Annotated in this window: 43 protein-coding genes and 1 pseudogene (1 of these 44 cut by a window edge); 13 read left to right on the top strand and 31 right to left on the bottom strand. The window is 66.7% G+C overall.

Annotated elements, in window-relative coordinates; all coding sequences use genetic code 11:
• The 19 genes from ACT6S0_RS00935 to ACT6S0_RS01025 form a co-directional block, all read right to left on the bottom strand.
• Positions 1-2,030 carry the 5' portion of a secretin N-terminal domain-containing protein gene (locus ACT6S0_RS00935; RefSeq protein ID WP_444762039.1) on the bottom strand. Its footprint begins 151 nt before the window's first position, so only the first 2,030 of its 2,181 coding nucleotides appear in the window; it begins with the start codon at positions 2,028-2,030; its stop codon lies beyond the left edge, outside the window.
• A complete protein-coding gene (locus ACT6S0_RS00940; protein WP_444762040.1) occupies positions 2,023-2,457 on the bottom strand; it encodes a hypothetical protein in 435 nt (144 codons plus the stop codon). The genes ACT6S0_RS00935 and ACT6S0_RS00940 overlap by 8 nt, the downstream gene beginning before the upstream one ends.
• A gap of 10 nt (positions 2,458-2,467) precedes the next feature.
• A complete protein-coding gene (locus ACT6S0_RS00945; protein ID WP_444762041.1) occupies positions 2,468-3,079 on the bottom strand; it encodes a GspMb/PilO family protein in 612 nt (203 codons plus the stop codon).
• Positions 3,076-4,236, bottom strand: a complete 1,161-nt coding sequence (locus tag ACT6S0_RS00950) for a hypothetical protein (RefSeq protein ID WP_444762042.1) — start codon at positions 4,234-4,236, stop codon at positions 3,076-3,078. Before ACT6S0_RS00950 ends, ACT6S0_RS00945 begins: the two co-directional genes overlap by 4 nt.
• Positions 4,157-5,170, bottom strand: coding sequence for a general secretion pathway protein GspK (locus tag ACT6S0_RS00955; RefSeq protein WP_444762043.1), 1,014 nt, complete (start codon positions 5,168-5,170; stop codon positions 4,157-4,159). Before ACT6S0_RS00955 ends, ACT6S0_RS00950 begins: the two co-directional genes overlap by 80 nt.
• A complete protein-coding gene (locus ACT6S0_RS00960) occupies positions 5,170-5,784 on the bottom strand; it encodes a PulJ/GspJ family protein (protein WP_444762044.1) in 615 nt (204 codons plus the stop codon). Before ACT6S0_RS00960 ends, ACT6S0_RS00955 begins: the two co-directional genes overlap by 1 nt.
• Positions 5,781-6,218, bottom strand: coding sequence for a type II secretion system protein (locus ACT6S0_RS00965; RefSeq protein ID WP_444762045.1), 438 nt, complete (start codon positions 6,216-6,218; stop codon positions 5,781-5,783). Before ACT6S0_RS00965 ends, ACT6S0_RS00960 begins: the two co-directional genes overlap by 4 nt.
• Before the next feature lie 11 nt (positions 6,219-6,229).
• Positions 6,230-6,637, bottom strand: a complete 408-nt coding sequence (locus ACT6S0_RS00970; RefSeq protein ID WP_444762046.1) for a prepilin-type N-terminal cleavage/methylation domain-containing protein — start codon at positions 6,635-6,637, stop codon at positions 6,230-6,232.
• Positions 6,634-7,113 (bottom strand): type II secretion system major pseudopilin GspG, encoded by a 480-nt coding sequence (gene gspG / locus ACT6S0_RS00975; RefSeq protein ID WP_444762047.1) that lies wholly within the window; start codon positions 7,111-7,113, stop codon positions 6,634-6,636. The genes ACT6S0_RS00970 and gspG overlap by 4 nt, the downstream gene beginning before the upstream one ends.
• 102 nt (positions 7,114-7,215) lie before the next feature.
• Positions 7,216-8,628 carry a hypothetical protein gene (locus ACT6S0_RS00980; RefSeq protein WP_444762048.1) on the bottom strand — a complete coding sequence of 471 codons (1,413 nt, stop codon included), beginning with the start codon at positions 8,626-8,628 and terminating at the stop codon, positions 7,216-7,218.
• A 302-nt stretch (positions 8,629-8,930) separates the two neighbouring features.
• The gene (locus ACT6S0_RS00985) at positions 8,931-10,823 is read right to left on the bottom strand and encodes a polysaccharide biosynthesis protein (protein WP_444762049.1); all 1,893 of its coding nucleotides are present in this window, start codon (positions 10,821-10,823) and stop codon (positions 8,931-8,933) included.
• A 13-nt stretch (positions 10,824-10,836) separates the two neighbouring features.
• Positions 10,837-11,424, bottom strand: a complete 588-nt coding sequence (locus ACT6S0_RS00990; protein ID WP_444762050.1) for a sugar transferase — start codon at positions 11,422-11,424, stop codon at positions 10,837-10,839.
• A gap of 5 nt (positions 11,425-11,429) precedes the next feature.
• Positions 11,430-12,587: a DegT/DnrJ/EryC1/StrS family aminotransferase gene (locus tag ACT6S0_RS00995; protein WP_444762051.1), complete on the bottom strand. Its 1,158-nt coding sequence runs from the start codon at positions 12,585-12,587 to the stop codon at positions 11,430-11,432.
• A gap of 18 nt (positions 12,588-12,605) precedes the next feature.
• The gene (locus tag ACT6S0_RS01000; RefSeq protein WP_444762052.1) at positions 12,606-13,295 is read right to left on the bottom strand and encodes a class I SAM-dependent methyltransferase; all 690 of its coding nucleotides are present in this window, start codon (positions 13,293-13,295) and stop codon (positions 12,606-12,608) included.
• Positions 13,292-14,518, bottom strand: coding sequence for a glycosyltransferase family 4 protein (locus tag ACT6S0_RS01005; protein ID WP_444762053.1), 1,227 nt, complete (start codon positions 14,516-14,518; stop codon positions 13,292-13,294). Before ACT6S0_RS01005 ends, ACT6S0_RS01000 begins: the two co-directional genes overlap by 4 nt.
• Positions 14,515-15,063: a hypothetical protein gene (locus ACT6S0_RS01010; protein ID WP_444762054.1), complete on the bottom strand. Its 549-nt coding sequence runs from the start codon at positions 15,061-15,063 to the stop codon at positions 14,515-14,517. The genes ACT6S0_RS01005 and ACT6S0_RS01010 overlap by 4 nt, the downstream gene beginning before the upstream one ends.
• Positions 15,060-16,166 carry a non-hydrolyzing UDP-N-acetylglucosamine 2-epimerase gene (gene wecB, locus ACT6S0_RS01015; protein WP_444762055.1) on the bottom strand — a complete coding sequence of 369 codons (1,107 nt, stop codon included), beginning with the start codon at positions 16,164-16,166 and terminating at the stop codon, positions 15,060-15,062. Before wecB ends, ACT6S0_RS01010 begins: the two co-directional genes overlap by 4 nt.
• A complete protein-coding gene (locus tag ACT6S0_RS01020) occupies positions 16,163-17,281 on the bottom strand; it encodes a glycosyltransferase family 4 protein (protein WP_444762056.1) in 1,119 nt (372 codons plus the stop codon). The genes wecB and ACT6S0_RS01020 overlap by 4 nt, the downstream gene beginning before the upstream one ends.
• A 118-nt stretch (positions 17,282-17,399) precedes the next feature.
• On the bottom strand, positions 17,400-18,635 hold the full coding sequence (locus ACT6S0_RS01025) for a hypothetical protein (RefSeq protein ID WP_444762057.1): 1,236 nt from the start codon (positions 18,633-18,635) through the stop codon (positions 17,400-17,402).
• Positions 18,636-18,810: 175 nt separating this feature from the next.
• Between ACT6S0_RS01025 and lysS the strand changes: the two genes are divergently transcribed.
• Positions 18,811-20,328: a lysine--tRNA ligase gene (lysS, locus tag ACT6S0_RS01030; RefSeq protein ID WP_444762058.1), complete on the top strand. Its 1,518-nt coding sequence runs from the start codon at positions 18,811-18,813 to the stop codon at positions 20,326-20,328.
• A gap of 3 nt (positions 20,329-20,331) precedes the next feature.
• Here lysS and ACT6S0_RS01035 read toward each other — a convergent pair whose 3' ends face one another.
• From ACT6S0_RS01035 to ACT6S0_RS01090, 12 genes and pseudogenes are all read right to left on the bottom strand, one after another.
• Positions 20,332-20,718: a nucleotidyl transferase AbiEii/AbiGii toxin family protein gene (locus tag ACT6S0_RS01035; RefSeq protein ID WP_444762059.1), complete on the bottom strand. Its 387-nt coding sequence runs from the start codon at positions 20,716-20,718 to the stop codon at positions 20,332-20,334.
• A gap of 67 nt (positions 20,719-20,785) precedes the next feature.
• Positions 20,786-20,830 (bottom strand): annotated as a pseudogene (locus ACT6S0_RS01040) (hypothetical protein); the annotation flags it as partial.
• 25 nt (positions 20,831-20,855) lie between these two features.
• Positions 20,856-21,605, bottom strand: coding sequence for an ATP-binding cassette domain-containing protein (locus ACT6S0_RS01045; protein WP_444762060.1), 750 nt, complete (start codon positions 21,603-21,605; stop codon positions 20,856-20,858).
• A complete protein-coding gene (locus ACT6S0_RS01050) occupies positions 21,602-22,744 on the bottom strand; it encodes a sugar ABC transporter permease (RefSeq protein WP_444762061.1) in 1,143 nt (380 codons plus the stop codon). The genes ACT6S0_RS01045 and ACT6S0_RS01050 overlap by 4 nt, the downstream gene beginning before the upstream one ends.
• Before the next feature lie 8 nt (positions 22,745-22,752).
• Entirely contained in the window at positions 22,753-23,778 is a 1,026-nt protein-coding gene (locus ACT6S0_RS01055; protein ID WP_444762062.1) for a substrate-binding domain-containing protein, read from the bottom strand.
• 105 nt (positions 23,779-23,883) lie between these two features.
• Positions 23,884-24,255 (bottom strand): hypothetical protein, encoded by a 372-nt coding sequence (locus tag ACT6S0_RS01060; protein WP_444762063.1) that lies wholly within the window; start codon positions 24,253-24,255, stop codon positions 23,884-23,886.
• 187 nt (positions 24,256-24,442) lie between these two features.
• Complete coding sequence (locus ACT6S0_RS01065) at positions 24,443-25,231, bottom strand: enoyl-CoA hydratase (RefSeq protein WP_444762064.1); 789 nt, start codon at positions 25,229-25,231, stop codon at positions 24,443-24,445.
• Positions 25,228-26,316 carry a DUF3108 domain-containing protein gene (locus ACT6S0_RS01070; RefSeq protein WP_444762065.1) on the bottom strand — a complete coding sequence of 363 codons (1,089 nt, stop codon included), beginning with the start codon at positions 26,314-26,316 and terminating at the stop codon, positions 25,228-25,230. The genes ACT6S0_RS01065 and ACT6S0_RS01070 overlap by 4 nt, the downstream gene beginning before the upstream one ends.
• A gap of 7 nt (positions 26,317-26,323) precedes the next feature.
• Entirely contained in the window at positions 26,324-28,042 is a 1,719-nt protein-coding gene (locus ACT6S0_RS01075; RefSeq protein WP_444762066.1) for a M61 family metallopeptidase, read from the bottom strand.
• On the bottom strand, positions 28,042-28,479 hold the full coding sequence (locus tag ACT6S0_RS01080) for a DUF3429 domain-containing protein (protein WP_444762067.1): 438 nt from the start codon (positions 28,477-28,479) through the stop codon (positions 28,042-28,044). Before ACT6S0_RS01080 ends, ACT6S0_RS01075 begins: the two co-directional genes overlap by 1 nt.
• A 4-nt stretch (positions 28,480-28,483) precedes the next feature.
• On the bottom strand, positions 28,484-29,236 hold the full coding sequence (locus tag ACT6S0_RS01085) for a DsbC family protein (RefSeq protein WP_444762068.1): 753 nt from the start codon (positions 29,234-29,236) through the stop codon (positions 28,484-28,486).
• Positions 29,233-30,354 (bottom strand): FAD-dependent monooxygenase, encoded by a 1,122-nt coding sequence (locus ACT6S0_RS01090; RefSeq protein WP_444762069.1) that lies wholly within the window; start codon positions 30,352-30,354, stop codon positions 29,233-29,235. The genes ACT6S0_RS01085 and ACT6S0_RS01090 overlap by 4 nt, the downstream gene beginning before the upstream one ends.
• A 122-nt stretch (positions 30,355-30,476) precedes the next feature.
• Here ACT6S0_RS01090 and ychF point away from each other — a divergent pair, with 122 nt between their 5' ends.
• The 12 genes from ychF to tnpC all read left to right on the top strand — a co-directional run bounded on the left by ychF (position 30,477) and on the right by tnpC (position 49,869).
• Positions 30,477-31,568, top strand: coding sequence for a redox-regulated ATPase YchF (gene ychF, locus ACT6S0_RS01095; RefSeq protein ID WP_444762070.1), 1,092 nt, complete (start codon positions 30,477-30,479; stop codon positions 31,566-31,568).
• Positions 31,569-31,844: 276 nt separating this feature from the next.
• Entirely contained in the window at positions 31,845-32,174 is a 330-nt protein-coding gene (locus ACT6S0_RS01100; protein WP_444762071.1) for a hypothetical protein, read from the top strand.
• A gap of 269 nt (positions 32,175-32,443) precedes the next feature.
• Positions 32,444-33,283, top strand: coding sequence for a sulfotransferase family protein (locus tag ACT6S0_RS01105; protein ID WP_444762082.1), 840 nt, complete (start codon positions 32,444-32,446; stop codon positions 33,281-33,283).
• A gap of 48 nt (positions 33,284-33,331) precedes the next feature.
• Complete coding sequence (locus tag ACT6S0_RS01110) at positions 33,332-40,957, top strand: DUF4347 domain-containing protein (RefSeq protein WP_444762072.1); 7,626 nt, start codon at positions 33,332-33,334, stop codon at positions 40,955-40,957.
• 54 nt (positions 40,958-41,011) lie between these two features.
• Positions 41,012-42,526 (top strand): TolC family protein, encoded by a 1,515-nt coding sequence (locus ACT6S0_RS01115; RefSeq protein WP_444762073.1) that lies wholly within the window; start codon positions 41,012-41,014, stop codon positions 42,524-42,526.
• The gene (locus ACT6S0_RS01120) at positions 42,523-43,302 is read left to right on the top strand and encodes an efflux RND transporter periplasmic adaptor subunit (RefSeq protein ID WP_444762074.1); all 780 of its coding nucleotides are present in this window, start codon (positions 42,523-42,525) and stop codon (positions 43,300-43,302) included. Before ACT6S0_RS01115 ends, ACT6S0_RS01120 begins: the two co-directional genes overlap by 4 nt.
• Positions 43,299-44,633 (top strand): efflux RND transporter periplasmic adaptor subunit, encoded by a 1,335-nt coding sequence (locus ACT6S0_RS01125; RefSeq protein WP_444762075.1) that lies wholly within the window; start codon positions 43,299-43,301, stop codon positions 44,631-44,633. Before ACT6S0_RS01120 ends, ACT6S0_RS01125 begins: the two co-directional genes overlap by 4 nt.
• Positions 44,634-44,641: 8 nt before the next feature.
• Positions 44,642-46,759 carry a site-2 protease family protein gene (locus ACT6S0_RS01130; RefSeq protein WP_444762076.1) on the top strand — a complete coding sequence of 706 codons (2,118 nt, stop codon included), beginning with the start codon at positions 44,642-44,644 and terminating at the stop codon, positions 46,757-46,759.
• 211 nt (positions 46,760-46,970) lie between these two features.
• Complete coding sequence (locus ACT6S0_RS01135) at positions 46,971-47,246, top strand: hypothetical protein (protein ID WP_444762077.1); 276 nt, start codon at positions 46,971-46,973, stop codon at positions 47,244-47,246.
• A 243-nt stretch (positions 47,247-47,489) separates the two neighbouring features.
• A complete protein-coding gene (gene tnpA, locus ACT6S0_RS01140) occupies positions 47,490-47,930 on the top strand; it encodes an IS66-like element accessory protein TnpA (protein WP_444762078.1) in 441 nt (146 codons plus the stop codon).
• A complete protein-coding gene (gene tnpB / locus ACT6S0_RS01145; RefSeq protein WP_444762079.1) occupies positions 47,906-48,256 on the top strand; it encodes an IS66 family insertion sequence element accessory protein TnpB in 351 nt (116 codons plus the stop codon). The genes tnpA and tnpB overlap by 25 nt, the downstream gene beginning before the upstream one ends.
• An 86-nt stretch (positions 48,257-48,342) precedes the next feature.
• A complete protein-coding gene (gene tnpC / locus ACT6S0_RS01150; protein WP_444762080.1) occupies positions 48,343-49,869 on the top strand; it encodes an IS66 family transposase in 1,527 nt (508 codons plus the stop codon).
• Positions 49,870-49,991: the final 122 nt, after the last annotated feature.

Here is a 49,991-nt window from a genome sequence, read left to right on the forward strand (position 1 = left end):
TCGTTGAGGATGTAAGGCGTGATCAGGATCACCAGCTCACGGCGATTGCCGCCGCTGGTGCGGGTGCTGAACAGGTTGCCGATCAGCGGAATGTCCTTCAGGAACGGCACACCGGCGTTGCCTTGGGTGGTGTCGTTAGAGATCAGACCGCCCATCATCACGGTGGCGCCATTGCGCAAGGTCATCTTCGTTGAAAGCTTGCGCGTGCTGAAGGTCGGCGAGGTGTTGACCCCGGTGTTGGTCGCAGCCGCGGCGCTGACTTCCTGCTCCACCTCGATGTCGACCTGGTCGCCCGAATGGATGACCGGCTTGACGCGCAGGATCACGCCCGTGCTGCGGTATTGGACCGTCTGCAATATGCCGGCCTGGGTAGGCGTCGTGATCGTCCCGGTCGTCGTCTGCTGGCTCGTGATGATGGGCACTTCCTGGCCTACTTGAATCGTCGCCTGCTCACCGTTGCGAGCCTGCACACGAGGGCTTGAAAGGATGGTTGCCTGGTTGGTGGACGCCAGCGCGTTCAGAGCCGCCTTCACGCTGCCTGCGGCGTTCAACAGGCGGAAAGTGAAACCGGAGCTGCCAATGCCGGTGCCGCCCTGCGTGCCGTAGCGGCCAATGTTGCCGTTGCCGTAGTCATGGCTGGCCAGCCATTCGATCCCAAGCTGACTGCTGTCGATGGTCGACAACTCCGCGACGGTCACTTCGATGAGCGCGGCCTTGGCCGGACGATCCAACATCTGCAGCAGCGAGCTGATCTGCGAATACTCGTCGGGCTCAGCCTGGAAGATCAGCATGTTGCTGGACTGGTCCACCACAACCGATGTCAATCGCGCAGTGGCGCTGCCGGACGAGGTGGCGCTGCCTTGAGCCGGTGTCGCGCTGACCCGCCCACGACTGCCGCTGAGCAGTTGATCCAGTGTCTTGGCCAAATCCCCGGCATCCTTGTGTCGGACCTGGTAGGTGAAGAAGTTCTTGCCGACTCCGCGCTCACTGGGCTTGTCCAGCGTGCGAGCCCACTGCTCTACGTGCTTGAGCACTTCGTCGCTGACCGCAAAGACATAGACCGAATTCACCGCACTCACCGGCAGCAGCGTCACGGGGTAGCGAACACCCTGCAACGGCCCCAGCGGCGCCACCGCATAGCCTTGCGCGGTCAGAACCTCGACAAGGCGCTTGGCCAGATCGTCGACGGAGAGGTAGGCCGGCGTCAGGGCGACGCTGCGGCGCCCGCTCATCAACGGCTGATCCAGAACGCGGATTGCCTCGAGCGCCGCTTGCATGTTGTCCGGCGTGCCATTGAGCAGGAGCGCATTTCGCGTGACGTCCTCCTGGATGGTCACGCGGTTGGCAAAGAGCGTCTTCAGCCACATGGCGACCTCGTTTTGCCGGACCGACTTCATTTCCACGAGCTGGTAGATAGGCCGCAACGGCAGAGGTGTGTCTGGCAAAGCCTCGCTGCGACGGATCTCGGGCAGATTGCCGAGTTGGGCGTTGTCCGGCAGCACACGCACCAGGCCGCCAACGTCGACAACGGCCACTTGGTAGCTCTTCAAGAGCAGCATGATCGCCGTCTCAAGCTGCGCAGCACTTTGAGAAGCAGGTGCACGAAACGTCACCAGATCCTTGCGGGCAACCACCGCCGGATCAATGTTGACATTGCGCTTGAGCATTTCGGTGTAGACGATTTGCACGAAGTTCGGCAGCGGCACCTGCTGGAGGTTGATTGCGCCGACCTCATCAGCTTGCCGGCTTTCGATGTCGGTGCTGACCTTGGCATCTGCGGCGCTGCGCTTGGTTGCGTAGTTGCTCGAAGTCAGTGCGGGCGGCGTCGGCAGATTGTTGACTCGCATGCCCGGTGTCGGAGTCTCGGCAGTTCCGAAAGGCGAGGAGGCAGCAGCTTCGGGGCTGGAGGTCGCCAGTGGCGGCGGGACGATAGGCTCCATCGGCGCGCAACCTGAAAGGGTCACACCCAAGGTCAAGAAGGCGCACCTCCAGAAAGCCGATGCCGGCATGGCTCTCAGGTATTCATTCACGATTTTCAACTCCAAAGGTCTCGCGCTTCTTTCCAAGACGGACGCGAACCTGATTGCCGTCCACTAACTCAATGACATGTCCACTGGGCAGCTTTTCGCCGACCTTCAAGCGCTCGGCTGGCTTGCGATCGGCGTCGTACAGAATCAGCACGCCGCCTTGCTTCCCTCGGCCATAGACGCCTGCGAGGCGCCAGCGAGGCGCTTCTTCCTGCGCATCGGCGGCACTTGCCGCCTTGGCCGCTCCCCATTGCGGCGAAGTTGCGACGATGGCAGCCCTGGTCGTCGAACCTTCGGCCTTCGGCAAAGGTGGAAGGTGCCAAGCGTCGCGGCGCGGCTGCACGAGGACCGCAGGCTTCTCAGCTGTTGTCGCCCCACCGAACCAGCCGAGCAGCGCGACGACCACCGTAAGCAGCAGTTTGTTCCGCAAGGTCATCATCTCAGGACGCCTTCGCCTCGCGATACAGAACGCGGACTTCAAGTTCGGCCCGAGGTGGAGCAGCCTGGGGGCGCAGGCGCAGCGAGTCAACGATCATCAACTGCGGCGACTGACTGATCTCGGACAGGAAGCCCGTCAGAGCCACGCGATTGCTCATGTCGACATTCAGGCGGACGCGCAAGGGGCGGGCGCCACCGCCCGTCGGCTTGCCGTCCCCGGCGGCGATGCTCAGTTCGCGAATCGTCACGCCCGCCTTGGCCGCCATTTCGCGCAATCGGTCCTGGAGCGCGGCCTCGGCCTGGCCCTGACTGGCGGCGGTCCAAAGCAGCGCTCGTGCGCTTTCAAGCTGCAGGCGCGCATCCTGTGCACGCTGTGGCCAGCCTGATTCGGACCGCAAAGAACTCAGCCTCTGCACCTGCGCTTGTGCTTCATCGCTTTGCACACGCCATGCCGCTGCCTGATCCTGCGCTAGCAACGAAAGCCAGATCCAGAGCGTTGCAAGGATCAACCGACCGCCCCACCGCAGACGCGCATTGCCTACCCACTCGCGGAGCGCCTGAAGCCAGGCTTCGCCCAACTTGGCTTGCAGGTTCTTTGCTATGTCGACGTTCACGGCTTCGTCCCCGCATTGCCGGGCGGTCCAGGCGGCAAACCTTCCTCGCTCAGGCGCTGCAACCCAGCATCGGCATTGCTACGTTGAGGCGGCGACACGGCAGACAGCTTCATCTGCAGGTCCAAGCCGCCGCGAGGTTGCCCATCCCGTGCCTCGGAGACTTGAGTAAACCACCCCCCCGCCTCCAGTCCCGCAATGACCTTGCTGCGCGATACGTCAGCGGGCAGGTCGACCAGGACACGCACTTCCATGCCTTGGATGTCCGCTTCACGGACCAGACCCGTGCTGGGCAGCAGTCGAAGCAACTCCTCGAGCACTTCGAGAGGGCGCGGCGCCTGCAAATGCGCGATCAGTGCTGCACCCTCGTCTGCCGCGGCCAAGGCCTTGTCGCGTGCAGCCAGCACAGGGGCAACGCCGACTTTGATCTCGGCGAGCGCTACCTGCGCCTGCCGACGTGAGTCGAAGCTCTCCCAAAGCGCTCGCGCTGACATCGCGCCGAAGCCGATCAGCACCAGGGCCAAGATACCGGCCAGCCATTGCTCGCTGCCTTGCCCGCCCCGGCCGAGCTGATCGGCCGGAACAGGCAAGCGTCCAGGTTTTTGCCATGCGGGCGACTCGATCTCCGGGGCGGTACCGTCCGCCGCACCGGGCCAACCGGCCTGCCGTAAGAACAACGACCATTCTTGCGAGGACGGTCGAGTCGCCCACCACCGGGTGGTCCGCAAAATGCCTGCCTTCCAGGCCTGCCCCTCGAATCCGTCGAGCGCTCGCAACAGCCGCACCCCATGCGAGAACGGCTCTCGCGCCAGCGTTTCGGGCAACCAGACCGGACTCTTCACGCCGACCTGCTCAAGGCGCAGTCTCTCGATGGCAAATGCCTGCGCAACAGGCCCCTGCCAGCTGACCAGGTAGTGCGCATCCGGCAGCGGCTCCCAAGCGGCGATCTGCGCACGCAACGCCCCAAGTCGGTCCGCTTCGGGGAGCGCCGAAAGATCGAACGCGCGGTGACGGGCCACTGCGCGCGAGATCAAGGTGAGCCCTCGCGCTTGCGAGCCCTGCGCGCCCAACTCCAGCCGGTCACAAAGAAGGCGGGGCAGACGGAGCGGGTCGAGCGAGGTCTTTGCTCGCGTCAGGAAACTTGGCGGCTTGATGGGCATCAGGAGCGGCGAATCGATCCGACCGGCGGATTTCTTGAATCAGCCAGGGCGCATAGGCCCCTGTCGGCAGAATCGACAGAGTGTATTCGACCGCCATCGGCAGCCCCGGGGCCCACAACTGCATGCGCACTTCGTTGCTGGCGTGGAAGAGCACACTGTCATCTAGCGAAAAAGCGATGCCCGTCGCAGCAATCGCGGCCGTCGCATCAACAAAGGGTGACGTCTTTCTCAATCGGTCAAAGAGAATCCATTGATCGGGCGACACCTTTGGCCAAAGGGTGCGAAGCAATTCCAATGGCGCGGTATTTGGATTGAACAAATCATTTCTTGTTAGGCTTGTCCACGGCAGTATTTGCTGACGCAACGGAGCATTTGCGGCCCAAACTGGCATCAATGCGGTTTCATCGACGGAAAGTATCCAGTCGTTCCGCGGCATCGCGAGGCCGGCCGAGGCGTAGTCGCGCGTCTCGGCACCGTTGAGGCGCTTTAACGAGTCGGTGTCGGTGTAGTCGAGCAGTACGTCAATCATCGCGCTCGCTTGATCTAGGGAAGCACCCGCGCCTATCAGTGCTGAAAGCCACCGCTGGCGTTGAGGCACATTCAAAGAAAGCAGCCCGCGGGCGTCCTGTACTCGGATCCAGGCGCCGTTGCGCATCTCGTAGCTTCGGTTGTCTAGCACCAGCGGCTGCTCATCAGCAAAACCTGACGACGCGAGACCGATTGGCCGCGTGCTCAGCCAGAACAAGGCGCGGGCCTTCCCACTTTCGACCAGCAGTCGGGCCTGCGCCAGGTTTTGCATCGCCAAGGCCTGTTCTCGCAGCGCATCCAAGCGCAACGCGAACCGCGCGGCAACAAAAGCCACCAGCGCAAGAGACGCGACAACGAAGATGAGGACGTAACCGCCCTGGCGAACGGAGGCTCCCGAGGCTCTCATCAAGGAAGCTTCTCTATCTCAACCCGCTTGCCCAAGCTCTGCGCCGACGCTTGCATGGCTGCGACAACGAGCGCAGAGTCAGCGGCACAGTGCACTGCAATAGCTTTCGGTAGAAGCGGTGTATTGGGGAGCTGAGACGACGACCATTCACGCATCCACGCGCCACTCTGGTCCATATAGCTGAAGTGCCCCGTATCTCCGCTCCAGCGAGCCAGGACGGCGGTCTGTACGCGCTTTTCCGCCGAGCCCACCTCCATGACGAGCTCCGTCTGATTGGTGGACGCGTTATAGGTCATCACGAGGGCGAACGGCATCGGCCCAGCCGGCTCGACCAGCGGCAAAAGGCTACTGACGCCCTGCAGCCTGCGAGGGCCGCCTCGCGCTTCGTCGGGCGTGCCTGGTATGCCAGCCCGCAAACCTTCGAGGGACTGCTGCAGCCAGAGTTCATGCAGACTCTCCATCCGAGCCTCCAACTGCCCGGTGCCCAGCCGCCGTTCGATCTGCCCTAACTGAAAGAGTCCTTCGGACATTAGCGTTGCCACCATGGTCGCGATGACCAAGGTGATCAGCATCTCCAGGAGCGTCAATCCACGCTGCCCCCAACATTCGGTCACGGCATGTCTTCCCGTCGCCTCGGCTGAACAGCCAGCGCGTTCAGCCCGGGCTGCTCGATACTGAATTCGACACGCGTGGCCGTCGACTCCTCCGTGCCCACGACATCAAGCCGGTACAAACCGACCTCCCAGATCGGGCTCTTGCTTCCGGCGAACGGCAGGCTGTAGCGCATTGGTTCGATGAGTTCCGATGTCCAACGAATGCGCACCGCACCAACACGCCTCTCACCCTTGGGCTCAACAAACGGGTTGATGTTGGTCACCAGTCCCACTGCCTTCAGTTGTAGCGCTGCGCGGGCCTGCGCGTCCTCAATACGCCTGACGTCCCCCAGGCTTTGGCCAATCCAGGCGAACAAGGCCAACCCGGCGCTGGCGAGGATGACCAGTGCGACGATCGCCTCCAGCAGACCGAAGCCGCGTCCGTGCGATTTCATACCCGGCGGCTTCAGTCCTGCACGTCGCCAGTGACCGCCATGACGCGCCAGACTTCCGGCGGTGCACCAGGCCTGCCGAATCGAATCTCAGTTGGGCTTGCAGCGCCCGTAGGTCCATAGCGCAATGGCGTTGATAGATGAATCACCACGTCGGCGGGAATCTCCGGTACGAGTGCTCTCACCGAAGGCGCGTCCAGCTGCAAGGCCCGTCCTTCATGGAAAGCCCGCAGGGGCAGACCCAGCAACTGTGCGCGCAGGTCGCCCTGCCATGCACGCTGCCGGGCGGCGTCCAGCCACCGCGCCCCCGCAGGCGCGACGAGCCCGGCAGCCAGGGCTAGCAAGACAAGGACTACAAGAATCTCCAGCAAGGTAAAGCCGCGAAACGCGTGCGCCTCACTGGGCTGGAGACGGTTGCTCACTGTACAGCCGGAAGCACGCCCACGTCAGCTGCGTCACCCGTACCGCCGCGCTTGCTGTCGCCGCCGAGCGAAAACAACGCAAAGGGCTGACCGTCAGTGCCGGGAAGGGCATATTGATAAGGCTGGCCCCAAGGATCCTCGGGTAGCGCTCCGTCAAGATACGGCCCGCGCCAGCGGCTGGCCAACGTCGGCTCGGCCGGAGGCTTCGTTAGCAACGCAAGCCCCTCTTCGGGCAGCGGATACCGCCCGATGTCGAGACGCAGGCTTTCCACTGCACCCCGGAGCATCTTGGCCTGCGTAATCGCCGCAGTGACCTTCGATTGATCGACCTTGCTGAACAAGCGAGGCCCAACCAGCCCGGCCAGCAAGCCAATAATCACAAGCACAACGAGCATCTCAAGCAGGGTGAAGCCGGCGGATACGGCCAGTCGTTGAAGTAGCCCACCCTTGAACATTCGGGTCATCTGGAAATCCATGAACGCTGAAGCGGTCGAATTTTAGTTGGGGACTTTCAAAGCGAACCTGCGGTGCACAAACAAAAAGGGCGCCCGAAGGCGCCCTTGACCACTGTCAAATGATCAGTTTGTGCCCGGACGCAGCAGCGGGTAGGACGAAGTGTCAGTCACAACGCCGGTCGTCGGATCATAAGTGTACGAGTTGTACACGCCCGAAATCTTGTTGTTCGGGGCAGCGATGATGAACTTGAGGGCGAAGCGAGTCTTCGCGGCGCTCAACGACGGGCAGACCGTCTTTGCGTCGATGAACAACTGCTTGCCAGCCTTGAGCATAAAGTCGGTGGTGCCGGCGGTGCACGTCACACCGTCTTCGGTGATTGCCGAAGCCACCACAGAAGCATCGGCCGAGTGCTGGCTCGTCAACACGGCACGGTTGCCATTAGTAGTCGGGCCGTAAATCGACGCAAACGGGGCTTGCAGTTCCGTACCGTCGCGGTCGATGGTACCGATCGTGGCAGCAGCGATGTCGGCAGTGGTCGCAGCTGTTGCAGCGGTCACGTCAAGCATTGCAGTCACCGACTGGGCCGTAACTGCGGTGTTACCGGTCACGACATAGCACAGGGCACGCGTTGTGTCAGCCTGGCCAGTCACGGGCAACGTGAACGATGCCGTTGTCTTGCCAGCATTCAGAGTCTGGGCGGTGAAATTGGTCGCGCAGTCGTCAGTAGACGTGCTCAACGAGCCAGCAGCGCCGAAATCGCCGACGAACGTGACCTTGGTAGTTGCCTGGACCAAATCTTCAAGCTGCACTTGCGTGCCGGCCGTGTTCAACACACCAGTCACCACACCATAGGTGAACGAACCGATACGGGCGGTCAGGACGTCAGCGGTCGCGGGGGTCGCGCCGGTGGTGGTGCCAGCGGTGAACTTCTTGAACGACTGCTCAACGGACGCCGTCGTGTTATTGGTCGTCAGCGTGAACTTGATACCCGTCGCAAACTTCAACAGGTCGCCAAAGTTCCTGTACAACCAGGTCGAGGTGGCGTTAGCCACTGCAGCCACGGCAGTCTCGTACAACGAATACGTCGCGACGACGTTCGCAGCATTGCCGTTAGTCACATGGAGCGCGGGCAACGTGATCGTCACAGCATCGCTTTGAGCATGGCCTGCGGGGGCTGCAGTGACCTGGTAAATCACGTAACCGTCGCCAATTGCACCGCCCTGGACGACGATGCTGTTCGCAAACGCAAGCGTGCCGTTGACTACGTCGCCACCTGCTGCTGCAGCTGCCAGCTTAGCGCCGCCGAGGTCAACACGAATATAGCGGTCTTGACCACCACTGACGCCAAAGCCCAGCTTGGTCGTGATGGTCTGGCCGGCAGCGATTGCGACACCGGGAGCCACCGAGCTGTAGTTCAACTCCTTGGCAAACGTACCGGTCGTCACGGCCGTGTCAAGGTTGACCGAGGCAAACGCTCCGCCGCCAACCAGCGCACCGATCGCCAGAGCGGTCGCCTTAAACACAAATTTTTTCATTCGGTGAACTCCACAAGGGTTATGGAAAGAGATCGATGATTCGCGAATCACACGCGTTTACAACACGCCGCGGCATTCTAGACCCCGTTTTCAAGCGGTTGTCAATCAAACGCCCCATCTCGGGGAAAACACGTGATCTTACGAGAGCCTGCGGCCGGTCAGCTTTAGCCGTACAGCAGTCAAACGATGGTAGCGGTTGCGTTTCATATCGACCACGTCGTCGCAAAGTCTTTCGTTGCCAGAGCGAGACATTCAACACGTAAACGTCCTACGCGCTGGGCCTGAGCCAACGAAGCGCCGGGCTAAACAGCCCTGGATGAGCTGGCTGAGCCGGCTGTGTACTCCACACCGAGCAAGGACCAAAGAACTCGCCTGATTTCGCCGTCCCTCTGTGGTGAATTTTCACCTTGCAAATTTCGCAACCAGTCAGCGACTAGCGCATGGCGTGACCCATCGTCTAGCCGCGCGATGAGCAGCCGCTCCACAGAGGTAGGAATCACTGCGTCGGCATCGGCGAGAAGCTCTTCATGGAGTTTTTCCCCAGGGCGCAGGCCAACATAGCTTAGTTGGATGTCATTCTCATCATGGCCTGACATTCTTATCAGGTCCTTGGCCAGATCGGAAATGCGCACGGGTTCGCCCATGTCGAGAACGAAGACTTGCCCACCTTCGCCCAGCGCCGCAGCCTGAACGACCAGCCGCGCGGCCTCAGGGATGGTCATGAAATAACGCGTGATGTCTGGGTGCGTGACCGTGACCGGACCGCCCCGGGCGATCTGCTCCTTAAATTTTGGAATTACGCTCCCGCTGGAACCAAGCACGTTGCCGAAACGCACGGCCATGAACCGCGTGGCGTGCCCCTGCGCTGCCATGTGGCTGATGACCAGTTCGGCAGCGCGTTTGGTGGCACCCATAACATTGGTCGGATTGACGGCCTTGTCGGTGCTGATCAGTACGAACCGCTCTGCACAAGCCTGGGCAGCGGCGACGCAGACGTTGTAGGTACCCAACACGTTGTTGCGAAGGCAGGCCGCCGCGTTGCCCACCTCCATCAGTGGCACGTGTTTGTAGGCGGCAGCGTGGAAGACCACCTGGGGGCTATGTGCGCCGAAGGTTGCGTGCAGGTGGTTCAGATCCTTCACGTCGCCGATCAGGCGCACCAGGGACAGTTGGGGGAAGTGTTCGCTCAATTCCTGTTCGATTTGGTAGAGCGCGATTTCGCTTAGCTCGTACAACACGAGTTGCTGAGGTCCATAGCGAGCCACCTGCCGACAAAGCTCGCTACCGATGCTGCCGCCCGCCCCCGTGACCAGCACGACCTTGCCGCTGAGCGCCTCACTAATGCCAGCCTCGTCTAACTGCACCGGGGGACGGCCGAGCAAGTCCTCCGGCTCGACGTCGCGCACCTCGTTAACCCGCCGGCCAGCCAGCAATTCGCTGCTGCTGGGCACGGTCAGCACCGGCAGGCCGATAGCGCCGGCCAGGTCGAATGCGCGGCGGCGCTGCTGGACCGTGGAGGCGGGCATGGCCACGATCAGGTGGGTGACACCATGCAACTCGGCGAGCCGCCCCAGCTGCGCCAGCTCGCCCAGCACCGGCAGCCCCGCCACTCGCCCGCCGTGCTTGGCCGGGTCGTCGTCCAGAAAACCGACCACGACCCAGCCCTGGCTGTGCTGGATGCCCGCCACCAGCAGCCTACCCGCGTCGCCGGCGCCCATCACCAGTGCGCGCCGTTGTTGCTGCGCAGTGCCGCTGATCTGCCCGCGCATGTGCTCGTAGAGCATGCGGTACACCATGCGCATCATGGCCATCAGCATCAACGTGAACAGGGGATGCAGCGCGAGCACGGCGCGAGGGATTTCGCGCAAATGTCCCATAAGCACCGCCGTCGCTGCGATCAGGCCGGCCAGCAGGCATGCCACGGCCAGACGCTTGACCTCGCCGAAGCCGGAGAAACGCCACATGCCCTTGGGCACGCGCAGCACCCCCAGCACCAACGCGTAGATCGCAAGCAGGCCGAGCAGCACCCAGGCGTCGTAGCCCGGGCGCGCAGTGAACCAGCGCTCAAAGCCGAGGCGGAACAGGTAGGTCGCCTGCCAGCCGATGGCGACAATGAGGACATCCAGCAACAAGGCCAACGCCTCGCGATGCGGGCGCAGTCGCATGAGCAGGGTCTCGAGCAGTTGCCAAGTCATCGGAAGTGGATTGTCAGCGGTGCGCTAGGCGGGCCAGCGTCGCGACGATCAGGCGCAGGTCGGTCGCCAAGTTGGCGGTCGCCGTGTAATCGGCGGAGATCCGCAGCTTGGCAGGCAGCACGACCTCGCAATATTCGCGCTCGGGGTCGGCGGCCTTGGCCAGCAACTCGGCCTCGTGGCTGAAAGCCAGCGACGCCGGGTCGGTGATGCCCGGGCGTACAGACAGCACGCGCTCGCGCAGGTCGGCCGGATAGAGCGCCACATACTGCGGCAGCTCCGGCCTCGGGCCCACGAGGCTCATGGCGCCGCGCAGCACGTCCCAGAGCTGCGGCAGCTCGTCGAGCTTGGTCTGGCGCAGCCAGTGCCCCGAACGCGTGATGCGCGGGTCGGCCCCGACCGTGATGACCGGCCCGGGCTCGACGCGCATGGTGCGGAACTTGTGGATGGTGAAGGGCTGGCCGAAGCGGCCCACACGCAGCTGGCGGAACAGCGCCGGGCCGGGCGAGTCCAGCTTGACCCAGAGGGCGGCCAGGACCAGCAGCGGACCGAGGACCAGCAGCCCCAGGCCCGAGCAGATCACGTCGAAAAGGCGTTTGCCCACCTCATTCAAGCCAGCAGCCCGCGCACCGCAGCAATGACACGGTCCACATCCGCATCGCCCATCGCCGTGTACAGCGGCAGGCTGACCATGCGCTCGTAGGCCTTTTGCGAATGCAGGAACTGCGACGGCGTCAGGCCGTAGCGGTCGCGCCAGTAGGGATGCAAATGCAGCGGCACGTAATGCACGCTGCAGCCGATGCCGGCGGCGTACATCCCTTCGATGAAGGCGTCGCGCGTGATGCCGGCATCGTCGGCCAGGCGCACGACGTAGAGATGCCAGGCATGCGTGTCGCCCGCGGGCGCGCTCGGCGGCAGGATCAGCGGCAGGTCGGCGAAGGCCTCGTTGAACCGCGCGGCGATCTGCTCGCGGCGGACCTGGAAGCCCGGCAGGCGCTTGAGCTGGTGCAGACCAAGCGCCGCGGCGATGTCGGTCAGGTTGTACTTGAAGCCGGGCGCGACGATCTCGTAGTACCAGCTCGGCACCTTGGCCGTGAAGCGGTCGAAGGCGTCGCGGCTCATGCCGTGCAGGCGCATGACGCGCGCGCGCTTGGCCAGCTCGGCGTTGCGCGTGACCAGCATGCCGCCCTCGCCCGTCGTCATGGTCTTGTTGGCGTAGAAGCTGAAGACGGTGGCGTCGCTGCCCAGCGTGCCGATCAGTTCCTTCTCTAGCGTCGTGGGCAGGGCATGGGCGGCGTCTTCAATGACGCGCAGGCCGTGGCGGCGGGCGATGTCGAGGATGGCCAGCATGTCCACCGCCAGGCCGGCGTAGTGCACCGGCAGGATGGCGCGGGTCTTGGGCGTGATCGCGGCCTCGATCGCGGCGATGTCGATGTTCAGCGTCGCTGGGTCGATGTCGACCAGCTTCACGTCCGCGCCCAGGTAGCGCACCACTTCAGCGGTGGCGGTGAAGGTGTGGGTCGTCGTGATCACCTCGTCACCCGGGCCGAGGCCGATGGCTTCAAGGGCCAGGTGCAGGCCGGCGGTGGCCGAGTTGACGGCGATGCATTCGATCTGGGGTTCACCCAGGAACTCGGCGAAGGCCTGCTCGAAGCGCTTGGCCTTGGGGCCAGTGGTGATCCAGCCGGATTTCAGCGTGTCGACCACCTCGGCGATCTCGTCGTCGCCAATGTCGGGCAGGGCAAAGGGAAGGAAGGGCTGGGTCATGGGGCGGATTTTCGGCGATCAGCGCTTCTCGATCAGCACAAGGCGGTGGGTGCGCAGCCAGGGGGCGAGGTTGAAGAGCCCGTAGGCCGCGGGCAGCGCCCGGGCCAGCGGTGGTGCCAGCGTGACGCGGCGGGCGGTGAAACGGCCGGGTTCGCACCCAGGAAAGAGCTCGCGCACCCGCCTGAGCGGCACGCCGCGCACGTCGGGGTTGCGCGGGTTGTTGATGGTGAAGTCGTACCAGACGATGGCACCGCCCGGCTTGAGCCAGCGCCACATCGCATCGGCCACGCGCTGCTGCAAAGCGTCGTCGAGGATGGAGGAGAAGACGGTGGACTGCAGCACCAGGTCCTGGCTGGCGGGTGCGATGTCGGCGGAGGACGCATCACCCGCGATCAGGCGCACGCCCTCGGGCAGGGATGCCCGGGCAGCGGCCAGGCGCTCGGGCAGCAGCTCGATGCCGCTCAGATGCGCCGGCAGCAGGCCCAGGCGCAGCAGGTCCAGCAGGTTGCCGCCGGCACCGCAGCCCACTTCGGTGGCGCACCATTCGGCCGGCTGGCCGGGGCGTTTCGCCAGCAGCTTCAGCAGCTCGCGCTGGCGCTCCTGCCACATCTGCCAGACCTCGGGGCGCAGCAGGCTGTAGCGGTCCGCGCCGTCGCCCTGTCCGGCGCGGCGGGCGTAGCGCTGGGCGATCTCGTCCAGCTCGCTCATGACAGGGCCTGGATGAAACGGGCGGCGAGCACGGGATAGGCGTGATGCGCCATCGCAAACGCGCGCCCCCGGGCGCCCATGGCCGCGCGCTCAGCGGGCGTCAACGCGGCGAGCTTCAGCAGCCCTTGGGCCACAGCCTCGGCGTCCTCCGGCGCGACGGTCAAGCCGGCGCCTGCTTCGGCCACTGGGTCATTTCCCGCCTCGACCGAATGCAGCACAGCCCGGCCGGCCATCAGGTAGTCGATGAGCTTGTTGGGCGCGATGCCGAAGCGGTAGATCGGCGTGCGCTGCCAGCCGATGTAGGCAATGTCGAAGCGGCTGAGCAGCGTGGGAATCTGGGCCTTGGGAATGGGGGCGAAGAAGCGCAGGTTCTTCAAGCCTTCGGCTTCGGCACGTTCGGCCAGGCGGGCGGCCTCGTGACCGCTGCCGACCAGCACGAAGCTCAGCGGCGCCTCCCTCAAGCGCGAGGCCGCGTCGAGCAGCACATCCAACGCATTTGGCAAGCCCATGGACCCGGCATAGCCGACGATGACACGGCCAGCAGCGCGCTCGGCGTCCAGATGCGCAGCCAGCGCTGCGCCCAGCGGCGCCGACTCGCCCTGCCATTCCTCGGGCGCGAAGCCGTTGGGCACGATGTGCAGCTTGGCCAGATCCAGGCCCCTGGCGGCCATGTGCTCGTTAACGCAGGGCAGCATCGACACGACGACATTGGCATCACGATAGGCGTCGGCCTCGGCCTTGCCGCACAGCAGCGCGAAGGGGTGGCGCGGCGACATGCCCGACAGCTCGATGAGCGACAGCGGCCAGAGGTCGTGCACCTCGTAGACCAGTTTGGCCTTCGCGAGCTTGGCCAGCTTGCGGGCCACCCAGACATCCATCGGATAGGTGCTGGATGCGATGACCGCATCGGGCCGGAACTCACGCGTCAGCCGCCAGGCGTCGGCACGCAGCTGGCGCAGAAAGGACAGGATGTTGCGCAGACGGCCGACGCCATTGCCGGCGTAGTGCGGCGTGGGCAGCCAGCGGTAGCAGATGCCGTCGATGAGCTCCTCGCGCGGCTCGCCGCCGACCTCGGGCTGCACGGCGCGCACATGCGAGTGGCTGGCCGCGACGATGGTGACCTCATGCCCGGCCCTGACCCACTCGCGGGCCAGGTAGTAGGGCCGGAATTCCATGCCATGCGCGGGTGAGCCGGCGTAGTGGTTGATGAGGAGGAGCCTCACGGCGACAGCTCGCGCAGGCGGGTCAGGAAGCGCTGCACATGCGGCTCGAAAGGGTCGCCCGCTGGAAGGGCCATCACCTGGGCAGCGCCATGCTCGCGCATCAACGTTGCGGTGTCGTGCTCCTCCGCAGTGGCAAGGGCGGCATTGCGCAACGACTTGCGAGCGAGCCAACGCCAGCTACCGCCGCGGCCAAGCATGCGCGCCAGTTCACCACGGCTATCTGAGCACGCAATGCGCGCGCGCAGCCGCCAACCAAGGCACGAAGCCCACGCTAGGCTGCCGTGCAGCGCCACATCGTGTGCATGCAGCCAGTCGGCATCGGTGCTGGCCAGCCAGGAGCCCACACGTGGCATGCTGCGCATGAGGGCCATGACGTCACCGGCAGGAAGGTTCAGGGCGAGGCGGTCGGCCTCGGGCAGTAGCATTTCCCAGCCGGGCGGGAACCCACGCGAGGAGACGGCGGCCAGGCGCACGCGAGGCGCCAGCTGTTGCGCCCACTGCAGCAGCTGTGGCTGCTCGGCGTCGCCGATCATCACCAGCTTCATTGAGCCAAAGCCTTTCGCAATATCTGCTCAATCCGGCTGGCCGCCTGACCGTCGCCATAGGGTGAGACGCCGCGCGCCATGGCCGCATGGGCGGCCGCATCGTCCAGCAACGACAGGGTGCTTTGCACGATGGTGTCGAAATCGTGTCCCACCAATCGCACGACGCCAGCGGCCACCGCCTCAGGGCGCTCCGTTTCGCGACGCAACACCAGCACTGGTTTGGCCAGTGCAGGGGCTTCCTCCTGCACGCCGCCCGAGTCGGACAGTATGAGATGGGACTGCCTCATGGCCGCCACGAAAGCGAGGTAGTCCAGCGGCTCGCAGAGAGTCACATTGGGCAGCCCTTCCAATAACGGACGCACGATGCCACGCACATTCGGGTTCGGGTGCCAAGGGAAAAGGAAATCAGTCTCTGGTCGTAATGACGCAAGCTGCGCAATCGCCCGACAAATCTCGGCCAGCGGGGCGCCGAAGTTCTCACGCCGATGCGCTGTCACCAATATGAGCCGGCGCCCCGGTCGCGCGAACAGGTGTGCGCGATCCGCCCGTTCGGCGACCGAGTGCAGCGCGTCGATCACGGTGTTGCCGGTGACATGAATCCGATCCGCCGGGATGCGTTCGGCCAGCAGGTTTTCGCGGGCCGACTCTGTTGGCGAAAAATGCCAGCGCGTCAGCAGGCCCGCCACCACCCGGTTCATCTCTTCCGGGAATGGGTTGTCGAGGTCATGCGTTCTCAGCCCTGCCTCAATGTGAGCAAACGGAAGGCGGCGGTAGAACGCCGCCATCGCAGCGCAGAGCACCGAAGTGGTGTCCCCCTGAGCGATAAGCACATCAGGCCGCCAGTGCTCAATGGCGCCATCTAGTGCGCAAAGCAACCGTGCCGAGAGCGCGGCCAGGCTTTGGTTGGGCGCCATAACCTGAAGGTCGGCATCGGGCACCAGGCCAAACACTTGCAAAACTTGGTCGAGCAATTCGCGGTGCTGGCCGGTAGCCAGCACGGTGCAATCACACCAGCCACTGGCCTGCAAGGCAGTGATAACTGGCGCCATCTTGATGGCCTCAGGCCGTGTACCGACGACTGTGAGGATGCGTTTACGCCTCATGACTCCCCCGATGGACTGCCCGCCAAGTCGCCGGCAAACGCCAGTTCCTGTGTCGCCAAGCGAGCGCCCAGGTACCGGTGGCGCACCGGTGCGCCAGCAGGCAGTGCAGGGGGCGGCTGGCGCAACATGCCGAGGTCGGCAGCACCTGCCGGTATCAGTCGCACGTTGTCGAACTCGCCAAGCATCTGTCGTGTCACAGCAAGGTCAGACGTGAAGAGCGGGATGCCGTAGGTCGCCATCTCGCAAGCCATCACGCCCTGGGAGTCCAGGCGCGTCGGCAGCACGCACGCGCGGTAGCGATCAAGCAGCGCCGGAATCTCGGCCTGTGGGATGAAACGCTGGAAGACCGTCATATTGCTGGGTGCGGGGTGGACTTCAAAATAGCGCCCCCTGCCGAACACATGGAAGCTCAGTTCCGGGCAGGCGTTCGCCCAGGCCACCACTTCATCGATGGCGTACTTGGGATTGTCGAAAGGGCGGATACAGACGAAATCCGCATCGGGAATTGGCCGCGGCTGGTAATTGCGCTCGATGAAGGCCGGATTGACGGCATTGGGGATGATGCGCGTGGCTAACATCGGCGCGCGGGTCAGCCAAGCGCTGGCCCGCAGGGCCTCGCGGCGCATCCATTCGCTAACGAACACCAGCCCCAGATGCCCCCCCGTTGCCAGCCGGCGCTGGCAGAACCGTCGGAAGGCCCAAAGCTTGATCGGGTCGTAGGCCGCGCGCAGTTTGCGCGTCAGAGCTTCGCCCAGATTGCGGTCGAACGCATAAGGCTGCGGGTAATGCTCGCGCGTGAGCAGCACCTCATGACCGTGTAGGAAGAACACAAGCGGCCACGGTGGCAAGGCGCGCAGCAGACGCAAATGATTGCGCAGGTTGGGGGCGTGCGAGAACACCACATCGAACCGGTGGGGGTTGCGGCACATCACGTGCACCTCGTCCGCGGTGCGAACATCCACACCCTCGAATGCGTAGCCCGTCGCCGCACTGAACGACAGCACAGTCACCTCGTGGCCTTGGCGCACATATTCCAAGGACCGCGAGTGAACGAACCCCATCGCATAGACATGCGTTGGCGACGGGTAGGCCTCTGACAGCACCAGGATCCTCATGTAGCTCGTCCGGCCCGCTGCGCCCGCACGCCCGGGCGGCGGGCATGCGGATGGCGCAAGGTATCGCAGTGCGCATGGCGGAGCGCACAGGGTCGGTCTGCGACGGCACGAAGAAGGTTCACGAGGCGCCCCCCGCGGTGCCGTGCTTGGGGGCTTGGGAGGCGAGCTTGTTCATCGCCCACAAGGTCCAGAGCAGCGCCGCAGCCTCGCTCACGGACCAAGCCAGAGCCACCGCCCAGGGAGCACATGCCGCATCTCGAGCTAGCAACCAGCCGCCCAGCGCCAGACACGCCAAACGCCAAGCCGCCGCAGCGGTGTTAGCTTGCGGCACACCATGCGCATGCATGGCTGGCGCTAGCACCCGGGTGTAAGCCGCCAGCGGCAACGACAGCGTCATGAGCATTGCTGGCAAGATTGCCGCGTCGTAATCAGCGCCCAAACCCCAACGCACCGCCACCCCGACAACCCCGGCCAGCAAGCAGCCGGCCACAGCCCCCCAGATCACCCAGCGTGCCGCGTGGGCCTGCAACCGGTGAAGCAGCGTCAAATCCAGCGTAGCCGTCCAACGGGCAAAAAGCAGCGGCGCCACCAGGCCCACAGGTACCACCAGGCCTTGAGCGACGAACACGCCGACGTGTAGTAATCCGACCCCCTCGTCACCCCCGCCCGCCTGGCGCACCAGGGCGTAGGCCAGCAAAGGTTGCAGGACCGTCAGTACCGCTTGCAGGAAGACATGCGATCCATTTGCCCACAGGGCGCGCCAGGGAAGCCGCCCGACTCCGACCGGCGTGCCGTGCAACTGATGCGTCACCACCGCAGCGCCCGCCAAGGCGGCCAGGGCCGCCGAGATCAGAATCGCCGAAGGAAAAGGCCCGCGCCCGGACTGGCTGCACACCGCTGCGAGCAGGGCGACGGCCGGCACTACCGTCAGTAGAGCGAACACCGCGCCTTGATTGAGCGTCAGGCACACGCCTCGCCATAGTGCATGTACCACCAGTAGGGCGGCGGCGCCAGCGAGCACCCACGCATCTAAGGGTCCGGTCAGCGGACCTGCCCATTGCTGTCCAGCGCCGATGCGGGTGGCAGCCCAGGCCACCGGCACGAACATTAGCGAATAGCCCGCGGCATACCAAGCCAGGCGACGGGCGCACGCGCTCAAGCGGTTCACCACATAGACGATGCCCTGTGGAAACCCGAAGGTACCCAGCACCACCAGCAGGTCGACCCAGGCCTTGCTCTGAGCAAACTGCCCCTGCGCCTGCGCGCCGCCGACAGTGGCCACGACAAGCACCGTGGCAAGCGCACTAAGAGGCCCCAACGCTTGCAACGACGCGGACGCCAACAATGCCCGCATAGCCGGATTCAATATCAGACTTGGCATGCGTTTAATCCCCCGATCCTGCGGCATCTCAGAGAGCTCAGGCTGATTCGGGACGGGGCACGGACAAGCGTCATGAGGAGCGCTCGTCAAAGCGCAAGGTCGTGGAGGACAGTGGATTCTAAAATCGCGGATTCACCCTAGGCCCGCAATGAACAACACGACACCGCCCACCCCCGTGCCCGCTCAGGCAGACGAGAACCAGCTGATCACCGAGCGCCGCGAAAAACTGGCCGCCATCCGGGCCGCCACGGCAGTGCCGTTCCCGAACGATTTCAAGCCCCAGCACCGTGCGCTGCCGCTGCAGACCCAGTACGGCGAAATGCCCAACGAGGAACTGGAAACACAGGCAGTGAAGGTCAGCGTGGCGGGCCGCATGATGCTCAAGCGTGTGATGGGCAAGGCGAGCTTCTGCACGTTGCAGGACGCCACCGGCCGCATCCAACTGCGTGTGACGGTCGACCATGTCGGCGCGGACGTTTACGCCGCGTTCAAGCACTGGGACCTGGGCGACATCATCGGCGGCGAGGGCACGCTAATGAAGACCAAGACCGGCGAGCTGACCGTCACCGTCACCACGCTGCGCCTGCTGACCAAGAGCCTGCGCCCACTGCCGGACAAGTTCCACGGCATGAGCGACCAGGAGCAGAAGTACCGCCAGCGCTATGTCGACCTGATCACCGACGAGGACGCGCGCAAGCGCTTCACGGCGCGCTCCAAGGCGGTGTCCGCCATCCGCAGCTTCATGGTCGACCACGGCTTCCTGGAGGTCGAGACGCCGATGCTCCACCCCATCCCCGGTGGCGCGAATGCCAAGCCCTTCAAGACGCACCACAACGCGCTGGATCAGGAGATGTTCCTGCGCATCGCGCCGGAGCTGTACCTGAAACGTCTGGTGGTGGGCGGCTTCGAGCGCGTGTTCGAGATCAACCGCAACTTCCGCAACGAAGGCATTTCGGTCCGGCACAACCCCGAGTTCACGATGATGGAGTTCTATGCGGCCTACTGGACGCATCACGACCAGATGGACTTCACCGAGGCCGTGCTGCGCCATGCCGCCATCGCCGCCACCGGCAGCGCTGCACTCACCTATGCCGGCAAGCCGGTGGCGCTGGACAAGCCGTTTGCGCGCGTGTCGGTGCGCGACTCGCTGATCCAGTTCGCCGGCCTGAGCGAGGCCGAAGCCGACAACGCCGACGTGCTGCGCGCCCGCATCGTCGCCGCTGGCGAAGAGGCCCCGGCCCGCTGGAGCCTGGCGGAGCTGCAGTTCGGCCTGTTCGAGGCCGTCGTCGAAGAGAAGCTGTGGGAGCCCACCTTCATCATCGACTACCCCGTCGAGGTCTCGCCGCTGGCCCGGGCCTCGGACGCCAACCCGGCGATCACCGAACGCTTCGAGCTGTTCATCACCGGCCGCGAGTACGCCAACGGCTTCAGCGAGCTGAATGACGCCGAAGACCAGGCCGCGCGCTTCCACGCCCAAGTGGCCAACAAGGACGCCGGCGACGAGGAGGCGATGTTCTTCGACGCCGACTTCATCCGCGCGCTGGAGTACGGCATGCCCCCGACCGGCGGCTGCGGCATCGGCATCGATCGGCTGATGATGCTGATCACCGACTCGCCGTCGATCCGTGACGTGATCCTGTTCCCGGCGCTGCGTCGGGAGGCCTGAACCTCAGCGCTTCTCCAACGCCTTGATCCGGGCCCAAAGCTGGGCCTTGGACAGGGTGTTCATTTGCATCGCGCCCATGCAGGCATCAAGCCGTTGCGGGCGCTCCCGCAGGTCCTGCAGGGCCCTTGACAGGCCGCTTTCGACACTGTCGCCGTAGGCCGTTGCGGCCTTGGCGATGGCCGCACGCAGCAGAGGCTTGGCCGGCTGCATCATGGCCAGATCGATCAGGTTGCGGCTGAAGACGCCGTCATCGCGCCAGCGGTCGGCCAGCGCCAACAGCTTGCCGGCGGCCAGGTCCAGCGGCGTCAACCCGGCGACACCGGCGATGAAGTCGGTTAGGCCCCGGCGTGTCGAATGCGATGCGCGCGGCACCGGCGCGGACGAGCGCACCCAAGCCAGCCGGGCCGGTCAGCAACTGCCGCAGCGCCCGGTAGCCGGCGAGGTCGGACACGAGGAAGGCGATGTCCACCGACTCGCGGTACTCGCCAAAGCGCAACGCCATCGCGGTGCCACCGCCTGAGAAACAACTATGCCAATACCGCCGCTGGTGCCTTGCCCGCAATGATCATCGCCAGCACCTCGTCCTCCGTCACATCAGCGGTGCGGCAGACCCCAACCATCCGCCCGTTCTTCATGACCGCCAGACGGTTTGACAGCGCGAATACATCCGGCATGTCATGAGTCACTAGAAGGATGCCCACGCCCTCGGCGGCCAGGCGCCGGATCAAATCGTGGACCATCGCCGTCTCGGCCGGGCCCAGCGCCGCACACGGCTCGTCCATGATCAGCACGCGCGCCTTGAATTGCAACGCGCGGGCGATGGCGACGACCTGGCGCTGGCCGCCCGACAGGGACATCACCGGGTCGCCGATGTTCTTGAAGTTGGGGTTGAGCCGCGCGAACAGCGGCACCGCCGCGGCGCGCATGGCGGCATCGTCGAGCAGACCGAAGCGCGTGCGCAGTTCGCGGCCGAGGAAGAGGTTGGCGACCGAGTCGAGGTTGTCAGCCAGGGCCAGCTTCTGGTGAATGGTCTCGATGCCGGCGGCGCGTGAATCGGCGGGGCTGGCGAACTTCACCTTCTCGCCGCTCAACAGCAGCTCGCCGCCGTCGAACGGCAGCGCCCCGGCGATCATCTGCATCAGCGTGGACTTGCCGGCGCCGTTATGACCGAGCACGGCCAGCACCTCGCCGGGCGCCAAGCTCAGGCTGACGCCATCGACCGCATGCACGCCGCCAAAGGATTTGCGCGCATCGCGCACTTCAAGCAACGCGCTCATCGATGTGCCACCCGGTCAAACACGACAGCTGCCACCAGCACCTGGCCGAGCACCACCATGCGCCAGCCGATGCCGACATCGGTCAGCAACAGGCCGCTGTCGATGCTCTGGATGATGAGGGCGCCCAGCACGGTGCCGCCGACGCTGCCGCTGCCTCCGGCCAGGCTCACACCGCCGATGACGGCTGCCGCGATGACGGTCAGCTCCATCCCGGTGCCCATCGAGTTGGTGCCCGCGTTCAGCCGCGCCATCGCAACCACGGCCGCCAATGCCACCAGGGCCGCCAGCAGCATGTTCAGCTGGAGCATCACGCGCTTGACCGGGATGCCGGCCAAGCGCGCCGCGTCCGGATTGCCGCCGATGGCATAGACGTAGCGGCCAAAGCGCGTGTGCTTGGCGACAAAGCCCAGCACCAGCACCACCACCACCCAGATCACCAGCGGCAGGGGCAGGCCCTGCCCCTGCGCCTGACCTTCGAGGCGGTAGGCGTTGAAGACGGCCACGCAACCGAACACAGCCACCGCCGCGACGCCGCCCTTCAGCAGCTCATGCCTGAGGTCGCCTGGCACCCCGCCGGCGCGCTGCTGCGCCCGCCGCTGCACGGCCTGCCAACCCCATAGCACGGCGATGAGGCCGATGCCCAGCAGCCAGCTGCCGCGCTCGCCAAGCGAGCCGTCCAGGCCGCCGCCAAGGGCCAGCAGCCAGGGCTCGCTGACGGGCTGGGTCTTGCCATCCGCGATCAGGAAGGCCACGCCACGAAGCGACACCAGGCCGCCCAAGGTCACGACGAAGGACGGGATGCCGATGACCGAAGAAAGCCAGCCCTGAAAAAGGCCGACGAGAAGCGCCAGGCCCAGGCCGGCCAACAGCGACGCGCCGACGGACCAGCCCTGCGTGTACTGCAGCCAGGCCATCAGCACGCCGACCGCGCCGAGCAACGAGCCCACCGCGAGGTCGATCTGCCGCGCGACGATGATCAGCGCCATGCCGCTGGCGACGATGCCGACGACCGCCGTCTGCTGCGCGATGTTGTAGAGGTTCTCCGCCGTCAGGAAGCTGCCGGTGAGCACGTGAAAGCCGATGGCAATGGCCACCAGCACGGCGGCCATGACGGCAAGCCGCTGGGTCTGGGCGCTCATCGGGTCTCCTACTTGCAGGCGGCCGGCGCCTTGGCCGCGTCGACACCCTTGCAGACCACGGCCTTGGACACCCAGCCGGCACTGATGACCTGATCGAGGTTGGCCTGCGTGATGGCCACCGGGGCAAGAAACTTGGCCTGCAGCGAGACCTTGCGCTCGCCACCGGCCCAGGGCGCGGCGCCATCGACCTTCTTGCCGGCGGCCAGCTGCACGGCGGCCGCCGCAGCCTCCTTGCCCAGCGCACGCGAGTCCTTCCAGACCGAGACGGTCTGCGTGCCCAGCGCGATGCGGTTCAGCGCCGCATGGTCGGCGTCCTGGCCGCTGACGGGTACGCCCCTGAGCCCGCGCCCGGCAAGCGCGGCAATCGCGCCGCCGGCCGTGCCGTCGTTGCTGGCCACGACCGCGTCCACCCCGCCTTTCAGGCGCGTCAGGATCTGCTCCATGTTCTTCTGGGCCACTTCGGGCTTCCAGCCGTCGGTGTACTCCTCGGCAACGATCTTCACGGCGCCGCTCTTCACGGCGTCGGCGAGCGCATCTTGCTGGCCGGCCCGCAGGAAGTCGGCATTGGGGTCGCTGGGCGAGCCCTTGATCATCACGTAGCGGCCCTGCGGCTTGGCGGCCAGCACGGCCTTGGCCTGCAGGCGGCCAACCTCGCGGTTGTCAAAGGTCAGGTAGAACACCTCGGGCGCTTCGATCAGGCGGTCATAGGCCAGCACCGGCACCTTGCGCGCCTTGGCCTTGTTCAGCGCCGGGGCGATGGCGTCCTTGTCCATGGCCAGGATGATCAAGACTTTGGCGCCCTTGGCGAGCAGGGACTCGACATCACCGATCTGCTTCTCGGGCGAGCCGCCGGCGTCGGCGCTCAGGTAGCTGCCGCCGAGGCGGGCCAGCTCGGCCTTGATCGCCGCCTCGTCGGTCTTCCAGCGTTCCTCCTGGAAGTTGGACCAGCTCACACCCACCACCGGGCCGGCCGCCAACGCTGTCATCGAGGCCATCAGCAGCGTCGTCGCCGCCCACATTTGCTGCATTCGCATCTTGTCTCCAACGCCCGTTTTGTCTGGGCCGCGGATTCTAGGAATGCAGGCAACAAAAAAGCGACCCTCCCGGGTCGCCTTTCATCGGCTTGAAACCGCTTTGTTTCAGCGGCTGGCCAGCGCGGCGGCGCGGCGTGCAACCGGTGCAGGGAAATCACCCAGTTCGCGCGCCGCGTTTTCGCCATGGTCGGCGGCCAGGGCGGCAGCGAGCTTCTGATCGGCGCGCACTTCAGTCGGTTTGATCGTCAGCACGGCCTGACGGGGCAACTGCACGGTGGCAGACGCGGTGGCCTTGACAGTGGCCGGCGTCGGCACGTCGATGCCCTTTTCACCTTGGAAGGCGGCCAGCTCGCCACTGCTGCGGGCAGCGACCAGCTCGGCAATGACGGCTTGGCGGCTCACCGGGGCGGTTTGGGCGGTTGCGGCACCGGCGGCGATCAACAGGGTGGCGGCGATGATGGTGGACAGCTTGCTCATGACGGGCTCCTTCAGTTCTTGCAGGAACGTCCTGCTTTCGGTTCACTTGGACATCGCGACCGCGGTGTCCATGGCCTGAACTGTAAGCAACCCATCTAAGTAGAAACACTAGGCTGGCGGAAACTGACTATTCAACTTTTGCAAACACTCACCCCTAGTTCGTCATAGATTCGCTACGAAAGTGCGCTCAGCGGTGCTGGAAGTCCGGCGCGCGCTTGGCCAGGAAAGCTTCCATGCCCTCGCGCTGGTCATGGCTGCCGAACAGAGCATGGAAGTAGCGCCGCTCCACGGCGACGCCGTCAGTCAGCGGCGCCTGGTAGGCCAGGTTGACCAGTTCCTTGATGAGCATGACCGATGGCCCACTGAAGCCGTTGATGGCCTCCGCCGCGGCCAACGCTTCCTCCAGCAACTTGTCCGCCGCCACGACGCGTGACACCAGGCCGGCGCTTTCGGCCTCGGCGGCGGCCATCATGCGGGCGGTCAGCAGCATGTCCATGGCCTTGCTCTTGCCAACGGCGCGCGGCAGGCGCTGGGTGCCGCCGGCGCCCGGGACGATGCCGAGCTTGATCTCGGGCTGACCGAACTTGGCCGTGTCGGCCGCGATGATGAAGTCGCACATCATGGCCAGCTCACAGCCGCCACCCAGGGCAAAGCCGCCCACAGCGGCGATCACGGGCTTGCGCACTTGCAGGATGGTTTCCCAGTTCTTGGAAATCAGGCCGCTCTTGAAGGCGCTGGCGAAGGTGTGGGGCAGCATGGTGGGGATGTCGGCGCCGGCCGCAAAGGCACGCTCGGAGCCGGTCAGCACCATGCAGCCGATGCCGTCGTCCGCGTCAAAAGCCAGCAGCGCTTCACCCATCTCGTCCATCAGCTGGTCGTTCAGCGCGTTCAGCGCCTTCGGGCGGTTCAGCGTGATGAGGCCGGTCTTGCGCGGGCCGTCGCCGTGCACGGCGGTGATGATGCATTCGTAGGTCATGGCGGGGGTCTCCTGGGGATGCCGTCGGTCGATTCTGGCGCGGCTTGCAGCGGCGCACTCTTGAGCATGAGGTCGATGTAGGTGCCAGCGTCCTGGCGGATGACGAGGCGCACGGGCAGGTACTGCAGCGAGGGCGCAAGCCAGACTTCGGCGGCCAGGTCGTTGCCGCGCGCCGGCTGTCGGGGCCGCAGGTGCCAGGCGACAAGCGGCCCCATGGGCGTGTACAGCACGTCCTCGCCCATCACCTCGTACTGCCAGTCGTAGGGGCCGCTGGGCAGTTGAAGCGGCAGCTGGATGACGCGTCCCGCTTCCAGGGTCTCGCGGCCGGTCAGGAAGAGCCATGTCAGCTGCACGAACTGGCTGACGGCGTCCTGCGGTGCCCCTGGCCCGCCCGCGCCCTGCTCGCCACCCAGGAAAACGAGGTTTAGGCGCCGGGGCTCGCCGAAGATCAGCCTCGTCTCCTCGTCGTAGCGCTGCGGCGCAATGCCCTCGGGCGCCAGGCGGCCCTGGCTGCTGATGCGCCGGGTGATCAGTGGCGCGAAGCTGGGGCCGATCGCGACATCGAGATGAATCTGATAGTCCCGGCCTTTGCGCAGCCATTGGACCTGCGCCTGGCCAGTCACCGGCCCGCGGTAATTGCCGGTCAGGTCGTAGCTCAGCCGGGTCGACAGCGGCCACTCGGGGCCGGGCTCGTCACTCGGTGCGGCTGAGGCGGCTGCCGCAGCGGGTGCAGCAAGTTCATGCGGTGCCGGGGCCACTCCAGCGGCCGCCTCTGGCGCAGATGCCAGCTCGGGGGCCGCCGCGGGAGCGGATGCCGGCTCGGACGCGGCCGACGCCGCCGTCGCTGCCGGACTGGCCACGGGGCGGAGTGGCGGGGGTGGCGGGGGTGGCGGCGGCACCGGCCGCGCAGCGGGCGGCGTTTGCATTGCCATCTCCTGCACGAACTCGACTTGCATGCGGGCGGGCATGGGCGCCGGGCCTTCGCTGACCCAGCCAGCGTGGATGCGCTGCACCTCGCGGCCGAGCAGCAGGTGCACGGCCAGCACGGCTGCCACGATCAGCCACGGTGGCCGCGGCGTTTTCATGCCAGGCTCAGGCGCCGAGCCAGCGGCGCCGCGCGGCCTGCGCGCCGTCGGCGAGCGTCAGCGCCACGGCGGCCGGCTGCGACGGCGGCAAAACCACGTCGAACTCGATCAGACGCTGGTCGCGGCTGACCAGCAGGCGCAGCCGCGCATCCCCTGCAGCCAGCAGCGCCGGCGCGTCATCCAGCCGGCGCAACCGCCAGCCATTGCAGCCGATGATCTCGTCGCGCGCATTGACGCCACCCGCTGCAGCCGCACCACCGGTCAACACATGCGTGACATGGATGCCCGTCAATGCCGCCTCGCGTGCCTTCAGGCCCAGGCGCTGGGCGACCGGCTGGCGGCCCTCGTCGCCCCATGCGATGCCGTGGCCCTCAAGCAGCTCGCGCAGCGGCAATTCATCGGTGCCATGCACCCAGGCATGCAGTCTCTCGCCAGCCTCGTCTCCGCCCAGCGCACGCGCAGCCGCGAGGATCGCCGCTTCACTGATGGGGCCGCCGGCGCTGTCCCGCCACAACTGCTGCATCAGCGCATCCAGGCTTGATTCAGATGCGCGCAGGACCAGATCCAGGCACAGCGCCACCAACGCACCTTGCGCGTAGTAGTTGCTCGTCGCGTTGACGCTGTTCTCGTCGGGCCGGTAGTACTTGGTCCAGGCCTCGAAACTGGCGCTCGCCAGCGGCTGCACACGCCGGCCCGGCGCGGCGAGCACGCCGTTGACGGACGCCGCCAGCAGCTTCAGATAACGCGGCGCATCGACCAGGCCGGCGCGGCACAGCATCAGCTCGTCGTAGTAGCTGGTGAAGCCTTCGAAGAACCACAGCAGCTCGGTGTAGTTCTCGCGTTGGTAGTCGAAGCGGGTGAACTCCGCCGGGCGCAGGCGCTTGACGTTCCAGGCGTGGAAGTACTCATGGCTGAACAAACCCAGCAGGCGCGCATAGTTGTCGCTCGGCGCGGCAGGCTCGGCTGCCGTCGGCAACTCGCGCCGCGCGCAGATCAGCGCCGTGCTGGCGCGGTGCTCCAGGCCGCCGTGGCCATCGTCGACGGCCCAGAGCAGAAAGCTGTAGCGCTCGAAAGGCGCGCCGCCCCAGAAGGCGATCTGCGCCTCGCAGATGCGCTGCACGTCGGCCAGCAGGCGCTCACCGTCGAAGCTGGGCCAGGCGCCGGCAACCACGATGCGGTGGGGTACGCCGGCGGCCGTGAACCCGCCTTGCCAATGCGGGCCGATCTCGAAGGGGTGGTCCAGCAGCTCGTCGTAGTCGGCCGCCTCGTAGGCGCCCTGCTGCTCGGGCATCTCGGTGGCGATTTGCCATCCGCCGGGCACGCCGGCCAGTTCCACGCGATGCGGTGCGGCCTCGCGGCCATGCACGCGCAGGCAAAGGCTGCTGGCATTGAAGAAGGCGCGCTGGCTGTCCAGCCAAGCGGTGCGCACCGAGGCGTCGAAGGCATAGACGTCGTAGCTGAGCGTCAGCGCCTTGCCCCGTGGCCCGCCGCTGCAGCGCACGCGCCAGCTGGCCTTGTCGATCTGCTCGATGGCCAGGTCGCGGTCGCCCTGGCGCGCAGTCATCCCGCTCAGTTGTTTGGCGAACTCGCGCACCAGGTAGCTGCCCGGGATCCACACTGGCAGGCTGAGGTCCTGCTCGGCTGCGGGCGCTGGCAGCGTCAGCGTGACGCGAAAACGATGCGCGGCGATGTCGGCCAGTTCGACCCTGTAGCACGGCCCGGTCATCAGCTGCCCGCAGCGGCGAGAAAGCAGCTCAACGAGGCGACGGCGGTGAGCCGAAAGCGCAGCGTGAGCCAGTCTCCTGCACCCAGTTGCGGGTAGACGCGTCGGTCGACCGCGTAGCAGGCGATGAGCACGCCACCATGCAGGGCCAGCCCCGCGTAGGGCGCCATCAACACACCCAACCAGCCGAGCAACGAGGCAAGAACGCCCCAGGCCAGCGGCTTCCGGCCGGGCAGGCCGCGCGCGAACGACAGCCCCCAGTGGATGCCACCCAGAAAAGAGACCACGAGGCCGGCATAGGCCGACATCGCGAGGCTGACAAACGCGTGCTGGTCGAGGTCGCGGTTGCCGATCAGCCAGATCAGTGCGCAGCCGACGACAAACGGAATGAGGCCGGCGTAGGCCAGCCGATGCGCGAGGCGGCGATGGTCGGCACTCATCGGCTCAGGATCTGCCGGCCGGTGCCGCAAGTGCCTGCAGGCGCTTCTCGAGCTCGACCGCGCCGACTGCGCCGGGAATGCGGTTGCCGTCTTCCAGCAGGATGGCGGGCGTGCCGTTCACGTGGATGCGGCGCGACAGCGCGAGATTGCGCTCGATGGCGCCGTCATCACAGGCGGCGGGTGCCTTGGGCGGCTGCTCATTTCGCAGCATCCAGCCGAGCCAAGCGCTGGTGCTGTCCTTGGCGCACCAGATGGCGCGCGTCTTGTCGGCCGAATCGCCGCCAAGGATCGGGATGAGGAAGGTGTAGACCGTCACGTCCTTGAGCTCTTGCAAGGATTTCTCGAAGCGCTTGCAGTAACCGCAATTCGGGTCGGCAAAGACGGCGAGCCGGCGCTTGCCAGTGCCGCTCTTCCACACCACGGCATCCTTGAAAGGCAGCGCCGCGAAATCCACCCGGTTGAGCTGGGCGACGCGCTCGCCGGTCAGGTTCTTCCTCGCCTTGAGGTCGATGAGCTCCCCTTCGATGAGGTAGGTGCCCGTCGGGTCGGTGTAGCGTATCTCGTTGCCAATCCGGATCTCCCACAGGCCCGGCATCGGGGCCGGCCTGACTTCATCGATCTTGGGTGCATTGGGCATGCGCTCGGCAATGGCCTTGCGAATGGCGGCCTCGTTGGCGGAGGCGGTGAGGCTAGATACAAGCAGGGCGGCGAGCAGAAGGAAGCGGTGCAGCACGATGGCGTCCAGGGAAGAAGTCAAAGCCCAAGGGCCCGCTGGGTCAACCAGCGCTTGACGGGGGTGAGTTGGTTGAGCGCGTCCAGCCCGCCGTTGCGCAGACCGCGCGCGGCCTGCGAAGGATGGGCAAACAGGCGTTGCAGCGCGTCGGTCAGCTCGCCCATGGCCAAGGTCGGGGCAAGGCGCTCGCGGGCATAGCGACGCAGCAGACGCTCATCGCCCAGGGGACGCCAGGGCTCGCGTGCCGCGAGCACTTGCGACAGCGCCGCGACGTCTGCGAGGCCCAGGTTCAGGCCTTGGCCGGCCAAGGGATGCACGAGATGTGCGGCGTCCCCCAACACGGCCCAGCCCGGCCCGCTGACCGCGCCGGCACGCGCGAGCGCGAGCGGCCAGGTCGCCCGCTCGCCTGCCAAGGTCAGCGCGCCCGCCGCTCCAACCGTTGCGGCGGCGAGCTCGCGCTCGAAATCCGCCTGCGGCATGGCCCGCAGCGCCTGCGCGCGGTCCTCGGCGCAGGACCAGACCAGTCCGAAGGATTGCGCCGGGGTGGGCCGTTCGAACGGCAACAGGGCCAGCACTTCGCCGCCGGCACCGAACCACTGGCGCGCGACGCCTTGATGCGGACGATCCGCCACAAGCCTTGTTGCCAGCGCGCGGTGCCCATAGGCCTTGGGCTTGAACTCGACGCCCAACGCGTCGCGTGCCGCGGATTCGCGGCCCTCGCACAACGCGGTCAAAGCGGCGCGCGTGCCGGGGTCGACATTGCGAACATGAGGTGAGAAACGCAATGCGGTAGCCAGCTGGGCATCAAGCGCGGCCGCGTCGACGATGACGGCCAGCTCGCGCAGCCCTTGCTGCCAGGCCGAAAAGCTCAATCGACCGGCAGGCCGACCGTCCGCCGCGTCGCCGCAGATGACCATGTCGTAGACCGCGCAGACGGCATCAACCGGCAACCCGTCCCACACCTTGAGTTCCCGCAGCAATGCTACGGACGCGGCGTTCAACGCATAGGCGCGCACATCATCTGCACGCGGCGCCTCCACCGTACCGGCAAGGCCGACCGTCAAGCCCTGGGCGGCGAGGCTGAGCGCAAGGCTGCTACCGACCGCCCCCCGCCCTCTCACCAACACATCCACGCTTTGCATGCGGCGATTGTAGGCAGCGGGTGTGACCGCCCAGAGCCGCAGGGAGAGCATGACGCCGGCGACTAAAATCGCGCGCTTCGGCACCGGCCCGCCGCCGGATGCCTCCCCACAGAAAGCCTGCCATGAGCCTCAAATGCGGCATCGTGGGCCTGCCCAACGTCGGCAAGTCCACGCTCTTCAATGCCTTGACCAAAGCCGGTATCGCCGCCGAGAACTATCCGTTCTGCACGATCGAACCCAATGTCGGCATCGTCGAGCTGCCCGACCCCCGTCTGGCGGCACTGGCCGAGATCGTCAAGCCTGAGCGAGTTGTGCCGGCCGTGGTGGAGTTCGTCGACATCGCGGGCCTGGTTGCCGGCGCCAGCAAGGGCGAAGGCCTGGGCAACCAGTTCCTGTCGCACATCCGCGAGACGGACGCCATCGTCAACGTCGTGCGCTGCTTTGAGGATCCCAACGTCATCCACGTGAATGGCCGTGTCGACCCGATCGCCGACATTGAAGTCATCCAGACCGAACTCTGCCTGGCGGACCTTGGCACCGTCGAGAAGAGCCTGCATCGCTACAACAAGGTCGCCCGCGCGGGCGACAAGGAAGCCGTCGCGCTGGTCAAGGTGCTGGAGAAGTGCCAAGCCGCCCTGGATGAAGCCAAGCCGGTGCGCTCCATCGACTTCAGCAAAGAAGAGCTGGCCGTATTGAAGCCGCTGTGCCTGATCACGGCCAAGCCGGCCATGTTCGTCGGCAATGTGTCGGAAGACGGTTTCGAGAACAACCCCTTCCTGGACCGCCTACGCGAGTACGCCGCCAGCCAGAACGCGCCGGTCGTCGCGATCTGCGCGAAGACCGAAGCAGAACTGGCCGACATGGCCGAAGAGGACCGCACGCTGTTCCTCGCCGAGATGGGCCAGGACGAACCGGGCCTCAACCGCCTCATTCGAGCGGCGTTCAAGCTGCTGGGCCTGCAGACCTACTTCACGGCCGGCGTGAAGGAAGTGCGCGCCTGGACCATCCACATCGGTGATACCGGCCCGCAGGCTGCGGCCGTCATCCACACGGACTTCGAGCGCGGCTACATCCGCGCCCAGACCATCGCCTACGACGACTTCATCAAGCATCGCGGCGAGCAAGGCGCCAAGGACGCGGGGAAGATGCGCGCAGAGGGCAAGGAGTACGTCGTGAAGGATGGCGACGTGCTGCATTTCTTGTTCAACGTCTGATCTGGTGCGCCCCGCTATCTGAAGGCTGGGCGTTGCGCCTGCGCAGACGGGCAGGCCGCCGGAACTCCGGGGCGCCCAGCCGGTCCTGGAGTTCCGGATCGGCGTTTATTCAGGCATCGGGCATCCTCGGCTGAGCAGTCCACAAGTAGGCAGTGGAATGGACGCCCCCACGGCCTCGACCTGGCCAACGACGTGTTTCAGGTTCACGGTGCCAACGGGCGTGGGAAGGCGGTGCTGCGCTCAAGCGCGGCCCGGTTACTCAGCAGCGAGGCTGCGGTGCTGCACAAGGAGATGCTCTTCAACGAGGCCGGTACCCTGGGCGCGCAGGCCGAGCCCGCAGGTGAAGAGCGCGGCCACAGCAACGACAGCGACCAGATTGACGTCCCCGGCCACAAGCGGGCCCAGCGCGGCCGCAAGCCGCTGGACCCGGCGCGGCCGCACGAGTTGATCCGCCATGACCAGCGCTGCGAGCGGCGCTTCGACCGCCCGCGCCAACGGAACAATCGGGCGCACCTGTCGCCGTCGGGCACGAGCACCGAATGCCCTTGTTCGCGCAAACACCTTTCGACGGCATGCGCAAGCGTGGACCTGCTGGCGCCGCTCTAACCCGTGAACTACACGGCGAACACCTGCAGTGCAACCGCTTCAGCAAGGAAGGGTGACATCGAAGACACGACCTGGAACTCCTGTCAGGTTGTAGCGCCCGCGCGCCGCTCACACAATCATCGGCACTCGGCCGGCGCTTCGCACCGACGCGCCTGAACGCTTTGCGCAAGCGCTTTGCGCAAATCATTTAACAAACACGCTTCGCTTGAACCGATCGAAGCGAAAAGGTCCCGGTGAAAATGAATCACCCCACCGACGTCCACCATGGAATGACATCTCCCGGGCAGACCTTCCATTTCATCTCGGGACTGCCGCGCTCGGGCTCTACGTTGCTCTCGGCCCTGCTGCTGCAGAATCCTCGATTCCACGCAGGCATGACGAGCCCGATCGGTGCGCTGTTCAACGGCATGGTGGCCCAGTTTTCGGCAGGCGGCGAGTTCGGCCCTGTCATCACCCACGATCAGCGCCGCCGCTTGTTGCGCGGCCTCTTTGACAGCTACTACGCCGAGCAAAGCACCAAGTCGGTGGTGTTCGACACCAACCGCCAGTGGAGCGCCAAGCTGCCGGCGCTGCTCGACCTGTTCCCGCAGGCCAAGGTGATCGCCTGCGTGCGCAACGTGGCCTGGGTGATGGACAGCATCGAACGCCTGTACCGCGCCAACCCCTATGAAAACACCAAGCTCTTTGCCGACGACAGCGAGCGCAACAACGTCTACAGCCGTGTCGACACGCTGGCCTTGCGCAACCGGCTCGTCGGCTTCCCCTGGGCCGCGCTGAAAGAGGCCTACTACGGCGAACAGGCCGCCTCGCTGCTGGTGGTCGACTACGACCTGCTCAGCCAGTCGCCGGAGAAGGTGCTGCGACTGGTCTACGACTTCATCGGCGAACCCTGGTTTGCGCACGACTTCGACAACGTGGTCTACGACGCACCGGAGTTCGATGAAGCGCTGGGCCTGAAGGGCCTGCACGAGGTGCGGCGCAAGGTGCAGGCAGCGCCCAGGCGTACCGTGTTGCCGCCCGACCTGTTCGAAAAATACGCATCGCTGTCGTTCTGGCAGGACGAAGCCGCCAGCGCAGCCAACGTCATCCGGATCAAGCACAACACCTGAGCGCATGACTGTCATGTCGGGCCGCTCGCATCACCGCGGGGACATTCCATGAGAACCTGGTTCAAGCGCGCCCGCACAGCGCCCCCCAAGCCGCAAGGCGTTGCCAGGCAGGCCGTCCATACGCCGCTGATGATGGCGCTGGAGCCCCGCATCATGTTCGATGCCGCTGCGGTGGCCACGGTCGTCGACGCCACCCACGATGTGCCGCATGAGGCCTTGCCCCTCGCACCGGCGGCGGCCGAGGCCTCTTACCTGGCGGACGCAGCTGCTGCCGTGCCGGCCGCCGAACCAGCGGCTGGCACGCGCCACGAGATCGTCTTCGTCGACACACGATTACCCGACTACCAGCAGCTGGTGTCCGCCGCGTCGCCCAACGCCGAAGTGATCCTGCTCGACACCAACCGCGACGGCGTGCAGCAGATCGCCGATGCGCTGGCCAACCGCAGCGAAATCGATGCCATCCACGTCATCTCGCACGGCGACGCGGGTGTGCTGCTGCTGGGCAGCGGGCCGCTCTTCGAGGGCAACCTCGGCCAGTACGCGAGCCAGCTCCGGACCATCGGGCACGCGCTCAAGGCCGATGGCGACATCCTGCTGTATGGCTGCGAGGTCGGTGCGGGCAGCGAAGGCCAGGCCTTCCTGTCGAAGCTGGCCGGTGCCACGGGCGCCGACGTGGCCGCCTCCACCGACAACACCGGTGGCAGGGCAAAGGGTGCCAACTGGGAACTGGAAATTGCCACCGGCAGCATCGGCGCCTCGCATGCGCTCGATCTGGCCCGCTTGTCGAGCTACGACGAACTGCTGGTCACGACCAGCGTCAGCACCGTAGCCCAGCTCAAGGCGGCGATCGCCACCGGCAACACCGACGGCGTGAACGACACCATCACGCTCACCGCCAACATCAGCTTTGCCTCGTCGGCCGATGCGATCAGCATCAATGTGACCGACGGTCGCACCATGGCCATCGTGGGAGGCGGTTTCACCCTGAGCGGCAGCAACCTCGCTCGCGTGCTCGATGTATCGAGCTCGGGCGCCGGCTCGGCCATCACCATCGACAACCTCACGATCACCAGCGGCTTCGTCACCGGTGCGGGCGGCGCCATTGGCAGCGGCACGGCCGGTGCAGCCGGGGGTGACTCGCTCGGCGCCGGCATCCGCAACAGCGGCGACCTCACCATCACCAACAGCATCATCACCGCCAACAAGGCGGCGGGCGGCGGCGGCGGCGGCAGCCAGGTCGGCGGTGGCGCCGGAGCAGGCGGTGGCGGGGGTGGTTTCGGCTCCACCCCCGGCGGCGCCGGTGGCGCCAACCCGCCCCATGCGCCGGGGGCTGTATCGGCGGGAACGGGCGGCAATGGCGCCGGCTATGGCGCCTTGGGCGGCAGAGGCGGCTCGACCACCGGCGGTGCCGGCGGTACCTATGGCGGCTATACCAATGGCGGCAGCGGCGGCACGGCCAACAACGGGTCGATCAGCATCGGTGGTGGTGGTGGTGGCGCCGGCTATGACCGCGCAGGCGGCCGCGGTGGCAATGCCGCCGGCGGCATCTACAACACCAGCACCGGCGTGCTGACCATCGTCGGCAGCGCCGTCACCAACAACATCGGCGCGGGCGGCGGCGGCGGCGGGGGGGCGGCCCCCGGGGGCGGCGGAGGCAACGGCGGCGATGCGGGCACCGGGGTAGGCGCCATCTGGAACAACGGCGGCACGGTGCGCCTCGACTCCACGACCAACACCACGCTGACGACGGGCAATCTGGGCGCGGCCGGGGGCGTGGGCCTGGCCACCAAGGGGGGCAGCAGCAACGGGGCGGCCGGAACCGCGACCTCCGCCATCTTGACGACCAATGGCGGCACCAGCATCGCCAACTACGTGCCCAACGCGGCCCCGGCCATCGCCAACCTCCACGGCGACACCGTCGCCTGGGCCGGTGTGGGCAGCACGGTGTCGCTCGACGTGGCGGGCAACGCCTCGCTGACCGATGCCGAGCTCGGCGCCCTCAACGGCGGCAACGGCAACTGGTCGGGGGCAGGCCTGGCCGTGCAACGTTCCGGCACGGCCATCTCGACCGACACCTTCGGGTTCAACACCTCGGGCGCGCTCTTCACCGTGAGCGGCAGCAACCTGCAGTCGGGCGGGCTCACCTTCGCCACCTTCACCAACACCGGCGGCGTGCTCACGGTCAGCTTCACCAGCAGCGGCACGGCAGCGACCACGGCACTCGTGAACGATGTGGCCCAGCGCGTCACCTACCGCAACGACACGCCCTCGGGCGATGCGACCGTGCGCTACACCGTGAGCGACGGCACCACCAGCACCACCGCCGATGTCTCGGTGGCGAGCGACACGATCTACGTCACCAACGCCACCGACACCGCCACCATCGACGTGACCAACGGGGTGAGCTACAGCGAAGCCATTGCCATCGCGGCGGCGGATGCCACGGGCAGCCAGACCATCGCCTTTGCCGGCTCGCTGGCCAGCACGACGCTCACGGTCAACGGCGTGACGCTGGGCGAGAACCTGACCTTCGACCTGGACGCCGCGAGCGGCATATCCATCACCAGCGGCACCATCGCACTGGGCAGCCACACGCTCACGCTGACGAACGGCACCGGCGACACCGCCACCCTCTCGACCACGATCTCGGGCACCGGCGGGATCACGAAAGCGGGGGCGGGCACCGTGACGCTCTCGAACGCCAGCAACTCCGCCACGGGCGCGACGACCGTCTCGGCCGGCACGCTCACCGTGACCGGTGGCAATGCCATTGCAAGCGGCAGCGCCGTCACGGTGGCGGGCGGGGCCACGCTGGCGCTGTCGGCCAACGAAGCCTTCGGCAACCTCTCGGGGGCCGGCGCCATCACCCTGGGAAGCAGCACCCTCACCACCACACTGACGGCCGATACCACCTTCTCGGGCGGCATCAGCGGCACGGGCGGGTTGTCGGTCAACCAGACAGGCGCAGCCACCTTCGCGCTCACGCTTTCGGGCACCAACACCTACACCGGGGCCACCACGACGCTCAACTACGGCTGGTTGCGCCTGGATGGCGACAACGCCGTGAGCAGCAGCAGCTCGCTGCGCTTCAACGGCAACTCGCGCGTCACGCTGCTGAGCGACCAGACCGTGGGCAGCCTGTCCAGCGCTTCCGCGACGGCCGGTCTGGACCTGGGAAGCTTCACCGTGTCCGCCGGTGGCGACAACACCTCGACCAGTGTGGCTGGCGTCATCTCCGGCACAGGGGGGCTCGTCAAACTGGGCAGCGGCACCTTGACCCTGAGCGGCAGCAACACCTATACCGGCAGCACCACCGCGTCGGCTGGCACGCTCAGTCTCAGCAGTGGCACGGCGCTCGCCAACAGCAGCGCCGTCACCGTCAGCTCGGGCGCCACGCTCGATGTGGCCGCATCGGAAACCATCGGTTCGCTGGCCGGAGCAGGCACGGTCACCCTGGGCGCGAACACCCTCACTGCGGGTGGCGACAACACCAGCACCACGTTCAGCGGTGACCTCAGCGGCACCGGCGGCCTCACCAAGGCGGGCAGCGGCACGCTCACGTTGAGCGGCACCAACACCTACACCGGCGCGACCACGCTGTCGGCAGGCGGCATCACGGTGACGGGTGGCAGCGCCGTCGACGACAGCAGCGCCGTGACCGTGGCTTCTGGTGCCACGCTCACCCTCGCCGGTGGCGGCGAGACCGTCGGCTCGCTGGCCGGCGCCGGCAACGTCTCGCTGGCCTATACGCTGACCTCCGGCGGCGACAACACCAGCACCACGTTCTCCGGTGTCATCGCGTCCAGCAACACGAGCGGCATCGTCAAGACCGGCAGCGGCACCCTCACACTCTCGGGCAGCAACACCTACACCGGCAGCACCACGGTATCGGCCGGAACGCTCAGCGTGGCGAGCGACGCCAACCTGGGCGCCGGCATCGTCACCCTCAATGGCGGCACCCTGGGCGTAACCGGGGCGACCAACATCGACAACGCCATCAACCTGGTCACCGGCTCGACCATCGACGCAGGCGCTGCGCTCACGCTCTCCGGCAACGTCGGCGGCGCGGGCAATCTGACGAAGAGCGGCGCGTCCACTCTCACGCTGTCTGGCACCAACAGCTACGCCGGCACGACCACCGTGAGTGCGGGCACCTTGAGCGTGGGCAGCGACAGCAACCTCGGCAGCGGCACTGTCACGCTGGCGAGCGGCACCACCCTGGCCGTCACCGGCGCCACCACGGTGGACAACGCCCTTGCGCTCGCGGGCAACGCCACGGTGAGCACCTCGGCCAATGCCACCTTGTCGGGCATCGTCAGCGGTCCCGGCAACCTCACGAAGACGGGCGCGTCCACGCTCACGCTTTCGGGCGGCAACACTTACAGCGGCGCCACCGTCGTCAGCGCCGGTACCCTGAGCGTCGCCTCCGACGGCAACCTCGGCAGCGGCGCCCTCACGCTCGCGGCCGGCACCACCCTCGCGCTCACCGGTGCCACCACCGTCGACAACGCGATCGCCCTGTCCGGCAACGCCACGGTCAGCACCAGCGCCAACGCCACCCTGTCCGGCAACATCAGCGGCGCGGGCGGGTTGACCAAGGCGGGCGCCTCCAGCCTCACGCTGTCGGGCAGCAACACGTTCAGCGGCGCTACCAACGTCGCCGCCGGCACGCTGCTCGTCAACGGCGCACTCGCGAGCACCTCGGCGGTGACGGTGGCCTCCGGTGCCACGCTGGGCGGCAGTGGCAGCATCAGCGGCAACACCACAGTCAACAACGGCGGCACCCTCGCGCCGGGCAACAGCCCCGGCACGCTCACCGTCAACGGCAACCTCACCATGGCCGCCGGCAGCACGCTGGCTGTGGAGATCAATGGCACCACGGCGGGCACGCAGTACGACCAGGTCGTGGTCAACGGCGCGGTCGACGTGAGCGGCGCCACGCTGGCCGTGACCCATGGCTACACGCCAGGCAGCGGCGATGTCTACATCATCATCGTCAATGACGCGTCTGACGCGGTGACCGGCAACTTCAGCGGCCTGAGCGAAGGCGGCAGCTTCAACGCCGGCGGCAACGCGACCGAGCTCACCGCCAGCTACGTCGGCCTGACGGGCAACGACTTCACGCTGACCGCGCCGGCGAACCCGGTCGTGACCTCGGTGTCCACCATCACGCCCAATGGCACCTACGCCATCGGAGACACCATCACGGTCGTCGTGAACTTCAGCGAGGCCGTGTTCCTCAGCACCGGCACCATCGAGCTCGTGTTGGAGACGGGCACCATCGATCGAACGCTCAGCTATCTGGCCGGCAGCGGCAGCTCGACCCTCTATTTCAGCTACACGGTGCAGCAGGGCGACAGCTCGGCCGACCTCGACTACGCAAGCACGGCCTCGCTCAACGCCAACGGCGACACCATCCAGAGCGGCAGCTTCATAGATGCCGTCCTCACGCTGCCCACGCCGGGAGCTGCAGGCTCCCTGGGCGCCAGCGCATCCATCGTGGTCGATGGGGTGCGCCCCACCGCCAGCATCGTGGTGGCCGACACGGCGCTCGCCGCCGGCGAGACCTCGCTGGTCACCATCACCTTCAATGAGGCCGTGACCGGCTTCACCAATGCCGATCTCACGGTGGCCAACGGCACGTTGAGCAACGTGTCGTCGGCCGACGGCGGCGTCACCTGGACGGCCACCCTCACGCCCACGGCCGGCGTCACCGGTGCGAGCAACCTCGTCACGCTCGACAACACCGGCGTGACCGATGCCGCCGGCAACAGCGGCATCGGCACCACCGACTCCAACAACTACGCCATCGACGGCCAGGCGCCCACCGTCACCTCGGTGGTTGTGCCCGCCAACGGCAGCTACGTGGCGGGCCAGAACCTCGACTTCACCGTCAACCTGAGTGAAGCCGTCGTCGTCGACACCACTGGCGGCACCCCGCGCATCGCCGTCACGCTGGACACCGGCGGCACCGCCTATGCGAGCTACCTTGCCGGCTCGGGCTCGAGCGCCCTCACCTTCCGCTTGACCGTGACCAGCGGACAACTCGACAGCAACGGCATCACCGTGGCGTCAGCGCTCGACCCGAACGGCGCCACCCTGCGCGACAGCGCGGGCAACGCGACGGTCAACTCGCTCAGCGGCATCGGCACCACCACCGGCGTGCTGGTCGACGCCGTCGTGCCCACCGTCATCAGCGTGGGCGTACCGGCCAGTGGCCCCTACAACGCCGGCGACGTGCTCAGCTTCACCGTATCCACCAGCGAAACGGTCACCGTCAACACCGCGGGCGGCACCCCGCGCCTGGCGCTCGACATGGGCGGCACCACCGTCTACGCAGACTACGCATCCGGTTCAGGCAGCGCTGCGCTGCTGTTCCGGTACACCGTGCAGCCCGGCGACACAGACGCCAACGGCATCGCCGTCAACGGCTTGCAGGGCAACGGCGGCACGCTACGCGATGCAGCAGGCAACGACCTGGCCCCGGCGCTCCACGGCGTCGCCGACAGCGCCGGCGTGATCGTTGACACCACCGGCCCGCTGGCCAGCGTCATCGTGCGGGCCGGCAGCAGCCCAACCGCGGCCGGCTCGGCACAGTTCACGCTGAGCTTCTCCGAAGCAGTGACCGGCGTGGATGTCTCCCACTTTTCGCTCACCTTCACCGGCAGCGCGCAGGGCAGCATCGCCACGCTGACGCAGGTCGATGCGCAGACCTACACCGTGGTGGTGTCCGGCCTGGCCGGCGAAGGCACGGTGCAGCTCGCGCTCAACCCCTCCGGCACCGCCATCAGCGATGCCGCAGGCAATGCCCTGCAGGCGGGCCTCGCCGGCGAGGCTTACGCGCTGCGCCCGATCTCGGCAACGCCGCCGCCGGTGATCACGCCGCCACCGGTCGAGGCACCACCGCCGCCACCCATCGTCAGCGCACCTTCGTTGCCGCCGGTCACGCTGTCGCCCACCGACCCCATCACGCCGATCAGCACGCCCACGCTCACGCCCACGGCGGCCCCGGGCGACACGGTGGTCGTCGTCGCTGGCAACCCCTTCAGCCCCGACCCGCTCGCACCGCCGAGCATCGCCCCGGCGCCGGCCGCCCCTGCGAATGCGCGCGGTGGCTTCATCGAGGTGAGCGCATCTTTGGGCTCCGGTCTGCAGGCCATGCCCGACATCGGTAGCTTCAGTGCGCCCGCAGGACAGGCGGTCAACATCGCCCTGCCGGACGCGACTTTCGTGCACAGCGATCGCAGCGTGCAGGTATCGGTCGAGGTACGTCTGGCCGATGGGCGGCCGCTGCCAGCCTGGCTCAAGTTCGACCCGGTTACCGGAACGATCTCGGGCCAGCCGCCGCGCGGCCTGAGCCAGCGGCTGGCCATCGAGGTCATCGCCCGCGACAGCAAGGGCAATCGCGCCACCTCGCATCTCGAGATCAATGTCAAGGCGGCACCCGCCGCACCGGCGCCGCGCCCGTCGCCCGGCCCCCAATCGCTGCTGGAGCAGCCGGGCCCCGATGGCGCGAGCCTCGATTTCACGGCCCTGCCCGGCGACCTGCCGGCCCACGGCGCGGGCCGCCCGGGTCTGGCCGCCCAGTTCGACCGTTACGGCTCGGCCGCCCGCCAGGCCGAGCGCGATGCGTTGCTGGCCCATGCCCGTGCAACCTCCGAAGCGGCCAGCTGAACCCTCTTCATACGACCCCACCTGAACAACAACGGCACCCAAGGAGACCATCCTTTGAGCTCGAACCGCTACCGTCTTCCCGCCCGGGCACTGCTGGCCTGCCTCATCGCTGCAGCCTTCGCCGGCTGCGCCGTCCAACCCAAGGCCTTCACCCCTGCGGAGCGCCAGGCCAGCGTCACGGCCAATCGCGCCGCCATGTTCGCGGCGCAGGAGCCGGTGCAAGGCGCCATCACGCTGGAAGAGGCAATGGCGCGGGCGATCAAGTACAACCTCGACCACCGCCTCAAGCTGATGGAAGAAGCCGTGTCGCAGCGCCAGCTCGACCTCTCCCGCACCGAGCTGCTGCCCAAGCTCGTGGCCCAGGCGGGCTACACCACGCGCGACAACGAACTGGCTTCGTCGTCGCGCGACGTGTCGACGGGCGCACAGTCCCTCGCCCCGTCCGCCTCGAGCGACCGTGACCGCCGCTCGGCCGATCTCGGTCTGTCGTGGAACGTGCTCGACTTCGGCGTGAGCTACTACCAGGCCCAGCAGCATGCCGACCGCTACCTCGTGGCACAGGAGCGCCGCCGCAAGGTGCTGCACCTGTTGATGCAGCAGACCCGCCAGGCGTATTGGCAGGCGGTGGGGGCGCAGCAGCTCGACAGCAAGATCGAGCCGGTGCTGCAGCAGGCCCGCTCCGCCCTGGCCGACTCGCGCAAGGTAGAAGTCGAGCGACTGCGTTCCCCGCTCGAAGCGCTGACCTACCAGCGCCAGCTGCTCGACATCGTGCGCCAGCTCGAAGCCGTGCGCGACGAACTGCAGCAAGCCAAGCCGCGCCTGGCGTCGGTGATGAACCTGGAGCCCGGGCAGCCCTTCAGCGTGGTGCCCAGCGACGCGCTCAACGCGCCGCAAGTGAGCCTGCCCACAAGCCGAATGGAAGAGACCGCGCTGCTGAAGCGCCCCGAGCTCGTCGAGGCCCAGTACAACGCGCGCATCGGCCTGCTGGAAACGCGCAAGGCCATGGCCCGGCTTCTGCCAGGCATCGAGGTCAATCTTGGCGGCCACTACGACAGCAACAGCTATCTCGTGAACAACCAGTGGTCGGGCGCCGGCCTGCGGGTCAGCTGGAACCTGCTCAACGTACTGAACGCCGACAAGATCCGCGGTCTGGCCGAGGCGCAGGCCGAGGTGGCGCACCAGCAGCACCTGGCACTCAACATGGCGGTGCTGACGCAGGTCCACGTGGCCCACCTCGAATACCTCGCCCGCCTGCGCCAGTACGAAATGACGCAGGACATGTACTCGGTGGAGCAGCGCATCCTGCAATACACACGCAACGCCGCCTCGGCCAGCCTGCAGGGCAAGCTTGAGGAGATCCGCGCCGCGGCCACCGCCATGATGGCGGAGCTGCGCCTGTACCAGAGCTACGGCTCGCTCCAGGGCGCCTACGGCCAGGTGATTGCGACACTGGGTCTCGACCCGCTGCCGCAATCGGTGACCGGACACGATCTCAAGACACTCGGCGAAGCCGTGCGCTCATCCGAGGCCGCGTGGGTAAAGACCGTGAACCCGGGGGCCGGCACTTGAATCTGACACAAGCCTTCGCTGTCGCGGCAGGCTCCGCCCTGCTCGCCTGCGCATCGGGCGCCTTCTCACAGGCGGCAGCCGCCGGTGGCAACGCCTCGCTGCTTGCCGACAAAGACGGCCGCATCCGCACGCAGCTCAGCTCGCGCAATGCCGTCACCATCTCGAGTGAGCTGGCCGCGCGCATCGCCACCTTGTCGCTGCACGAGGGCGATGCGTTCCGCACCGGTCAGCTCCTGGTGGGCTTCGACTGTTCGCTCTACCACTCGCAGCTGCGCAAGGCCGAAGCGAGCATCGAGGCAGCCAACGCCCTGGTGCAATCGAACCTGCGTCTGGCCGAGCTCAACTCCATCGGCAAGTTCGAGGTGCAGCAGGCCCAGGCCAAGCTGAAGGAAGCACAGGCCGAAGCTGCCACCACCCGCACGGTGGTCAGCCGCTGCGCCATCAATGCCCCGTTCAATGGTCGCGTGGCCAAACGTCTTGCGGCGGCGCACCAGTACGTGTCGACCGGCACACCCTTGCTCGAGATCCTGGAGACCGGCCAGCTCGAAGTGCAGATGATCGTGCCCTCGAAATGGCTGGCCTGGCTCAAACCGGGCGTGACCTTCAACGTCGAGGTCGAAGAGCTGGCGAAGACCTTCCCCGCCAAGGTCAAGCGCCTGGGTGCACAGATCGACCCGGTCAGCCAGTCGGTGGCCGTGGTCGGAGTGATCGATGGCAACCACCCGCAGCTGCTGCCGGGCATGAGCGGCTGGGCCACCTACCCACAACGCAAGTGAAGGCCGAAGCCTCGCCGGCCCAGCCCCTGCTCACGCTGCTGCAGCTCGGCCGCCGTGCACGCGCGGCCAGCGATCTCGCGGCGCTCGGCTTCATCGCGGTCAACGAGACGCTCCAGCTCCTGCCCTACCGGCAGGCGGCTCTCTGGATCGAGCTCGGTCTGCCGCGTGTGGCGGCCGTGTCGGGCCTGCCTCAGCCCGACCCGGGCGCGCCCTACGTGCAGTGGCTCGGCAGCGTGTGTCGCCACCTGGCGAAGGCGCGGGCCGAGGGGGGGCTCGTCGACGTGGCATCCCTGCCTGCACCGCTGCAAGCGGAATGGCCCCAGTGGCTGCCCGCCCATGCCGTGTGGCTGCCCCTGCAGCGAGAGGAGCAGCTCTACGGCGGGCTTCTGCTCGCACGCGAAGACGACTTGCGCGACAGCGACATCGCCTTGCTCAAGGAGCTGGCCGATGTGTACGGCCACGCCCTCGCCAGTTTTCGACCGCGCCAGCACGGGCTCGACCTGACCATCGGCTGGCTGCGCACCCGGCGCGCGCAGCGCCGCCTGCTGATCGCGCTCGGTCTCGTGTGCCTGGCGCCGATCCGCGTGAGCGTGGTGGCCGGCGCCGAGGTGCTGCCCAAGGACCCTTTCCTCGTGCGTGCGCCGCTTGATGGCGTGATCGAACGCTTCGACGTACGGCCCAACCAGGCGGTGAAGGCTGGCGATGCCTTGTTCAGCCTCGACACCACCGCCCTGCGCACGCGCTACGAGGTGGCTCGCAAGGCCTACGACACCGCACAGGAGGAGTACCGCCAGTCGGCCCAGGCGGCGGTGACCAGCGACAAGAACCGCACCGACATCGCCCTGCGCCGCGGCCAGTTGCAGGAAAAGCAGGTCGAGCTCGACTACACCTCGGGTCAGCTCCAGCGCGTGCAGGTGAAGGCCGAACGCGACGGCATCGCGGTGTTCGCCGATGCGAATGACTGGCTGGGCAAGGCCGTGGCGGTTGGCGAGCGCATTCTGGTCGTGGCCGACCCCGCGAAGGTGGAGCTTGCCGTGCACCTGCCGGCCGCCGACCACCTTGATGTCGCGCCCGGTGACGTGCTAACGCTCTACCCGCAGGGTTCGCCGCTTGCGTCGTTCGATGCGCGAGTGGCCAGCGTCGCCTATCGCGCCGAACCCACGCCCGGGGGCTATCTCGCCTATCGCATCAAGGCCGACTTCGAGCCTGGTGCCGCGGCCCCGCGCATCGGCCAGCTCGGCACGGCCCGGGTGCGTGGCCCGTGGGCCCCGCTCGTGTACGTGATGCTGCGCCGCCCGCTGGTGGCCGTGCGGCAGTGGCTGGGATGGTGAGCTCCGACATGCTGCCCCCGCTGCGGCAGGATCTCGCCCTGCACGCCGGGCCGGCCGCGACCGACGGGTCGCCCACCTGGACGCTGCACGACCCGGCGGCCAACCGCTTCTACGAGCTGCGATGGGCCGCATTCGAAGTGCTCTCGCGCTGGTCGCTCGGCAGCGCCCAGCGTGTGCTCGACGCCATCCGGCGCGAGACCACGCTGCAACTCGGCGAGGCCGATCTCGACGGACTGCTGCGCATGCTCGCCCACAACCACTTGCTGCTGGCGCACAGCGCAGAAGACTCCGAGCGCCTGCGCCGGGTGGTGGCCTCACGCCGGCTGGGACCGTGGCATTGGCTGCTCAAAAACTACCTCTTCTTCCGCCTGCCCCTGCTGAGGCCGATGCCCTGGCTGCAACGCCTGGCCCCGTACGTGCGTTGGGCCTACACCCCGGGTTTCTGGGCCGGGGTCGCGCTCGTGGCGGTGCTCGGGCTGGGTCTGGCCTCGCGCCGATGGGACGAATTCACCCACACCTTTGCCGCCTACGCGAGCTGGAGCGGGGCGCTGTCCATCGCGCTCGCCCTCACCCTGGCCAAGGTGCTGCACGAGCTCGGGCATGCCTTCACCGCGCAGCGCCACGGCTGCCGTGTGCCCACCATGGGCGTGGCCTTCCTGGTCATGTGGCCGGTTCTCTACACCGACACGAACGAAGCCTGGAAGCTCGCCTCGCGCCGCCAGCGCCTGGCCATCGGTGCCGCCGGCATGCTGAGCGAGTTGGCGCTGGCGGCCATCGCCACGCTTGCGTGGGCACTGCTACCCGAGACCGACACCTGGGGACCGGTGCGCGCAGGCGCCTTCCTGCTCGCGACCAGCACCTGGCTGATCACCTTGGCCATCAATGCCAGCCCCTTCATGCGATTCGACGGCTACTTCCTGCTGTCCGATGCAATCAACATGCCCAACCTGCACGAGCGCGCCTTCGCCTTCGGTCGCTGGTGGCTGCGCGAGCGCCTCTTTGGCTGGGGAGACGACGTGCCCGAACGCGTGCCCCCGGCGCGGCAGCGCTTTCTGGTGGCCTTCGCGATGGCCACCTGGCTCTACCGCCTGGTGTTGTTCGTGGGCATCGCGTTGCTCGTATACCACCTGTTCTTCAAGGCACTGGGCGTGCTGTTGATGGCGGTGGAACTCGGGTGGTTCATCGTGATGCCGGTGCTGCGCGAGTTGAAGGTGTGGTGGGCGCGCCGCGACGCGTTGCACTGGAACCGCGCCACGCGGCGCCTGGCCATGCTGCTGGGCGGCATTGCCCTCGTGCTGTTGTGGCCCTGGCAGTCCGCGGTGCGCGCGCCGGCAGTGCTCGGCGCCCAGCAGGCGCAGGGCCTGTATGCGCCCCACGCGGCCCAGGTGGTGGGGCCGCTGCCGGAAGTGGGCCGCAGCCTACGCCGCGGCGAACTCCTGCTGAATCTTCATTCACCTGAACTCGACACGCGTCTTGCACTTGCCCGTGCGCGCGAGCAGGAGTTGCAATGGCAGCTTGCTCAGCAGCCTTTCGACAGCCGCCTGATGGAAGCCGGCCCTGCCTTGCGCAGCCGCTGGGAAGCCTCGCGGGAAGAGGTTGCCGGCCTGCAACGCGAGCTGCAGCGCCTGAGCCTCGCCATGCCCTTTTATGGTGTCGTGCTCGAAGTGTCGAGCGACGCGATGAACGGCACCTGGGTCACCGCCGGGGAGAAGCTATTGCAGGTCGTCGGCCCGGTCGGGGTCAAGGTCGACGCCTTCGTCGACGAAACGCAGCTGCAACGCGTGGGCGAACACAGCAGCGGCGTCTTCATCCCCGACACGGCCGAGCAGGCCCGGGTGAACTGCAAGGCCGCCACGGTCGATGCGGTGCAGCTGAGTCAGCTCGACCAGGGTGCGCTGGCTGTGGCAAGCGTGTACGGCGGCAAGGTGTCCGCACAGCGCCGCAACGATGGCCGTGTGTTGCCGCTGCAACCCACCTTCCGCGTGCGCCTGAGTGACTGCGACCTCACTGTGGCCCCGCGGTCCGAGACCGTCGGCATGGTCCTGCTGCAGGGCGAGCGCCGCTCGTGGGCCACCGACGGGTTGCGCTGGATCGCCGACCTGCTGCACCGCGAAACTGCCCTCTGAGTCCGGGCGAATCCTGAACGGCCGAATTCGACACCAACGCCTGTAAGTCCCTGATCTATATAGGACGAGCCCTTCGGCCTGCCACTACAAGAGGGACTTTTGAGCGTCGTTGGTGGATTTTTGGTGTTGAGCGCGGCCAGGACTTCGGCCTGATCGGGGGTGATGGTGGAGAGTCCTACGACCTAAGATTCAAGCTCGATGTCCTGAGCGGATGAGGGCCGATGGCCTGTCGTGTCGGCAAGCCGGGGCTCTCTTCAACGTTCGTCGCTTCGACACCATCGCCGAGTGGGAGCGCGCTTACAGCAGGGATGGAATCGCTGGTCTGATGCCGCATCAACCTAAACGCCGAGCACTGACGCCGCCCGACATTGCCGTCGAGCCGTTGCCAGATTCAGGAAGCCTGAACGAGCCGAGCCGACAAGCGCTGCTCGATGAACTCGAAGCCCTCCGAACGGAGAACGCCTACCTAAAAAAATTAAGGCCTTAGTTCAGGCTCAAACGAAGTCAGCGCCAAGCAAAAAGGCGCAAGTCGTGATTGAGCTAAGGCCGCAGCTTCCTCTTCCTTTGCTGCTCTGCGCAGCGGGCCTTGCGAGGAGCACGTTCTACTACCAGCAGGCGTCGTTGAAGGGCGCTGACAAGTACGCCGTAAGCGGTCAATTACCGGCGTCCTTGAGTCGCCATCGTCGAGCTGACAGTCTTCGTTCCCACTTAACAAGTGAAGTGGGGACGTATGTCGGTCGATCTGGATGCCCTGAGACGGCGCCTCGTGCTGCGTCACAAGCCGGGTGGGCGCTGCGTGTACGACAAGGCGGCCAAGGCCGAGTTCGTCGAGCTGTGCTTGCAGCCGGGAGTCTCGGTGGCGCGCCTTGCGCGCGAGTTCGGCATCAATACCAACCAGGTCGCACGCTGGATACGTGATCACGGTGAGCTGCGCAAGCGTGCATCTGTCGCGCGCCCCGCTCCTGCGGCCTCGCCCTTCGTCGCAGTGCCGGTGCTCAGGGCGCCGGCCGAGCGTGTCGTGCGCGAAGTCGATGACACGAACGACATGAGCCTGCAGGCCAGGTTGCCCAACGGCGTGACGGTCGAACTGCGCGGCTTCGGCCTGCGTCAGCTGGCGGAGGTGGTCCAGATGCTGGGGAGGCTGGCGTGTTCCGCTTCGACGAGCATCTGAAGGTCTATCTGCACCGCGCGCCCGTGGACTTCCGGCTGAGCATCAACGGCCTGGCCGCCCTCGTGCAGCAAGCCCTCGGCCTGGACCCGTTCGCCGCCTGCGTGTACGTGTTCAGCAACCGGCGTCGCAACCGCGTGAAGATCCTCGGCTGGGACCGCAACGGCTTCTGGCTGCTGCTCAAGCGGCTGGAGGAAGACCGCTTCATCTGGCCCAGCGAGACGACGGTGCCGACACTGACGGTGGAGCAATTGCACTGGCTGCTGCAGGGCATCGACATCGGCGCCGTGCAGCGCCACCCACAGCGCGTGTACCAGCACGCCGGCTGAGAACACCAGCGCTGGAATGCGCCATTGCGGCTGATCCGAATGGTGCTGCGCAGATGGGGCGGACACACTGGTGCCTGATGGTCCACATGCCCACGCCCGAGGTAGTCATCGCATTGCAGCAGGCGCTGGCCCAGGCGCTCGAGCGCAATGAATCGCTGGCCGGCGAGCTGCGTGTGACGCGCGCCGAGCGGGACTTGCTCAAGGAGAAGCTAGCCAAGTTCACGCGTCAGCTGTTCGCCGCGAGCAGCGAGGCTGCGGTCCTGCAGAAGGACATGTTCTTCAACGAGGCTGAGGACCTCGGCGCGCAGGCCGAGCCCGCAGCAGAAGAGAGCAACGACGACAGCGACAAGATCGACGTCCCCGGCCACAAGCGGGCCAAGCGTGGCCGCAAGCCGCTGGACCCGGCGCTGCCGCGCGAGGTGATCCGCCATGAGCTGCCCGAGGACCAGCGCGTGTGCCCGCACGACGGCGCCCGCTTGAGCGAGATCGGCGTCGAAGCCAGCGAACAGCTGGACATCATCCCGCAGCAGGTGCGCGTCATCCGGCACGAGCGCGTCAAGTACGCCTGCCCGTGCTGCGACGCCGGCATACGGCTGGCCCCGCGCCCCGCGCAGATCATCCCCAGAGGCCTCTTCACCGAGAGCGCCCTGGCCTGGATCGCCACCTCCAAGTACCTGGACGGCCTGCCGCTGTACCGCCAGGCCGTGCTGCTGGGCCGCTTCGGCGGCACCGACATCGCGCGCAACACCGTGGCCGGCGGCATGGTGCGCGTAGGCCAGGCCGTGCAGCCGGTGATCAACCTGCTGCGTGACTTGCTGTTGGACGCACCTCTGGTGTTCGGCGACGAGACCGAGCTGCAGGTGCTCAAGGAGCCCGGACGCAGTGCCCAGGTCAAGAGCTTCATCTGGGCGCAGATGACCGACGGCAGCGGCCGTGACGGCACGGGGCCGCCGATCCGGCTGTTCGCCTACTCACCGAGTCGCTCGACGAAGACGGCAATGGCGCTGTATGCCGGCATCCGTCCGGATGCCGTGCTGATGACCGACGGCTACGAGGTCTACGACACCGTGGCCGAGACGCACCAGCTCGTGCACCTGGCCTGTTGGACGCACTGCCGGAGGTACTTCATCGAAGCGTTGCAGGCCTTGCCCAAGGACCAGCGCGGGCCGACCCAGCTCGCCGCGCGCTTCATCGCGCTCATCGGCCAGCTGTACCACGTCGAGGCCGAGGCTCGGCGCGACGGCGTCGACACGGATGAGCTGAAGCGACGGCGCGAGCAGCACAGCGTCCCTGTGTTGGCCAACATCGAGGCGCTGCTGCTGGCCAACCTGCACGGCGTCCTGCCCAAGAGCCTGCTGGGGCAAGCGCTGCACTACCTGTCCTCGCAGTGGAGCAAGCTCAAGCGGTATGTCGAGGATGGTCGCTACAGCATCGACAACAACGCGCAGGAGAACGCCATCAGGCCGTTCTGCGTGGGCCGGCGCAACTGGCTGTTCGCCGACACGGTGCATGGCGCCAACGCCAGCGCCAACCTGTACTCGCTGCTGCAGACCTGCAGCGTCAACGGCATCGACGGCTACCGCTACCTGCGGCCCCCCCCCGCGTCAGAATAGTTGTCGCCTCCATAGATCAATCCAGGGGGCGGCGATGAAGGACGGAATTGGCTCGATACGGACAGGCATTCATGGACAAGGCGGTGGCGAGGTTGCTGCCGCCGGAGAGCGCACCACTGGAA

Origin of the sequence: Roseateles sp. (assembly GCF_052436255.1) — a bacterium.
Taxonomy (GTDB): Bacteria; Pseudomonadota; Gammaproteobacteria; order Burkholderiales; family Burkholderiaceae_C; genus Pelomonas.

Excerpts from the sequence above, each read along its gene's own strand:
- ACT6S0_RS00955 (WP_444762043.1), bottom strand. The coding sequence starts at position 5,170 with ATGAGAGCCTCGGGAGCCTCCGTTCGCCAGGGCGGTTACGTCCTCATC.
- ACT6S0_RS01060 (WP_444762063.1), bottom strand. The coding sequence starts at position 24,255 with ATGAGCAAGCTGTCCACCATCATCGCCGCCACCCTGTTGATCGCCGCC.
- ACT6S0_RS01080 (WP_444762067.1), bottom strand. The coding sequence starts at position 28,479 with ATGAGTGCCGACCATCGCCGCCTCGCGCATCGGCTGGCCTACGCCGGC.
- ACT6S0_RS01065 (WP_444762064.1), bottom strand. The coding sequence starts at position 25,231 with ATGACCTACGAATGCATCATCACCGCCGTGCACGGCGACGGCCCGCGC.
- ACT6S0_RS00950 (WP_444762042.1), bottom strand. The coding sequence starts at position 4,236 with ATGCCCATCAAGCCGCCAAGTTTCCTGACGCGAGCAAAGACCTCGCTC.
- wecB (WP_444762055.1), bottom strand. The coding sequence starts at position 16,166 with ATGAGGCGTAAACGCATCCTCACAGTCGTCGGTACACGGCCTGAGGCC.
- ACT6S0_RS01000 (WP_444762052.1), bottom strand. The coding sequence starts at position 13,295 with ATGAGCGAGCTGGACGAGATCGCCCAGCGCTACGCCCGCCGCGCCGGA.
- lysS (WP_444762058.1), top strand. The coding sequence starts at position 18,811 with ATGAACAACACGACACCGCCCACCCCCGTGCCCGCTCAGGCAGACGAG.
- ACT6S0_RS00995 (WP_444762051.1), bottom strand. The coding sequence starts at position 12,587 with ATGACCCAGCCCTTCCTTCCCTTTGCCCTGCCCGACATTGGCGACGAC.
- ACT6S0_RS01075 (WP_444762066.1), bottom strand. The coding sequence starts at position 28,042 with ATGACCGGGCCGTGCTACAGGGTCGAACTGGCCGACATCGCCGCGCAT.
- gspG (WP_444762047.1), bottom strand. The coding sequence starts at position 7,113 with ATGGATTTCCAGATGACCCGAATGTTCAAGGGTGGGCTACTTCAACGA.
- ACT6S0_RS01135 (WP_444762077.1), top strand. The coding sequence starts at position 46,971 with ATGAGGGCCGATGGCCTGTCGTGTCGGCAAGCCGGGGCTCTCTTCAAC.
- ACT6S0_RS01130 (WP_444762076.1), top strand. The coding sequence starts at position 44,642 with ATGCTGCCCCCGCTGCGGCAGGATCTCGCCCTGCACGCCGGGCCGGCC.
- tnpC (WP_444762080.1), top strand. The coding sequence starts at position 48,343 with ATGCCCACGCCCGAGGTAGTCATCGCATTGCAGCAGGCGCTGGCCCAG.
- ACT6S0_RS01070 (WP_444762065.1), bottom strand. The coding sequence starts at position 26,316 with ATGAAAACGCCGCGGCCACCGTGGCTGATCGTGGCAGCCGTGCTGGCC.
- ACT6S0_RS00985 (WP_444762049.1), bottom strand. The coding sequence starts at position 10,823 with ATGACTTGGCAACTGCTCGAGACCCTGCTCATGCGACTGCGCCCGCAT.
- ACT6S0_RS01055 (WP_444762062.1), bottom strand. The coding sequence starts at position 23,778 with ATGCGAATGCAGCAAATGTGGGCGGCGACGACGCTGCTGATGGCCTCG.
- ACT6S0_RS01020 (WP_444762056.1), bottom strand. The coding sequence starts at position 17,281 with ATGAGGATCCTGGTGCTGTCAGAGGCCTACCCGTCGCCAACGCATGTC.
- ACT6S0_RS01050 (WP_444762061.1), bottom strand. The coding sequence starts at position 22,744 with ATGAGCGCCCAGACCCAGCGGCTTGCCGTCATGGCCGCCGTGCTGGTG.
- ACT6S0_RS00980 (WP_444762048.1), bottom strand. The coding sequence starts at position 8,628 with ATGAAAAAATTTGTGTTTAAGGCGACCGCTCTGGCGATCGGTGCGCTG.
- ACT6S0_RS01090 (WP_444762069.1), bottom strand. The coding sequence starts at position 30,354 with ATGCAAAGCGTGGATGTGTTGGTGAGAGGGCGGGGGGCGGTCGGTAGC.
- ACT6S0_RS01045 (WP_444762060.1), bottom strand. The coding sequence starts at position 21,605 with ATGAGCGCGTTGCTTGAAGTGCGCGATGCGCGCAAATCCTTTGGCGGC.
- ACT6S0_RS01025 (WP_444762057.1), bottom strand. The coding sequence starts at position 18,635 with ATGCGGGCATTGTTGGCGTCCGCGTCGTTGCAAGCGTTGGGGCCTCTT.
- ACT6S0_RS01110 (WP_444762072.1), top strand. The coding sequence starts at position 33,332 with ATGAGAACCTGGTTCAAGCGCGCCCGCACAGCGCCCCCCAAGCCGCAA.
- ACT6S0_RS01105 (WP_444762082.1), top strand. The coding sequence starts at position 32,444 with ATGACATCTCCCGGGCAGACCTTCCATTTCATCTCGGGACTGCCGCGC.
- ychF (WP_444762070.1), top strand. The coding sequence starts at position 30,477 with ATGAGCCTCAAATGCGGCATCGTGGGCCTGCCCAACGTCGGCAAGTCC.
- ACT6S0_RS01010 (WP_444762054.1), bottom strand. The coding sequence starts at position 15,063 with ATGAAGCTGGTGATGATCGGCGACGCCGAGCAGCCACAGCTGCTGCAG.
- ACT6S0_RS00965 (WP_444762045.1), bottom strand. The coding sequence starts at position 6,218 with ATGAAATCGCACGGACGCGGCTTCGGTCTGCTGGAGGCGATCGTCGCA.
- tnpA (WP_444762078.1), top strand. The coding sequence starts at position 47,490 with ATGTCGGTCGATCTGGATGCCCTGAGACGGCGCCTCGTGCTGCGTCAC.